Source organism: Streptomyces sp. Je 1-332, from assembly GCF_040730185.1.
In the GTDB taxonomy this organism is placed as follows: domain Bacteria; phylum Actinomycetota; class Actinomycetes; order Streptomycetales; family Streptomycetaceae; genus Streptomyces.
Window position 1 is genome coordinate 2,823,576 of sequence record NZ_CP160402.1, and the last position, 57,671, is coordinate 2,881,246.

At 70.9% G+C, this 57,671-nt stretch carries 45 protein-coding genes and 1 pseudogene (2 of these 46 cut by a window edge); 21 read left to right on the forward strand and 25 right to left on the reverse strand.

The annotated features are described in order from the left end of the window. Nucleotides 1-255, reverse strand: partial view of a transaldolase family protein gene (locus tag ABXJ52_RS12970; protein WP_367042020.1) — the 5' end (the start) only. Its footprint begins 693 nt before the window's first position; only the first 255 of its 948 coding nucleotides appear in the window; it begins with the start codon at nucleotides 253-255; the stop codon falls past the left edge of the window. 433 nt (nucleotides 256-688) lie between these two features. Here ABXJ52_RS12970 and sbnA point away from each other — a divergent pair, with 433 nt between their 5' ends. The 5 genes and pseudogenes from sbnA to ABXJ52_RS12995 form a co-directional block, all read left to right on the forward strand. Continuing rightward, nucleotides 689-1,729 carry a 2,3-diaminopropionate biosynthesis protein SbnA gene (gene sbnA / locus ABXJ52_RS12975; RefSeq protein WP_367042021.1) on the forward strand — a complete coding sequence of 347 codons (1,041 nt, stop codon included), beginning with the start codon at nucleotides 689-691 and terminating at the stop codon, nucleotides 1,727-1,729. Between the two features lie 3 nt (nucleotides 1,730-1,732). Beyond that, on the forward strand, nucleotides 1,733-2,740 hold the full coding sequence (gene sbnB / locus ABXJ52_RS12980; protein ID WP_367042023.1) for a 2,3-diaminopropionate biosynthesis protein SbnB: 1,008 nt from the start codon (nucleotides 1,733-1,735) through the stop codon (nucleotides 2,738-2,740). A gap of 2 nt (nucleotides 2,741-2,742) precedes the next feature. Beyond that, complete coding sequence (locus ABXJ52_RS12985; protein ID WP_367042024.1) at nucleotides 2,743-4,641, forward strand: FAD/NAD(P)-binding protein; 1,899 nt, start codon at nucleotides 2,743-2,745, stop codon at nucleotides 4,639-4,641. Beyond that, nucleotides 4,638-6,161, forward strand: a complete 1,524-nt coding sequence (locus ABXJ52_RS12990; RefSeq protein ID WP_367042026.1) for an L-lactate permease — start codon at nucleotides 4,638-4,640, stop codon at nucleotides 6,159-6,161. The genes ABXJ52_RS12985 and ABXJ52_RS12990 overlap by 4 nt, the downstream gene beginning before the upstream one ends. Nucleotides 6,162-6,198: 37 nt before the next feature. Then, nucleotides 6,199-7,128, forward strand: a pseudogene (locus tag ABXJ52_RS12995) (hydroxyacid dehydrogenase); the annotation flags it as partial. Nucleotides 7,129-7,229: 101 nt separating this feature from the next. Here ABXJ52_RS12995 and ABXJ52_RS13000 read toward each other — a convergent pair. From ABXJ52_RS13000 to iolC, 7 genes are all read right to left on the reverse strand, one after another. Further along, nucleotides 7,230-8,111, reverse strand: a complete 882-nt coding sequence (locus tag ABXJ52_RS13000) for an ABC transporter permease (protein WP_367042027.1) — start codon at nucleotides 8,109-8,111, stop codon at nucleotides 7,230-7,232. Further along, on the reverse strand, nucleotides 8,108-10,753 hold the full coding sequence (locus ABXJ52_RS13005) for an alpha/beta fold hydrolase (RefSeq protein WP_367042029.1): 2,646 nt from the start codon (nucleotides 10,751-10,753) through the stop codon (nucleotides 8,108-8,110). Before ABXJ52_RS13005 ends, ABXJ52_RS13000 begins: the two co-directional genes overlap by 4 nt. A gap of 125 nt (nucleotides 10,754-10,878) precedes the next feature. After that, complete coding sequence (gene mmsA / locus ABXJ52_RS13010) at nucleotides 10,879-12,381, reverse strand: CoA-acylating methylmalonate-semialdehyde dehydrogenase (protein WP_367042031.1); 1,503 nt, start codon at nucleotides 12,379-12,381, stop codon at nucleotides 10,879-10,881. Between the two features lie 24 nt (nucleotides 12,382-12,405). Continuing rightward, nucleotides 12,406-14,280 (reverse strand): 3D-(3,5/4)-trihydroxycyclohexane-1,2-dione acylhydrolase (decyclizing), encoded by a 1,875-nt coding sequence (iolD, locus tag ABXJ52_RS13015; RefSeq protein WP_367042033.1) that lies wholly within the window; start codon nucleotides 14,278-14,280, stop codon nucleotides 12,406-12,408. Nucleotides 14,281-14,296: 16 nt separating this feature from the next. Continuing rightward, nucleotides 14,297-15,112, reverse strand: a complete 816-nt coding sequence (gene iolB, locus ABXJ52_RS13020; RefSeq protein WP_367042035.1) for a 5-deoxy-glucuronate isomerase — start codon at nucleotides 15,110-15,112, stop codon at nucleotides 14,297-14,299. Between the two features lie 9 nt (nucleotides 15,113-15,121). Further along, on the reverse strand, nucleotides 15,122-16,003 hold the full coding sequence (locus ABXJ52_RS13025; RefSeq protein WP_367042037.1) for a deoxyribose-phosphate aldolase: 882 nt from the start codon (nucleotides 16,001-16,003) through the stop codon (nucleotides 15,122-15,124). Next, entirely contained in the window at nucleotides 15,996-16,931 is a 936-nt protein-coding gene (iolC, locus tag ABXJ52_RS13030; RefSeq protein ID WP_367049020.1) for a 5-dehydro-2-deoxygluconokinase, read from the reverse strand. The genes ABXJ52_RS13025 and iolC overlap by 8 nt, the downstream gene beginning before the upstream one ends. Before the next feature lie 165 nt (nucleotides 16,932-17,096). Between iolC and ABXJ52_RS13035 the strand changes: the two genes are divergently transcribed. The 4 genes from ABXJ52_RS13035 (at nucleotide 17,097) to ABXJ52_RS13050 (ending at nucleotide 21,176) form a co-directional block, all read left to right on the forward strand. After that, nucleotides 17,097-17,996: a sugar phosphate isomerase/epimerase gene (locus ABXJ52_RS13035; RefSeq protein ID WP_367042039.1), complete on the forward strand. Its 900-nt coding sequence runs from the start codon at nucleotides 17,097-17,099 to the stop codon at nucleotides 17,994-17,996. Between the two features lie 251 nt (nucleotides 17,997-18,247). Continuing rightward, entirely contained in the window at nucleotides 18,248-18,448 is a 201-nt protein-coding gene (locus ABXJ52_RS13040) for a MarR family transcriptional regulator (RefSeq protein WP_367042041.1), read from the forward strand. A 162-nt stretch (nucleotides 18,449-18,610) separates the two neighbouring features. After that, entirely contained in the window at nucleotides 18,611-18,856 is a 246-nt protein-coding gene (locus ABXJ52_RS13045; protein WP_367042042.1) for a heavy-metal-associated domain-containing protein, read from the forward strand. Between the two features lie 82 nt (nucleotides 18,857-18,938). Continuing rightward, entirely contained in the window at nucleotides 18,939-21,176 is a 2,238-nt protein-coding gene (locus tag ABXJ52_RS13050; protein ID WP_367042044.1) for a heavy metal translocating P-type ATPase, read from the forward strand. Nucleotides 21,177-21,625: 449 nt separating this feature from the next. Here ABXJ52_RS13050 and ABXJ52_RS13055 read toward each other — a convergent pair whose 3' ends face one another. After that, the gene (locus ABXJ52_RS13055) at nucleotides 21,626-22,915 is read right to left on the reverse strand and encodes a citrate synthase (RefSeq protein ID WP_367042047.1); all 1,290 of its coding nucleotides are present in this window, start codon (nucleotides 22,913-22,915) and stop codon (nucleotides 21,626-21,628) included. Nucleotides 22,916-23,097: 182 nt separating this feature from the next. After that, the gene (locus tag ABXJ52_RS13060; RefSeq protein ID WP_367042049.1) at nucleotides 23,098-25,383 is read right to left on the reverse strand and encodes an ATP-dependent RecD-like DNA helicase; all 2,286 of its coding nucleotides are present in this window, start codon (nucleotides 25,381-25,383) and stop codon (nucleotides 23,098-23,100) included. A gap of 296 nt (nucleotides 25,384-25,679) precedes the next feature. Between ABXJ52_RS13060 and ABXJ52_RS13065 the strand changes: the two genes are divergently transcribed. Next, a complete protein-coding gene (locus ABXJ52_RS13065) occupies nucleotides 25,680-26,219 on the forward strand; it encodes a DUF937 domain-containing protein (protein ID WP_367042051.1) in 540 nt (179 codons plus the stop codon). A gap of 26 nt (nucleotides 26,220-26,245) precedes the next feature. Here ABXJ52_RS13065 and ABXJ52_RS13070 read toward each other — a convergent pair whose 3' ends face one another. From ABXJ52_RS13070 to ABXJ52_RS13080, 3 genes are read right to left on the reverse strand one after another with little or no spacing between them, the layout of a single operon-like run. Continuing rightward, on the reverse strand, nucleotides 26,246-27,100 hold the full coding sequence (locus tag ABXJ52_RS13070; protein WP_367042052.1) for a sugar phosphate isomerase/epimerase family protein: 855 nt from the start codon (nucleotides 27,098-27,100) through the stop codon (nucleotides 26,246-26,248). Beyond that, complete coding sequence (locus ABXJ52_RS13075) at nucleotides 27,097-28,257, reverse strand: dihydrodipicolinate synthase family protein (RefSeq protein WP_367042054.1); 1,161 nt, start codon at nucleotides 28,255-28,257, stop codon at nucleotides 27,097-27,099. The genes ABXJ52_RS13070 and ABXJ52_RS13075 overlap by 4 nt, the downstream gene beginning before the upstream one ends. Continuing rightward, entirely contained in the window at nucleotides 28,254-29,420 is a 1,167-nt protein-coding gene (locus ABXJ52_RS13080; protein ID WP_367042057.1) for a Gfo/Idh/MocA family oxidoreductase, read from the reverse strand. The genes ABXJ52_RS13075 and ABXJ52_RS13080 overlap by 4 nt, the downstream gene beginning before the upstream one ends. A gap of 122 nt (nucleotides 29,421-29,542) precedes the next feature. On the opposite strand from ABXJ52_RS13080, the gene ABXJ52_RS13085 reads away from it, so the two are divergent. From ABXJ52_RS13085 to ABXJ52_RS13115, 7 genes are all read left to right on the forward strand, one after another. Beyond that, nucleotides 29,543-30,616 (forward strand): LacI family DNA-binding transcriptional regulator, encoded by a 1,074-nt coding sequence (locus ABXJ52_RS13085; RefSeq protein WP_367042059.1) that lies wholly within the window; start codon nucleotides 29,543-29,545, stop codon nucleotides 30,614-30,616. Between the two features lie 44 nt (nucleotides 30,617-30,660). Beyond that, nucleotides 30,661-31,227, forward strand: a complete 567-nt coding sequence (locus tag ABXJ52_RS13090) for a Uma2 family endonuclease (protein ID WP_367042061.1) — start codon at nucleotides 30,661-30,663, stop codon at nucleotides 31,225-31,227. Nucleotides 31,228-31,326: 99 nt separating this feature from the next. Continuing rightward, on the forward strand, nucleotides 31,327-32,286 hold the full coding sequence (locus ABXJ52_RS13095; RefSeq protein WP_367042062.1) for a bifunctional helix-turn-helix transcriptional regulator/GNAT family N-acetyltransferase: 960 nt from the start codon (nucleotides 31,327-31,329) through the stop codon (nucleotides 32,284-32,286). Further along, the gene (locus ABXJ52_RS13100; RefSeq protein ID WP_367042064.1) at nucleotides 32,283-33,086 is read left to right on the forward strand and encodes a sugar phosphate isomerase/epimerase family protein; all 804 of its coding nucleotides are present in this window, start codon (nucleotides 32,283-32,285) and stop codon (nucleotides 33,084-33,086) included. Before ABXJ52_RS13095 ends, ABXJ52_RS13100 begins: the two co-directional genes overlap by 4 nt. 180 nt (nucleotides 33,087-33,266) lie before the next feature. Continuing rightward, nucleotides 33,267-34,187 (forward strand): LysR family transcriptional regulator, encoded by a 921-nt coding sequence (locus ABXJ52_RS13105; RefSeq protein ID WP_367042066.1) that lies wholly within the window; start codon nucleotides 33,267-33,269, stop codon nucleotides 34,185-34,187. A gap of 500 nt (nucleotides 34,188-34,687) precedes the next feature. Next, nucleotides 34,688-36,526, forward strand: coding sequence for a glycoside hydrolase family 3 protein (locus tag ABXJ52_RS13110; RefSeq protein WP_367049022.1), 1,839 nt, complete (start codon nucleotides 34,688-34,690; stop codon nucleotides 36,524-36,526). Between the two features lie 113 nt (nucleotides 36,527-36,639). Continuing rightward, a complete protein-coding gene (locus ABXJ52_RS13115; RefSeq protein WP_367042067.1) occupies nucleotides 36,640-37,260 on the forward strand; it encodes a hypothetical protein in 621 nt (206 codons plus the stop codon). A 243-nt stretch (nucleotides 37,261-37,503) separates the two neighbouring features. On the opposite strand, the gene ABXJ52_RS13120 is transcribed toward ABXJ52_RS13115, so the two are convergent. From ABXJ52_RS13120 to ABXJ52_RS13155, 8 genes are all read right to left on the reverse strand, one after another. After that, nucleotides 37,504-38,922: a S28 family serine protease gene (locus tag ABXJ52_RS13120; RefSeq protein WP_367042069.1), complete on the reverse strand. Its 1,419-nt coding sequence runs from the start codon at nucleotides 38,920-38,922 to the stop codon at nucleotides 37,504-37,506. 140 nt (nucleotides 38,923-39,062) lie between these two features. Next, complete coding sequence (locus ABXJ52_RS13125) at nucleotides 39,063-39,464, reverse strand: hypothetical protein (protein ID WP_367042071.1); 402 nt, start codon at nucleotides 39,462-39,464, stop codon at nucleotides 39,063-39,065. Between the two features lie 96 nt (nucleotides 39,465-39,560). After that, the gene (locus tag ABXJ52_RS13130; protein WP_367049024.1) at nucleotides 39,561-43,244 is read right to left on the reverse strand and encodes an ABC transporter ATP-binding protein; all 3,684 of its coding nucleotides are present in this window, start codon (nucleotides 43,242-43,244) and stop codon (nucleotides 39,561-39,563) included. A 209-nt stretch (nucleotides 43,245-43,453) separates the two neighbouring features. Beyond that, nucleotides 43,454-43,876, reverse strand: coding sequence for a PIN domain nuclease (locus ABXJ52_RS13135; RefSeq protein ID WP_367042073.1), 423 nt, complete (start codon nucleotides 43,874-43,876; stop codon nucleotides 43,454-43,456). Continuing rightward, entirely contained in the window at nucleotides 43,873-44,082 is a 210-nt protein-coding gene (locus ABXJ52_RS13140) for a type II toxin-antitoxin system VapB family antitoxin (RefSeq protein ID WP_367042075.1), read from the reverse strand. Before ABXJ52_RS13140 ends, ABXJ52_RS13135 begins: the two co-directional genes overlap by 4 nt. 40 nt (nucleotides 44,083-44,122) lie before the next feature. Then, the gene (locus ABXJ52_RS13145; protein ID WP_367042077.1) at nucleotides 44,123-45,808 is read right to left on the reverse strand and encodes a thiamine pyrophosphate-binding protein; all 1,686 of its coding nucleotides are present in this window, start codon (nucleotides 45,806-45,808) and stop codon (nucleotides 44,123-44,125) included. Further along, a complete protein-coding gene (gene speB / locus ABXJ52_RS13150; RefSeq protein ID WP_367042079.1) occupies nucleotides 45,805-46,803 on the reverse strand; it encodes an agmatinase in 999 nt (332 codons plus the stop codon). Before speB ends, ABXJ52_RS13145 begins: the two co-directional genes overlap by 4 nt. Before the next feature lie 86 nt (nucleotides 46,804-46,889). Beyond that, nucleotides 46,890-48,359 (reverse strand): sodium:solute symporter, encoded by a 1,470-nt coding sequence (locus ABXJ52_RS13155; RefSeq protein WP_367042081.1) that lies wholly within the window; start codon nucleotides 48,357-48,359, stop codon nucleotides 46,890-46,892. A gap of 167 nt (nucleotides 48,360-48,526) precedes the next feature. On the opposite strand from ABXJ52_RS13155, the gene ABXJ52_RS13160 reads away from it, so the two are divergent. Together ABXJ52_RS13160 and ABXJ52_RS13165 are read left to right on the forward strand one after the other, a co-directional pair. After that, entirely contained in the window at nucleotides 48,527-50,047 is a 1,521-nt protein-coding gene (locus ABXJ52_RS13160; RefSeq protein WP_367042082.1) for a PucR family transcriptional regulator, read from the forward strand. Nucleotides 50,048-50,226: 179 nt separating this feature from the next. After that, nucleotides 50,227-51,024 (forward strand): phosphatase, encoded by a 798-nt coding sequence (locus tag ABXJ52_RS13165; protein WP_367042084.1) that lies wholly within the window; start codon nucleotides 50,227-50,229, stop codon nucleotides 51,022-51,024. 1 nt (nucleotide 51,025) lies between these two features. Here the strand turns inward: ABXJ52_RS13165 and ABXJ52_RS13170 are convergent, their stop codons facing one another. The 4 genes from ABXJ52_RS13170 to ABXJ52_RS13185 all read right to left on the reverse strand — a co-directional run bounded on the left by ABXJ52_RS13170 (nucleotide 51,026) and on the right by ABXJ52_RS13185 (nucleotide 54,907). After that, nucleotides 51,026-52,015 (reverse strand): cation diffusion facilitator family transporter, encoded by a 990-nt coding sequence (locus ABXJ52_RS13170; RefSeq protein WP_367042085.1) that lies wholly within the window; start codon nucleotides 52,013-52,015, stop codon nucleotides 51,026-51,028. Nucleotides 52,016-52,076: 61 nt separating this feature from the next. Next, on the reverse strand, nucleotides 52,077-52,985 hold the full coding sequence (locus ABXJ52_RS13175; RefSeq protein ID WP_367042087.1) for an acyl-CoA thioesterase II: 909 nt from the start codon (nucleotides 52,983-52,985) through the stop codon (nucleotides 52,077-52,079). Between the two features lie 55 nt (nucleotides 52,986-53,040). Continuing rightward, nucleotides 53,041-54,198, reverse strand: coding sequence for an acyl-CoA dehydrogenase family protein (locus tag ABXJ52_RS13180; RefSeq protein WP_367042089.1), 1,158 nt, complete (start codon nucleotides 54,196-54,198; stop codon nucleotides 53,041-53,043). A gap of 118 nt (nucleotides 54,199-54,316) precedes the next feature. Next, nucleotides 54,317-54,907: a TetR/AcrR family transcriptional regulator gene (locus ABXJ52_RS13185; RefSeq protein WP_367042091.1), complete on the reverse strand. Its 591-nt coding sequence runs from the start codon at nucleotides 54,905-54,907 to the stop codon at nucleotides 54,317-54,319. A gap of 87 nt (nucleotides 54,908-54,994) precedes the next feature. Here ABXJ52_RS13185 and ABXJ52_RS13190 point away from each other — a divergent pair, with 87 nt between their 5' ends. Both ABXJ52_RS13190 and ABXJ52_RS13195 read left to right on the forward strand, forming a co-directional pair. After that, complete coding sequence (locus ABXJ52_RS13190; protein ID WP_367042092.1) at nucleotides 54,995-56,611, forward strand: carboxyl transferase domain-containing protein; 1,617 nt, start codon at nucleotides 54,995-54,997, stop codon at nucleotides 56,609-56,611. A gap of 85 nt (nucleotides 56,612-56,696) precedes the next feature. Then, nucleotides 56,697-57,671: the 5' portion of an acetyl/propionyl/methylcrotonyl-CoA carboxylase subunit alpha gene (locus tag ABXJ52_RS13195; RefSeq protein ID WP_367049026.1), read on the forward strand. Its footprint extends 972 nt past the window's final position; 975 of the gene's 1,947 nt are visible here — the first part of the coding sequence; the start codon lies at nucleotides 56,697-56,699; the stop codon falls past the right edge of the window.

Below are 57,671 nucleotides of genomic sequence, written 5' to 3' on the forward strand. Positions count from 1 at the left end.
CGACACGTGACCGTCCGGGCCGCCGTGCGGTGCCGTCCGCCCACCGAGGCTCCCGCACAGCCCGGCGACGGCGCGCAGGTCGGGCGGCGCGTCGCCGGGCAGGGCGACGCCGGTCACCGAGCCGCTGGTGAGCACAGGGGCGTAGGGCAGCAGCTGAGACGCACCGGCCTGGGCCGTGGGGTCCGGCGTCAGCCATGACTGGACGCCCTCGGCCGCGAGCCGCTGGGTGAATCCGATGGCCGTTTGGCTGATCATGCGCCCGAGCCTAGGCACGTGATCTGCAGTGCGACCAGTGCGGTTTCCGTCCTTCGTCACCTCTCCTCGGCTGTTGCCCGTTTCTCCCCGGACTTCGTCAGGTCACGACGGTGCCGAGCCTCGTGCCGCCGCCATGTGCCGTCAGTGGCCGTGTACTTGACGAAGTGGCCGGGCAGGGCGGGCAGCCGGGCCGCCCGGCGTCCTAGCTTCGTCCTGCCGCCGACAAGAGCGGGCTCCGTGGAGCGAGCCGTCGGCGGGGCAACCACACACACCGACCCGCCCCTGGAGCTGACCACCACCACTCACGGCGCCTCTGCCTTTTCGGAGCGCTGCGGGGCGCGAACCGCGGCCTGGACTACGACGCCGACCGTGCCACGGGCCCGCCACCCCCTCGACCGGGGCGCGGCGGCCCCTTACCGAAGGACAAGATCCGGTGCTCTATCGGAACGCCCATGAACTGGTCCTGGACAGCGTGTTCCTGGACCTGGACGACTTCATCCCGCAGGTCGATCTCAAGCTGAAGATCGAAGGCCTCAACCCCGCGGGCTCCATCAAGATCAAGGCGGCGGTCGGTCTCATCGAGGACGCCGAACGCCGAGGCGTCCTCAAGCCCGGCGGCCGGGTCATCGAATCCTCATCCGGCAACCTCGGTATCGCCCTCAGCTCCGTGTGCGCCGCGCGCGGCTACACCTTCATCTGCGTCGTCGACCCGAACACCTCCAAGCAGAGCCTGGGCTTGATGGAGGCATTCGGCGCCGACGTCGTCCTGGTCACCGAACGGGACGCCAACGGAGGCTATCTGCAGACCCGGATCGACTACATCACCAAGCGCCTCGGCGCGGACCCCGACCTCGTGTGGCCCAACCAGTACGCCAATCCGGCCAATCCGCGGGCCCACTACGAGCGCACAGCGGCCTCCATCGTCCGGCAGGCCGCGGCCGAGGCATGGCGGATCGACCACCTCTTCATAGGTGCCGGAACCACCGGCACCCTGATGGGCTGCACCGACTACTTCCGCGAGCACTCGCCGCACACCCGCATCACCGCCGTGGACTCCCTCGGCTCGGTGACCTTCGGCGGGGAGCCCGGCAAGCGCCACATCCCGGGTCTGGGCACCAGCAGGCGGCCCGAGATCTTCCGGGCCGGGCGGGTCGACGAGGCCGTCCTGGTCCCCGAGTTCGAGGCCGTACGCATGTGCCGGCGGCTGGCGGCCGAGCGCGGCATCGCTCTCGGCGGCTCCACGGGATCGGTCCTCGCCGCCATCGAACGCAACCGCGACCGTATCGAACCCGGCTCCCTGGTCGTGGCCATCGCCCCCGACATCGGCGACCGCTACCTCGACACGATCTACGACGACGTCTGGATCTACGAGCGCTTCGGCCGTCTGGACCCGGGCCCACGCGGCTCCCAGAACACCTACCAGCACACCGACATGCCGCTGGGGCGCGACGCCGCCCTGGCGATGAAGGGATAACCCATGTTCGAGTTCAGCGTCATCGGCGGCAAGGCCGCCCGCGACATCATCGGACGCAGCCGGGGACAGATCGTCGAAGAGGTCCGGGCCACCTACCTGGCCCACGAGGACGGCGACTCCATCAACCCCAACAGCTACTTCCTGCGCTTCCCCGACAAGCCCGACAGCCGCATCATCGCCCTGCCCGCCTACCTCGGCGGCGACTACGACGTGGCCGGCATCAAGTGGATCAGCAGCTTCCCCGGCAACATCAAGAACAAGGTGCCACGCGCCTCCGCCGCCCTGCTGCTCAACGACTACGCGACCGGCTACCCCTTCGCCTGCCTGGAAGCCTCCCAGATCAGCGCGGCCCGCACCGCCGCGTCCGCCGTCCTGGCAGCGGCCGAGTTGACCGGGGAGCGCAGCGTCAAGCGGCTGACCATCGTCGGCGCCGGCATCATCGCCCGGAACATCCTGGAATTCTTCAAGGACCAGGACTGGCACACCGACGAACTCGTCATACACGACCAACTCCCCGACTACGCTGCCGCGTTCGCCGACTACGCCGGCACTGAGCTCGGCTACCCCGCCCGCACCGAGGCCGACCTGGCCGCCGCGGTGAACGGCGCCGACCTGGTGGTGTTCGCGACCACCGCGGGTGCGCCCTACGTCCTCGACCCCGACGCGTTCGCCCCCGGACAGGTCGTCCTGAACGTCTCGCTGCGCGACATCGGCCCCGAGATCATCCTCGGCGCGCAGAACATCCTCGACGACATCGGCCACTGCATGACGGCCCAGACATCCCCGCACCTGGCGGAACAGAAGTACGGCCACCGCGACTTCATCGACGGCACCCTCGCCCAGGTCATCCGCGGCGAGGTCAAGGCGGCCACCGACAAGCCGGTGATCTTCTCCCCGTTCGGCCTCGGTGTGCTCGACCTGGCGGTCGGCACCTTCGTGTACCGCACGGCCAAGGAGTCCGGCGAAGCCGTCGAGATCTCCGACTTCTTCGGCGAAACCCAGCGGTGGTGACCATGCGATTCTCCCGCACGCCGGCGCAGTTGCCGGTCAGCATCACCATCGTCGGGCTCGGCTCGCGCGGCATCGGCGTACTCGAACGCATCATCACCCTGACCTCGCGGCCCGAGTGGGGCGCGCGCCCCCTCTCCATCGACCTCGTCGACCCGGACTGCGACGGGGCCGGCCTGCACGACACCACACAGCCCGACTACCTGCTCCTCAACACCGTGTGCAGCCAGGTGTCCTTGTTCCCCGAGGAAACCACCGTCGGCGCCGATGTCGGCGACCAGGGCCCCACCCTCTACGCATGGGTACGCCAGCTCGGACTGCGTCTCGCCGACGACGGATACACCCTCGGCGACCAGGGCAGGGAGATACGCCCCGACGACTACCTGCCCCGCCGGATCCTCGGCGCCTACCTCACCTGGTTCCTCCAGCGCACCCTCGACCGCGCCCCCGCGCACCTCAACATCCGGCTGCACCCGGCCACGGCGACCGCGGTCAACGACACGGACGCCGGCACGCGCACCATCACCCTGGACAACGGCACCGTGCTCCGCAGCAGCTACGTCTTCCTCACCTGCGGCCACACCCCACCCGCGGCCGCCACGGCACCCGGCGAACGCCACCGCATCCGTACGCCCTATCCGCCCGCCCAGCAGTTCGCCGGGATCCGTCCTGAACACACCGTCGCCCTCGCCGGAACCGGCCTGTCCGGCATGGACGCCCTCGCCGCCCTCACCCTGGGCCGCGGCGGGCGCTACACCGACCGCGGCGACTACGTGCGCAGCGGCCGCGAGCCGCACATCCTGCTTTTCTCCCGCACCGGCCTCCCGTTCCGCGCCCGGCCCACCGACGGCCGTACAGGCGCCTTCGCCCCGCTGATACTCACCCGGCAGACCATCGACCGGCTGCGCGCCGAGACCACCGGCGGCGCGCTGTGCCTGCACGCCGATCTGCTGCCACTGCTGTGCGCCGAAATGCGCATCGCCTTCCACCGCCGCTGCGGCGCACTCACCGGCGCCGCCGCGCAGCTCGCCACCGAGGAGGCACTGCGGGCCGCGGTCCGCACCGACACCCTGGACGCGGAACTCGAACGCCTCGACGCCCAACACCGCGTCGAATACGGCACGTTCTCTCCCGAGGACATCCTGTTCCCCACACTCGGCGACCTGCCGGACAGCGCCACCTACCAGGAGCGCTACACGGCAGCGCTGGAGGCCGACCTCCAGGAGGCGATCAAGGGCCTGGCAGCGAGCCCCCTCAAGTCCGCCCTCGAAGTGCTGCGCGACCAGCGGGACATGATCCGCCACGCGGTCGACTTCGGCGGACTCGACGACATTTCGCACGACGTGTTCTACGGCTCGTTCACCGCCACCCTCAACCGCGCGGTCACCGGACCCCAGCTCGACCGGCACGGCGATCTCCTCGCCCTCATCCGGGCCGGCGTCGTACGCGTTCCCCTCGGACCCGAACCACGCTGCGACTGGGACGCGCGGGCAGGCTCCTGGAGGCTGTCATCGACCCGCCTCACCGAGCCGCACACCGAACACGCCCACTGGCTGGTGCACGCCACATCGGGACAACCCGACGTGGAGGCCACCGGCAGCACACTCCTCAACCAGCTGCGCGACACCGGCCGCATCCGCCGCCACCGCGCCGGCACAGCCAGCAGCCGAGGCGTCGACATCACCGTGGGCCAGCACCCCGTGGCCCAGGACGGCCATGCGGACGAACAGATGTGGATCCTCGGCCCGCTCTGCGAAGGCGCCACCTTCTACAACCACTACGTCCCCTCGCCCGGCGGAGTGAACCGCGCGCTCCTGGACGCGGACCGCACCGTCCGCGCCATGCTCGACGCCGCCCGTCACATCGGTGAGGACCGACTCGTCCCCGCGGAGGCAGCCCGATGAACGCCGCCCTGGCCACCCTGCCCATCCTCGTCACTCTCGGCCTGCTCGCCGCCAAGGTCCGAGCGCTGTACGCGGCCCTGGCCGCCCTCGGCACCGCGGGCGGCCTCACCGCCGTCGTGTTCCACACCCCGCTCGCCGAACTCGGCGAAGCCCAGCTGCACATGCTGCCCACCCTCGTCGAACTCGCCGGAATCCTCTTCGGCGGCATCCTGCTCAGCGAGCTGATGTCCCGCACCGGCGCCCAGGCCCGCCTCGGCGACCGGCTCGGCGGAGCCAGCGGCCCACAGAGCCGCGCCGTCCTGCTCGTGGTGTTCGGCGTGACGCCGTTCGCCGAATCGCTCACCGGATTCGGCATCGGCGTCGTCGTGGCGATCCCCCTCCTGCGCCGCCTGGGTCTCGCACCCGCCAAGGCCGCCGTGGTGGGCCTGCTCGGCCTGGTCACCGTGCCGTGGGGCTCACTGGCCCCCGGCAGCCTGGTCTCCGCCGAACTGGGCGGTGTCGACTTCCAGGAACTCGGCGTCGTCTCCGCCCTGCTCTCCGCGCCCGTCTTCCTCGTCTGCGGCGCCGCGGCGCTCGCCGTCGCCTTCGGGATCCGACGCGCCGCGAGCGCCGCCGGCGAACTGCTGCTCGCCACCGGCACGTTGTGGCTCACCGTGTGGGCGGTCAACCGTTTCATCGGAGTACCACTGGCCGGCGTTCTCGGCGGCCTGGCCGTCATCGCGGTCCTGCTCCTGGTCTCGCGCCTCCAGGAGCGAACGAACAGCCCGGCGGCCGCGCCCGGCGAGCCCGTGCGCCGCGCCCTGGCGCCGTACGCCTTCCTCGTGCTCGGCCTGCTCGCCGGGCGCGCCGCGCTGACCGCGGCGAGCATCGAGGAAGGCTGGTGGACCGTCATCGCCGGACCCGCGGGCTGGCTGCTGCTCACCACCGCACTCACACCCCGGCTGCTCGGAGTCGCCGACGAGATACTGCCCGACGCGGCCCGCTCGGCCCTGTCCCGATGGTGGCAGGTCACCCTGACCACCGCGATCTTCCTGATCCTGGGCACGCTCCTCACCGTGACCGGCATGAGCCGCGAGATGGCCGAGGCCTGCGCGGCACTGGGCCCCGCCTACCTCCTGCTGGCCCCCTGGATCGGCGCGGCGGGCGGCTTCCTGGCCGGCTCCAACACCGGCGCCAACGCGATGTTCGCCGCCAGCCAGGGCGCAGCCGCACACGCCCTCGGCTACCCCGCCCTCCAACTCGTCGGCATCCAGAACGTCAGCGCCGCGCTCGCCTCCGCCGGATCAGTGGCCCGCGTGGTCCTCGCCGCCGAACTCGCCACCAGCACACCCGGCCCGGACGGCTCCGCTGCCCAGGCCGCCAGGCAGCCGAAGCGGGAACCCGCCCCTGGGGACACCGCGACCGCGGTGCTCGAAGAGCCGCGGACGGCCCCGGACACCGGCCACATCCTGCGCACCGTACTCGCCACGCACGCCGTGGTGTTCCTCCTGCTCGGCGCCATCGCACTGCTCTGGCGCTGAAGCCCACCCCCGCACGCATCCCACCGGAGGCATCGCCATGTCCCGCCCCGTCGTCCTGATCGCCGACCACCTGTCACCCGCCACCGTCGACGCACTCGGCCCGGCCATCGAGGTCCGCCACTGCGACGGCACCGACCGCGCACAACTCCTGGCCGCCGTCGCCGACGCCGACGCGCTCCTGGTCCGCAGCAGCACCATCGCCGATGCCGAAGTGATCAGCACGGCCCACCGTCTGAAGGTGATCGGCCGCGCCGGGGTCGGCCTCGACAACGTCGACGTCCCCGCCGCCACCGCCGCCGGTGTCCTCGTCGTCAACGCACCGGCCGCCAACGTCGTCAGCGCCGCCGAGATGACCTGTGCCCTGATCCTCGCGGCGGCCCGCCATGTCCCGCAGGCCGCGGCCGCGCTGAGCCGCGGGTCCTGGCAGCGCGCCCGCTTCACCGGCACCGAGCTCGCAGGCCAGACCCTCGGAGTGATCGGCTTCGGCCGCATCGGCCGCCTCGTCGCACGCCGCATGGCCGCCTTCGACATGAACGTCATCGCGTACGACCCCTACGTCACCTCCACGGACGACGGCACACCCCTGGTCCCTCTCGAAGAACTCATCCGCCGAGCCGACGTCGTGACCGTCCACCTGCCACGCACACCCGAGACGATCGGCCTGATCGGCGCCGCCGAACTGCGCCAGGCCAAGCCGACCGCCTACATGGTGAACGTCGCCCGCGGCGGCATCATCGACGAGACCGCGCTCCACGCCGCCCTGAGCGAGGGCCAGATCGCGGGCGCCGCCCTCGACGTCTTCGCCGAAGAACCCTGCACCAACGCACCGCTGCTCGCCCTGCACAACGTCATCGCCACCCCACACCTGGGAGCGAGCACCACGCAGGCCCAGGAGAAGGCAGGCGTCACGGTCGCCAGGTCGGTCACACGCGCCCTGGCCGGCAAACCGGTCCCGGAAGCGGCGAACACCCCAGCCCGCTTCACAGAAGAACTCACCCCTCTGCCCGCCCTCGTCCACTGACCACCTGGCTGATGCGGTTCAGCAGGGAGGGCGGAGGCCAGGGGCCTCTACGACACCACGTCCTTCCGCGCGAACCCCCTGAACGCCAACGCGAACAGCACCAGCGCATACGCCACCGACACCGCCGAGCCCTGGATCATTCCGCCCCACTCGGGGCGGGGCTGGATCGCGTCCGCCCAGGCGAACTGCCAGTGCGCCGGGAGGAAGTCGCGCCAGCTGCCCAGTGCCGTTACCGCGTCCAGGACGTTGCCGACGATGGTCAGGCCCACCGCGCCGCCCACCGCGCCCAGGGGGGCGTCCGTCTTCGTCGAGAGCCAGAAGGCCAGGGCCGCGGTGACCAGTTGGGAGACGAAGATGTACGCCACGACGATCACCAGGCGCTGCGCCGCCGTGCCCGCGGGCAGGGCGCCGCCCGTCGGGATCTGTAGCGGGCCCCAGCCGTAGACCGCCGTCCCGACCGCGAGGGCGATCAGTGGGAGAAGGATCATCGCCGCCGCGCTGAGGCCGAGCGCGACCGCCAGCTTCGACCACAGGAGGCGGGCCCGTGGGACGGGAGCCGCCAGTAGGTAGCGCAGTGACGACCAGCTGGCCTCCGACGCGACCGTGTCCCCGCAGAACAGCGCGACCGGGATGACCAGCAAGAAGCCCGCCGACACGAACAGACACGTGGCCGCGAAGTTCGCGCCCGATGCCGTGGCCGTGTCCATCAGCGTCACCCGGCCGCTTCGGGACTCCGGGGATCCGGCGATGGTGAACGCGAGGACCAGCACGAAGGGCAGCAGGGCCATCACGCCGCCCATGACCAGCGTCCGGCGCCGCTTCAGCTGGCGGACCGCTTCGACGCGCAGCGGCAGCGTACGGCCGGGGCGGTAGCCGGGGGCCGTGGCGCGTTCCGTGCCCGGCTCCGTGAGTGGGGCTGGGGCGCTCATGCCGTGCCTCCGTCGATCAGGGTCAGGAACGCGTCCTCGAGGCGGCGGTGGGGGCCCATGGACTCCACCGGCAGCTCCAGGCGTACCAGTTCGGGCAGCAGCCGGCTCGCGCTGCCTGCCTCCGTGCCGTCGAGACGTACGAGGAGGCCGCCGTCCGCGCGGGCCGCGGATGCCACGCCGGGCAGCGCGGCCACCTTGTCGACCATGGGGTCGGAGACGGCGTCCGCGAGGCCGACGAGCAGGGTGTCGCCGGAGCCGATGATCTCCGCGACCGGGCCCGCCTGGACCAGGCGTCCGCGGTCCATGACGACCAGGTGGGTGCAGGACTGCTCGACCTCCGCGAGGAGGTGGCTGGAGACGATGACCGTGCGGCCGCCCGACGCGTACCGGATCATCACCTCGCGCATCTCGCGGATCTGGGGCGGGTCGAGGCCGTTGGTCGGTTCGTCGAGGATCAGCAGGTCCGGCATGCCGAGCATGGCCTGGGCGATCGCGAGCCGCTGCCGCATGCCCTGCGAGTACGTCCGCACCGCGCGGGCCAGCGCGTCGCCGAGCCCGGCGATCTCCAACGCCTCGTCCATGCGGGCGTCCTCGGCGGGGCGCCCGGTGGCCTTCCAGTACAGCTCCAGGTTCTCGCGCCCGGAGAGGTGCGGCAGGAAGCCCGCGCCCTCGACGAACGCGCCGACCCGGGAGAGGACCGGGGCGCCCGGCCTGATCGCCTGCCCGAAGACGCGGATCTCGCCCGCGTCGGGGCGGATCAGGCCCATGAGCATGCGCAGGGTCGTCGTCTTGCCGGCGCCGTTCGGACCCAGGAGGCCGAGCACCTGGCCCTTCTCGACGCTGAAGGAGACATCACGGACCGCGTAACGGTCCGTCGACTTGGCGTACTTCTTGCTCAGGTCCGTGATCCGCAGCGGCACTTCCGCCAGCTCCGGGTCAGGGGCGGGCGCCGCCGTCCGGCGCCGCGCGGTGAGCAGGAGCAGCACGGCGATGACCGCTCCGGCCGCCGGGAGCCACCACACCCAGGCGGGCAGCGGGGCCGCCGCCGTCTTCACGCCGGGCGCGGTGGGGACCTTCAGGTCGCTCTTCAGGGACACCGTGTACGTGGCGGGCTGCTCGGGAGAGGCATAGCCCAGGTCGGTCGATGCGAGGACGAGGCGCAGGCGGTGGCCCTTCTGCAGGTCGTGGTCGACGGCGGGCAGGGTGAGGGTGACGTCCTTGCCCGCCTTCGCGCCCTCCACGCGGATCGGCGAGACCAGCTGCGAGGGCAGTACCTTCTGCCCGCCGCCCGGCCCGACGTCGTACACCTTCCCGAAGAACACGGCGTCCTCGCTGTCGGACTTGACGTGCACCCGCACCTGCGGTGATCCGGTGACCCGCAGGTCGTCCTTGATCGGCGCCGACTGGAACGCGGCGTGCTGGCCGGGGAAGTCCAGGGAGACGCCGACGCCGAGCGAGGAGAGCTGGTTGAGCCCGCCGCCGCCCGCGCCGGGGAGCGCGGAGATGGCGGGCGGCGCAGCCCCCGCGGGGTTCTCCACGCGCTGCGGCTCACGCCCGCTGAGCGGGATGTCCCGCTGCGCGTTCTCCAGACCGGGATACGTGTCGCCGCTCGCGCCCCGCAGCTGCGCGCCTCCGTCGGTGGAGTCGACGCCTCCGGTGCGCGTGACCCGGAACGCGGGACCCGTGTCCACGCTCTTGTCGTCCTTCAGATAGCGGTCGAACCACGATCCGACGCGTGCCTCGACCCGCCCCGTCTCGCGGTCGCCGCCGTCGTGACCGCCCGAGATCCAGTCGACGGACACGGGCGCGTGGTTGCCGCGGATCGCCTTGGAGATGGCGTCGGCGTGGCCGAGCGGGAAGAGGGAGTCGGTCTGGCCCTGGAAGAGCAGGGCGGGCACCTTGATGCGGTCGCCGACGGCGGCGGGGCTGCGGCCGGCGAGGAGCTTCTTCGCCTCGGCGTCCGGCTTCCCGGCGACCGCGACGCGGTTGTACATCTCACACAGCTGCTTCTCGAACCGCTCGCAGCCGCCGCCGGTGTTGATGAAGAGACCGGCCCACAGCTTCTTGAACACGCCGTTCGGGAAGAGGGCGTCGCTGAGGTTCCAGTACGTGATCTGGGGGGCGACGGCGTCCACCCGGTCGTCGTACCCGGCGGCCAGGAGGGAGACCGCGCCGCCGTACGAGGCGCCGGTCATGCCCACCCGGGGGTCGCCCTTCTTGTCCAGCTGCACCTCGGGGCGGGTCGCCAGCCAGTCGATGAGCCCCCGGGCGTCGGCGACCTCGCCCTTCGGGTCGTTGAGCCCGATCTTGCCGGTGGACTTGCCGAAGCCGCGGGCGGTCCAGGTGAGGACCGCGTACCCCTTCTCGGCGAGGTCCTCGGCCTGGGTGCGCAGGTCGTCCTTGCTGCCGCCGAAGCCGTGGCCGATGAGGACGGCGGGGCGCTTCGTGTCGGGGTCACCCGCGGTGAAGTACGACGTGTCGATCTTCGCGCCGCCCGCCCCCGGCATCCGCATCATGCGGTCCTCACGGTGCACGGCGGGCCCGTCGTCCGATGCCGCCGCCGTCCACGTGCCCGCCCCCGCCAGAATGGCGAGGGCGGCCGCGGCGGCGAGCAGTCTGCGCCTGGGCAGTCGTAGATCCATGCGTCAACCGTACGGGCGAGGTCCGACAACCGAGGCAGCCGGTGGTCTGAACCCGGTTGCCTACCTGGGGAGTAGGCAGCGGGGCCCGCGTACCACGATCGCGGTACGCGGGCCCCTGACCACGCTCAGTGGTTGCGCGGGAAGCCCAGGTCCACGCCGGCCGGCGTGTCCGACGGGTCGGGCCAGCGGGTGGTGACCACCTTGCCCCGGGTGTAGAAGTGCGTGCCGTCGTTGCCGTAGATGTGGTGGTCGCCGAAGAGCGAGTCCTTCCAGCCACCGAAGGAGTGGTAGCCGACCGGCACCGGAATCGGGACGTTCACGCCCACCATGCCGGCCTCGATCTCCAGCTGGAAGCGGCGCGCGGCGCCGCCGTCGCGCGTGAAGATCGCGGTGCCGTTGCCGAAGGGGGAGGCGTTCATCAGCGCCACGCCCTCCTCGTACGTGTCGACGCGCAGGACACACAGCACGGGGCCGAAGATCTCGTCCTTGTACGCCTCGGCCGTGACCGGCACGCGGTCCAGGAGCGAGAGGCCGATCCAGTGGCCGTCCTCGAAGCCGTCGACCGTGTGTCCCGTGCCGTCGAGGACGACCTCGCAGCCATCGGCAGCGGCCCCGGTGACGTACGAGGCGACCTTGTCACGGTGGGCCGCGGTGATCAGCGGACCCATCTCCGACGTCGGGTCGTTGCCGGGGCCGATCTTGATCTTCTCGGCCCGCTCCTTGATCTTGGCGACGAGCTCGTCGCCGACCGAGCCGACCGCGACGACGGCCGAGATGGCCATGCAGCGCTCGCCCGCCGAGCCGTACGCCGCCGACACGGCCGCGTCGGCCGCCGCGTCGAGGTCGGCGTCCGGCAGGACCAGCATGTGGTTCTTGGCGCCGCCGAGCGCCTGGACGCGCTTGCCGTTGGCGGTCGCGGTGGTGTGGATGTAGCGGGCGATCGGGGTGGAGCCGACGAAGGAGACGGCCGCCACGTCCGGGTGCTCCAGGAGCGCGTCGACGGCCACCTTGTCGCCGTGCACGACGTTGAAGACACCGTCCGGGAGTCCGGCCTCGCTCAGCAGCTCCGCGATCTTCATCGCGGCCGAGGGGTCCTTCTCCGACGGCTTCAGTACGAAGGTGTTGCCGCACGCGATGGCCAGCGGGAACATCCACATCGGCACCATGGCCGGAAAGTTGAACGGCGTGATGCCCGCGACGACACCGAGCGGCTGGCGGATGGACGAGACGTCCACGCGCGAGGCGACCTCCGTCGACAGCTCGCCCTTGAGCTGGACCGTGATGCCGCACGCGAGGTCCACGATCTCCAGGCCGCGCGCGACCTCGCCGAGCGCGTCCGAGTGCACCTTGCCGTGCTCGGCGGTGATCAGCTCGGCGATCGCGTCACGGTTGGCGTCGAGCAGCGCGCGGAAGGCGAAGAGGACCGAGGTGCGCTTGGCGAGCGACGACTTGCCCCATGTGACGTACGCCTCACGCGCGGAGGCGACGGCGGCGTCCACCTCGTCCACGGAGGCGAAGGCGACCTGCGTGGTGACGGCGCCGGTCGCGGGGTCGGTCACCGGGCCGTACGTACCCGACGCGCCCTCGACAGTCTTGCCACCGATCCAGTGGTTGACGGTCTTCGTCATGACAAGCATCCCTACTCTCACATCTCACAGGTGGCGGCGTCGGGCTGAGACGTGCCGGTCGTACTCTTTCCTGGCCTCGACCGCCGACGGTCGGTCCGCGGTCTCGGCCACGGGCACATCCCACCACGCCTGCGCCGGGGGCGGGGGCGACACTGTGTCTGCCGTTTCCGTCTCCACGTAGACACATGTGGGACCGTCGGCCGCCCGCGCCCGTGCGAGGGCATCGCGCAGGTCAGCCACTGTTCTGGCGCGGATCACCCGCATCCCGAGCGAGGCCGCGTTGGCCGCGAGGTCGACGGGCAGCGGGGCGCCGGTGTACGTCCCGTCCGCCTCCCGGTAGCGGTAGGCCGTGCCGAAGCGCTCGCCGCCCACGGACTCGGAGAGCCCGCCGATGGACGCGTACCCGTGGTTCTGCAGGATCACGACCTTGACCGGGATGTTCTCCTGGACGGCCGTGACGATCTCGGTGGGCATCATCAGATACGTCCCGTCGCCCACCAGCGCCCAGACCGGCCGCTCCGGCGCCGCGAGGGCGACGCCGATCGAGGCGGGGATCTCGTATCCCATGCAGGAGTAGCCGTACTCGACGTGGTACTGGCGGGGCGAGCGCGCCCTCCACAGCTTGTGGAGATCGCCGGGCAGGGACCCCGCCGCGTTGATGATCACGTCCTCGTCCCCGACCAACTCGTCCAGCAGCCCCAGGACTTGGATCTGCGTGGGCCGTACGTCGGGTTCACCGGCCGCGTAGGCCGCGTCGACCCGCTGCTCCCACCGCGCCTTGTCCTCGGTGTACTCGGCGACGTACGCGGGCGGCACCCGCCACTCCTTCAGGGCTGCGGTCAGCGCCTCCAGACCGGCGCGTGCGTCCGCGATGAGCGGTGTGCCCGCCATCTTGTGGCCGTCGAACGCGGCGATGTTGAGGTTCAGGAAGCGGACGTCCGGCGTCTCGAAGAGCGTGCCGGAAGCGGTCGTGAAGTCGCTGTAGCGGGTGCCGACGCCGATCACCAGGTCGGCGGTGCGGGCGAGTTCGTCGGCGGTGGCCGTGCCCGTGTGCCCGATGCCGCCGACGTCCGCGGGGTGGTCGAACCGCAGGGATCCCTTGCCCGCCTGGGTGGAGGCGACGGGGATGCCGGTCGCGTCCACGAGCTCCCGCAGCGCCTCCTCGGCCGCGCTGTGGTGGACCCCGCCGCCCGCGACGATCAACGGGCGCCGCGCCTCGCGCACGGCCCTTGCTGCGGCGGCCAGTTCAAGCGGATCGGGCTCCTGACGGCGTACGCCCCACACCCTCTCGGCGAAGAACTCCTCCGGCCAGTCGTACGCCTCCGCCTGTACGTCCTGCGGAAGCGCGAGGGTGACGGCGCCGGTGTCCGCCGGGTCGGTGAGCACGCGCATCGCGGCGAGCGCGGCCGGGATCAGGGCCTCGGGCCGTGTGACCCGGTCGAAGTACCGCGACACCGGGCGCAGGCAGTCGTTGACCGACACGTCACCCGCGTACGGGACTTCGAGCTGCTGGAGCACCGGGTCGGCGGGGCGGGCCGCGAAGATGTCGCCGGGCAGGAGGAGGACGGGCAGGTGGTTGACGGTCGCGAGCGCGGCGCCGGTGACGAGGTTGGTCGCGCCGGGGCCGATGGAGGTGGTGACGGCGTGCGTGGACAGGCGGCCGGACTGGCGTGCGTACCCGACGGCGGCGTGCACCATGGCCTGTTCGTTGCGGCCCTGGTGGAAGGGCATCTCGTCGCCGTACTCGACGAGCGCCTGGCCGATGCCAGCCACGTTGCCGTGCCCGAAGATGCCCCAGGTGGCGCCGATGAGCCGCTGCCGCTCGCCGTCGCGTTCGGTGAACTGCCGGGACAGGAAGCGGACGAGGGCCTGCGCGGTGGTCAGCCTGATCGAGGTCATCGCTTTCCCTCCACTGTCATCGGTATCCCTCCGTGTGATCGGGGTGGAAGCAGATCTTCCACTCCCGCTCCTCGCCGGGCCCTGCCATCACGTTCAGGTAGTACATGCTGTGCCCCGGCTGGGCGATCGAGGGGCCGTGCCAGCCGTCGGGGACGAGCACGGCGTCGCCCGTACGGACCTCGGCGAGGACGTCGGTGCCGCCGGGGCGCGACGGGAAGACCCGCTGGTAGCCGAAGCCTTCCTGCCCTTCCCTGTCGGCCTCGATCTCGAAGTAGTAGATCTCTTCGAGCTCGGTCTCGACGCCTGGGCGGTGCTCGTCGTGCTTGTGGGGCGGGTACGAGGACCAGTTGCCGCCGGGAGTGATCACCTCGACGGCGATGAGGCGGTCGCAGTCGAAGGCGTCGGCCGACGCGAAGTTGCGGACCTCGCGGGCGCAGGTGCCGCTGCCGCGGTGCTCGACGGAAACCTCCGGCGCGGAGCCGTAGCGGGCGGGGAGTCGACGCTCGCACTTCGCTCCTGCCAGGGCGAAGCGGCCTCCCGCGCCGGAGGCGATCTGGATTTGGGCGTCACGCGGCACGTAGGCGAAGTCGCTCACTCCGCTGAACACGCACCGACGGCCCAGCAGTTCGATGATCTCGCCTTCCGCGTGCACCGTACAGCCGCCGGTCAGCGGCAGCACGATCCATTCACTCTCCCCGGTGGCGAAGGAGTGCGTGGTGCCGGGTTCGATGTCGACCACGCGCAGCGCGGAATAGTCCAGACCGGACCGCTTGGGGTCGAGTTCGAGGGCGTAGGGCCCTTCGGCCGCGCTCCCCTTCGGTACGTATGTCATGTGGCCCTCCTACAGCAGTCCGACGGCGGTGTCGACGGCGCCCGCCACGTCGCCGTCCGGCGGGTACAGCAGCGTGCGCCCGGCGACGAGCCCGTGCACGGTGGGCAGTTGAAGCGCCCCGCGCCACTTCTCGTAGGCGGTGTCGCTGTCGTCACCGATGTCACCTCCCAGGAGGACCGCGGGCAGGGTCGAGGCCGCCATGACGCGCGCCATGTCGTCCGGATTCTCGGTCACCGGGACCTTCAGCCAGGTGTACGCCGACGTCCCGGCGAGCCCCGAGGCGATGGCGATCGACGTGGTGACGGCCTCCGCGCTCAGGTCGTTGCGCGGCGGTCCGCCCTCGGGGGCGCGGCGGCAGAGGAACGGCTCGACGAAGACGGGCAGTTGCCGGGCGGCCATGGCGTCGACGGCACGGGCGCTGGAGTGCAGGGTGGTGAGGGAGCCGGGGTCTTCGTAGTCGACCCGCAGCAGGAGCTTGCCCGCGTCGAACCCGAGCCGGTCGATGTCCTCGGCCCGATACCCCGTGAACCGGTCGTCCAGCTCGAACGAGGCCCCCGCCAGCCCGCCGCGGTTCATCGACCCCATGACGACCTTGCCGTCGAGGGCGCCGAGCAGCAGCAGGTCCTCGAGGATGTCGGCGGTGGCGAGCACGCCGTCCACGCGGGGCCGCGAGAGGGCGAGGCAGAGCCGTTCGAGGAGGTCCGCGCGGTTGGCCATGGCCAGCTTGTCCCCGCCGACGGAGAGGGCGCCACGGGCGGGGTGGTCGGCGGCGATGATCATCAGCCGCCCGCTGTCGCCGAGGAGGGGCCGCCGGGGGCGCCGGGCGGCGGCTTCGGCGATGGCCTCGGGGTGTTCGGCCCGGGTCCGGACGAGTGCGGTGACGTCAACCATGAATCACGGCTCCCGCGGCGAGCGCCGCCTCGACCTCGTCGGGGAACGGCATCGCGGAGGAGCACTCGAGCCGCGAGGCGACGATCGCCCCCGCCGCGTTGGCGTACCGCATGATCCGCTCCAACTCCCAGCCTTCGAGCAGCCCGTGGCACAGCGCACCACCGAAGGCGTCCCCCGCCCCGAGGCCGTTGAGCACCGTCACGGGCAGCGGCGGCACCTCGGCGGCCTCGCCCGAGCTGTTCATGGCGAGCACCCCCTTGGGGCCCTGCTTGACGACGGCGAGTTCGACGCCGGCCTCCAGCAACGCGCGGGCGGCGCCCGCGGGTTCACGCACGCCCGTGGCGATCTCGACCTCGTCGAGGTTGCCGACCGCGACGGTGGCCTGGGCGAGGGCCTGCGCGTAGAACCCGCGCGCCTCGTCGGCCCGCTGCCAGAACATCGGCCGCCAGTCGAGGTCGAAGACAGTGAGCCCCGCCTTCGCCCGCCGGCGCAGCGCCGCCAGCGTGGTCGACCTGCTGGGCTCCGCGCAGAGCCCCGTACCCGTCATCCAGAACACCCGTGCGGAGGCGATCGCGTCGAGGTCGAGTTCCTTCTCGTACATCTCCAGGTCGGGGGCGCTCGGCTGCCGGTAGAAGTAGAGCGGGAAGTCGTCCGGCGGGAAGATCTCGCAGAAGGTCACCGGGGTGGGCAGGCCCGGTACGCCGCTCACCCACCGGTCGTCGACGCCGAACTCCCGCAGCTCCCGGTGCAGATAGTCCCCGAAGGGGTCCTCGCCGGTACGCGTGACGACCGCGGTCCGGCGGCCGAGCCGGGACGCGGCGACGGCGACGTTCGACGCGGAGCCGCCGAGGAACTTGCCGAACGTGCTGACGTCGGCGAGAGCCACCCCGGCCTGCAGGGGATACAGATCCACGCCGATCCGGCCCATCGTGATCACGTCGTACGGATCGGTCACCCTGTACTCCCTCTCAGCATCGCCCTCCCCCGTATCCACCCCTAGGTCTAATCGCGCCCTACAGCCCTGTCAACACATTGTCCTTACATTCGGACCACTCCTTGACACCGTTCCGCGGCGCCCTGAAAGCTGGCGGACATGACGACGCTGTCACGCATCCGGATCGGTTCGGCTCCCGACTCGTGGGGCGTGTGGTTCCCCGAGGATCCGGGCCAGGTCCCCTGGAGCCGCTTCCTCGACGAGGTGGCGGACTCCGGATACGAGTGGATCGAGCTCGGCCCGTACGGCTATCTGCCCAGCGATCCGGCCGTGCTGACCGCCGAGACAGAGAAGCGCGGCCTGAAGGTGTCGGCGGGAACGGTCTTCACGGGCCTGCATCACGGACCCTCCGTATGGGACAGGACGTGGGCCCATGTGGCCGACAACGCCGCGCTCGCGCAGGCGATGGGCGCCGGGCACCTCGTCGTGATCCCCGCCTTCTGGCGCGACGACAAGACCGGCACGGTCCTGGAGGACCGCACGCTCACCCCGGAGCAGTGGCGTCAGCTCACGCTCCAGACCGAGCGGCTGGCGTACGAGGTGCGCGAGCGCTACGGCCTGCGTGTGGTCGTCCATCCCCACGCCGACACACACATCGACGACGAGAAGAACGTCACCCGCTTCCTCGACGCGACCGACCCCGACCTCGTCTCGCTCTGCCTGGACACGGGCCATTACGCCTACTGCGGCGGCGACAGCGTCAAGCTGATCGAGACGTACGGCGAACGCATCGGCTATCTGCACCTCAAGCAGGTCGACCCGGCCGTCCTGGCCGAAGTGCGCGCGCAGGAACTGCCGTTCGGGCCCGCCGTGGCCCGTGACGTGATGTGCGAGCCGCCGACCGGGGTGCCCGCCATCGAGCCGGTCCTCGCGGCGGCCCAGAAGCTGGGCGTCGAGCTGTTCGCCATCGTCGAGCAGGACATGTACCCGTGCCCACCGGACAAGCCGCTGCCCATCGCCCGCCGCACCCGCTCGTATCTGCGCTCCTGCGGGGCCTAGTCCGGCGCAGCGGGCCCGGTCCGCCTCGCTCGCCCCCCCGGATGCATCACAACCGTCACAAACAACCTCTTCCTGTCACACATGTCCCGCCTACGCGGGTCTTCCGTCACAGGCAGTCGACAGCTGCCCTCCCACGCTCACTCCGCGTCGTTCACCGGGCACAGGCTGAGTGATCGCCAGCGTCGGCGCCGCAGCTCCCCCGACGGCTCCCCCCGAGCCGCCCCTGCGGCGCCCGCAGGGAGGTGCCACTGATGACCGACCGAAGGCTCTGGTCGTACAAGGACATCGCCGCACACATCCGGGTGCAGCCCGACACCGTGCGCTCCTACCGCAAGCACGGCTTGCTGCCCGCGCCCGACCATGTGGAGTCCGGCAAGCCCTACTGGTACGCGGACACCATCCGCGCCTGGGTCGCCGCGAGGCCGGGCAACAACCGCGGGCGCAGAGACTGACCGGCCCGATGGATCTCTTCGCGGCCCCTCGTTGATGCGTACCCCCTAGGGGTATACAGTGGTGAGAGTCAGGGGGCCTCCGGGAACACCGGGACCACTCCTGCACATTACGACGCACGAACAGGCACGCACACACGCCGCAACCTCACCGAGGAGAACGACATGAGCGCTCAGACCGAGCTCCCGCAGGCCGAGACCACCGTGTACGAGGTCACGGGCATGACCTGTGGCCACTGCGAGGGCGCCGTCAGCAGTGAGATCTCGGAGATCGCCGGCGTCACCTCTGTCAAGGCGGTGGCCGCCACCGGCCTGGTGACCGTGGTCTCCGAGGCCCCGCTCGACGAGGCCGCGGTCCGCGCCGCGGTCGACGAGGCGGGGTACGAACTCGCCGGTGTCAGCAAGGCCTGACGCGCGCCCCGCCGGGTACCCCGGGCTCTGTGACACCGTCACAGGGCCCGCAGCCGCTGCACCCCAGACGTACGAAAGAGCCATGAACGAAGTCGAACTCGCCGTCGGCGGAATGACCTGCGCCTCCTGCTCCGCCCGCATCGAGAAGAAGCTGAACCGCGTGGAGGGCGTGGACGCGTCGGTCAACCTCGCCACGGAGAAGGCGAAGGTCTCGTACGCGGAAGGGGTCGAGGTCGCGCAGCTGATCGCCACGGTCGAGAAGCTCGGCTACAGCGCGCGGGAGATCGTCCCGGCTCCGCCCGAGCGGGAGACACCGGCCACCACCGCCGACATCACCGAGCCCGACACCCTGCGCCGGCGGCTCATCTGCTCGGCGCTGCTCTCGCTGCCCGTCGTCCTGCTCGCGATGATCCCCTCGCTCCAGTTCGACAACTGGCAGTGGCTCTCGCTGACCCTGGCGGCGCCCGTCGTCGTCTGGGGCGGTTACCCCTTCCACAAGGCCGCGTTCACGAATCTGCGGCACGGCGCCGCGACCATGGACACCCTGGTGTCGGTGGGCACGCTCGCCGCGTTCGGCTGGTCCCTGTGGGCGCTCTTCCTCGGGGACGCGGGGATGCCGGGGATGCGGCACGGCTTCGAGTTCACGGTGTCGCGCGCCGACGCCGCGTCGACGCTCTACCTCGAAGTGGCCGCGGGCGTCGTCACGTTCATCCTGCTCGGCCGCTGGCTGGAGGCGCGCGCCAAGCGGAAGGCGGGCTCGGCCCTGCACGCGCTGCTCGAACTGGGCGCCAAGGAAGCGGCCGTGCTGCGGGACGGCACGGAGGTCCGCATACCGGTCGCGCGTCTCGTGGTCGGCGACCATTTCGTCATACGTCCGGGCGAGACCGTCGCGACCGACGGAACCGTCGTGGAAGGCGCGTCCGCGGTCGACGTCTCGATGCTGACCGGCGAGTCCGTTCCGGTGGACGTGGCCGAGGGCGACGCGGTGACCGGGGCGACCACGAACCTTTCGGGGCGACTCCTCGTCGAGGCCACCCGCGTCGGCTCCGACACCCAACTGGCCAGGATGGCCAAGCTCGTCGAGGACGCCCAGACCGGCAAGGCGCAGGTGCAGCGCCTGGCCGACCGGATCGCGGGGATCTTCGTGCCGGTGGTCCTGATGATCGCCACCGCCACGCTCGGCGGCTGGCTCGGCGCCACCGGTGACGTGACCGCCGCCTTCACCGCGGCCGTCGCCGTCCTGATCATCGCCTGCCCGTGCGCACTCGGCCTCGCGACCCCGACCGCCCTGATGGTCGGCACCGGGCGCGGCGCGCAGCTCGGCATCCTCATCAAAGGCCCCGAAGTCCTGGAGTCCACGCGGCGGGTGGACACGGTCGTCCTGGACAAGACCGGGACGGTGACGACGGGGCGCATGACCCTGCGGGACGTGTACGTCACCGGGGAGACCGAGGAGAAGGAGCTGCTGCGGCTCGCGGGGGGCCTGGAGCACGCCTCCGAGCACCCCGTGGCGCGGGCCATCGCCGTGGGCGCCGCCGCGGAGTCGGGGCTCTCGGTGGGCGCGCTGCCCGCCGTGCGGGGCTTCGAGAACGTCGCGGGGTCGGGCGTGCGCGGCACGGTGGACGGGCACTTGGTGCTCGTGGGCCGTGAGCGGCTGCTCGCGGACGCGGGAGTCGAGGGGCTCGCCTCGGTGGCCGCGCTCAAGGCGGAGGCCGAGGCGGCGGGACGTACGGCCGTGCTGGTCGCCTGGGACGGTGTGGCGCGCGGTGTGCTCACCGTCGCCGACACCGTCAAGGACACCAGCGCCGAAGCGGTGCGCGAGCTGCGGGCCCTGGGGCTGACGCCGGTGCTGCTCACCGGGGACAACGACGCGGTCGCGCAGGCCGTGGCGAGGGCCGTCGGCATCGAGGCCGAGGCCGTGTACGCCGATGTGCTTCCCGAGGACAAGGTCGATGTCGTACGGCGGCTGCGCGACGAGGGCAAGGTCGTCGCGATGGTCGGGGACGGGGTCAACGACGCCGCGGCGCTCGCCACGGCCGATCTGGGCCTCGCGATGGGGACGGGCACGGACGCGGCCATCGAGGCGAGCGATCTGACGCTGGTGCGCGGGGACTTGCGCGGGGCGGCCGACGCGATCAGGCTCTCCCGTAGGACCCTCGCCACGATCAAGGGCAATCTCTTCTGGGCCTTCGGCTACAACGTCGCCGCGCTGCCGCTCGCCGCCGCCGGGCTCCTGAACCCGATGATCGCGGGGGCCGCGATGGCATTTTCCTCGGTCTTTGTGGTCACCAACAGCCTCCGACTCAGGAACTTCACATAAGCTCTTCACATCTCGGTCGCAGCATTCTCACGCCTGAGTCCTGATCGGCATATCGGGCCTCTTGCGCATGTACAGGACATATGATGGAGACGCAGATCACAGCGATCCCAACGTAACCATTCGGGGGGCTCGCGAGTCTAAGAGGACGATGCCAGGGACGTCTTGGGGGACGTCTCTAGACATCGGGGACATCTTGGGGGATGTTCCTAGGAATGCGTTGGCCGGGACACGTGCACCGGGGAGCTTGAGCGGCCCTCCTGGTTCGTACGCGTCCCGGCAGATCGCAGGACGAGCACGACGCACGACAAGTACGACGTGCAGCACAACTGGCGCGCTGCCACCACAGACGCCCGGCCGGATCCCGTGGGGGGAATCCGCACCGGGGAACAGGAAAGCGCCCCGACCGTCGACCCGTGGGGGGATCGACGGCGGGGCGCTTTTCGCTTGGTTCAGCGACCCTCGACGGGGACGAAGTCCCGCAGGACCTCACCGGTGTAGATCTGGCGCGGGCGCCCGATGCGGGATCCCGGCTCCTTGATCATCTCGTGCCACTGCGCGATCCAGCCCGGAAGACGGCCGAGCGCGAACAGCACGGTGAACATCTCGGTCGGGAAGCCCATCGCGCGGTAGATGAGACCCGTGTAGAAGTCCACGTTCGGGTACAGCTTGCGCTCGACGAAGTAGTCGTCGGCCAGCGCGTGCTCCTCGAGCTTGAGCGCGATGTCCAGGAGCTCGTCGGACTTGCCGAGCGCCGAGAGGACGTCGTGCGCCGCAGCCTTGATGATCTTCGCCCGGGGGTCGAAGTTCTTGTAGACGCGGTGCCCGAAGCCCATGAGCTTCACGCCGTCTTCCTTGTTCTTCACCTTGCGGATGAAGGTGTCGACGTCGCCGCCGTCCGCCTTGATGCCCTCGAGCATCTCCAGGACGGACTGGTTGGCACCGCCGTGCAGCGGGCCCCAGAGGGCCGAGATGCCGGCGGAGATCGAGGCGAACATGTTCGCCTGCGACGAGCCCACCAGACGCACGGTGGAGGTCGAACAGTTCTGCTCGTGGTCCGCGTGCAGGATCAGGAGCTTGTCCAGCGCGGAGACGACGACCGGGTCGAGGTCGTACTCGGCGGCCGGCACCGAGAAGGTCATGCGCAGGAAGTTCTCGACGTAGCCGAGGTCGTTGCGCGGGTAGACGACCGGGTGGCCCTGCGACTTCTTGTACGCGTAGGCCGCGATCGTCGGAAGCTTGGCGAGAAGACGGATCGTCGAAAGGTGACGCTGCTTCTCGTCGAACGGGTTGTGACTGTCCTGGTAGAACGTCGACAGCGCGCTGACCACCGACGACAGCATCGCCATCGGGTGTGCGTCACGCGGGAAGCCGTCGTAGAACCGCTTGACGTCCTCGTGCAGCAGGGTGTGCTGCGTGATCTCGTTCTTGAAGCTGGCGAGCTCGTCGACCTTCGGCAGTTCGCCGTTGATCAGCAGGTACGCCACCTCGGTGAAGGTGGAGCGCTCGGCCAGCTGCTCGATCGGGTAGCCGCGATACCGGAGGATCCCCTGCTCACCGTCGAGATAGGTGATGGCGGATTTATAGGCGGCGGTATTGCCATAGCCGCTGTCCAGGGTCACCAGACCGGTCTGGGCGCGGAGCTTCCCGATGTCGAAGCCCTTGTCGCCGACGGTCGAATCGATCACCGGGTAGGTGTACTCGCCATCGCCGTACCGCAGTACTACAGAGTTGTCGCTCACGTCATCCCTCACCGACGTTGTGCCTCTTCTTCGAGGTGCCCTGACTGTCTCTACCATCCCCCATTTGGCCCTGGAGAGTGCACTCGGGGTCGACCATTGGGCCTATTGGCGGCACTGAGTGCCGCCAACCTACTCATCCTGCCCCTCTTCGCCCCGGTTGCGGAAGTGGTGTGTGACCTTTCCTACTCGTTTGATCGATCAAAATTTCCAGGGGTGGATCCGGGCGTGGAACCACGGCCTCCGGCGAGCCGGAAGTCCAGGGCCGTACAGCGTCTGCCCGCGGAGACCGTGCGCACCGCTTGCCCCAGAGCCTTGCGCGAACCGACAAGGACGACCAGCTTCTTGGCGCGCGTGACCGCCGTGTAGAGCAGATTCCGCTGGAGCATCATCCACGCACCCGTGGTCACGGGGATCACCACCGCCGGATACTCGCTGCCCTGGGAGCGGTGGATGGTGACCGCGTACGCGTGCGCCAGTTCGTCCAGTTCGTCGAAGTCGTACGGAATCTCCTCGTCCTCGTCCGTCATGACCGTGAGCCGCTGCTCGTCGGAGTCGAGCGAGGTGACTACCCCGACGGTGCCATTGAAGACGCCGTTCTGCCCCTTCTCGTAGTTGTTGCGGATCTGGGTGACCTTGTCGCCGACGCGGAACACCCGGCCGCCGAAGCGCTTCTCCGGTACGTCGGGCCTGCTCGGGGTGATGGCCTGCTGGAGCAGGCCGTTCAGGTTCCCCGCGCCCGCCGGGCCGCGGTGCATGGGGGCGAGCACCTGGATGTCGCGGCGGGGGTCGAGGCCGAACTTGGCCGGAATGCGACGGGCCGCCACGTCGACGGTGACCCGCCCCGCGTCCTCGGTCTCGTCCTCGACGAAGAGGAAGAAGTCCGAGAGCCCCTGAGTGATGGGCGGCACCCCGGAGTTGATGCGGTGGGCGTTCGTGACGACGCCGGACTGCTTGGCCTGCCGGAAGATGTGGGTGAGCCGGACCGCGGGGACGGGGCTCCGCTCGCTGAGCATGTCCCGAAGCACCTCGCCCGCGCCGACGCTCGGCAGCTGGTCCACGTCTCCGACGAACAGGAGGTGGGCGCCCGGGGCGACGGCCTTCGCCAGCTTGTTGGCCAGGAGCAGGTCCAGCATGGATGCCTCGTCGACCACGACGAGGTCGGCGTCGAGCGGACGGTCCTTGTCGTACGCGGCGTCCCCTCCCGGCTTCAGCTCCAGGAGGCGGTGGACGGTGGAGGCCTCGGCCCCGGTGAGCTCGGCGAGGCGTTTGGCGGCCCGGCCCGTGGGGGCGGCGAGGACGACCTTGGCCTTCTTGGCGCGGGCGAGCTCCACGATGGAACGGACCGTGAAGGACTTGCCGCAGCCGGGGCCGCCGGTGAGGACGGCCGCCTTCTGCGTCAGCGCGAGCCTGACCGCCTGCTCCTGCTCGGGCGCGAGGTCTGCGCCCGTACGGGTGGCGAGCCAGGCGAGGGCCTTGTCCCAGTCGACGTCCCGGAAGGCGGACAGACGGTCGTCCGGAGCTCTGAGCAGGCGCAGGAGCTGGGCGGAGAGGGAGAGTTCGGCGCGGTGGAAGGGGACGAGGTAGACGGCGGTGACTGGCTCTTCCCCTTCGGGGCCGCTGCCGGGGCCCGGGACCCTCTCGCGTACGACGCCCTCGTCCTCCGTCGCGAGCTCGGCCAGGCAGTCGATGACCAGGCCCGTGTCCACCTGGAGCAGCTTCACCGCGTCCGCGATGAGGCGGTCCTCGGGGAGATAGCAGTTGCCCTGGTCGGTGGATTGCGAGAGTGCGTACTGCAGGCCTGCCTTGACCCGTTCGGGGCTGTCGTGCGGGATGCCGACGGACTGGGCGATGCGGTCCGCGGTGAGGAAGCCGATGCCCCAGACGTCCGCGGCGAGGCGGTAGGGCTCGTTCTTCACGATGGAGATGGAGGCGTCCGCGTACTTCTTGTAGATGCGGACGGCGATGGAGGTGGAGACGCCCACGCCTTGCAGGAAGACCATCACCTCCTTGATGGCCTTCTGTTCCTCCCAGGCGGCGGCGATCATCTTGGTGCGCTTGGGGCCGAGGCCCGGGACTTCGACGAGGCGTTTGGGTTCCTTCTCGATGATGTCGAGGGTGTCCACGCCGAAGTGGGTGGTGATGCGGTCGGCCATGACGGGGCCGATGCCCTTGATGAGGCCCGAGCCCAGATAGCGGCGGATGCCCTGGATGGTGGCCGGGAGGATGGTGGTGTAGTTCTCCACCGTGAACTGCTTGCCGTACTGGGCGTGTGAGCCCCAGCGGCCCTCCATGCGCAGGGACTCTCCCACCTGGGCGCCCAGCAGTGCGCCGACGACGGTGAGGAGGTCGCCGCCGCCGCGGCCGGTGTCCACACGGGCGACCGTGTAGCCGTTCTCCTCGTTGGCGTACGTGATCCGCTCCAGGACGCCTTCGACCACGGCGGTCGTCACTTTTGCTGGGCTCGACATGAGCCGACGCTATCGCTCGGGGCTGACAGTGTGGGGGGCCTGTGGATAACTCGGGCGGGGGTGGCTGGGGTGGGGTGCAGCCGGCTGGGGCGGGGCGCAGCTTCGAGGGGGCCCGGTCTTTCGACCGGGCCCCCTCGGGTCTCCCCTCCCCTGTCGGTGCTCCGCTGATCCCCCCAGATCTCCCCCACGGAAGTCCCGACGCAAAGTACGACCCGCGTCGGGCGGGAAGGGTTGCACGGGCGGGGCGATTAGTTTTCGGGGTGCCGAGGAAGTGGGGCAGAAGTAACTTTTAACGCATGAACGAACAATCGCCAGAAACTCCTGACGGCACGGAAACTTCCGATGGCACCTCGCTGGAGAAGGACGTACTCGACGAACTGGGCGACGACAAGCTCCAAGAGATCGCGGGGCTGCTCGGTACGGATGCCGCGGGGGCGCAGGACGTGGTGGGAACCACGGTGACCGCGCTTTCGGGGAACCTCCAGGAGAAGGCGGAGGATCCCGCGGAGGCGGCAGAGGTCGAACAGGCACTCGCCGAGGCGTCGCCTCCGCAGGGGGTCGTCGGCTTCGGTGGGTTCGGGGGGCTCGCGGCGGGCGGGATGCTTTCCGGGGTGCTGGCGAAGATGAGCCGGCCGGTGGCTAACGCGGTGGCGAAGAAGACGGGGTTGCCGGCGGCTTCTGTGACGCGGGTGATCGAGTTGGTGATTCCGGTGCTGTTTGCGGTGCTGACGAAGCGGGCGCGGAAGTCGGGGGCTGCGGGGGCTCCGGGGGCGGGTTCCACCGGGGGTGGATTCGGCGACCTCCTGGGGCAGATCCTGGGCGGCAAGAAGCGGTAGCCCTGCCGGGGGGCGGGTGGTGCGGGTTAGGGCGTCCCGCCAGGCAACGCGTGGCGCAAGTAGCCCCGCACCGTTTCCGACAGGACCTCGTGGCCGTCCCTCGACCACAGCCCCTCGTTGAAGAGCTCCACCTCGATCGGGCCCCCGTAACCCGCCCCCTCCACCAACCCTCGCCACGACCGCAGGTCGACCGAACCCTCCCCCAGCTGCCCGCGCCCGTTCAGGACCCCCTCCGGCAACGGCGTCACCCAGTCCGCCAGCTGGAACGCGTGGAGGCGGCCACCGCGCCCCGCGCGGTCGATCTGCGCGGGCGCCCTGTCGTCCCACCACACGTGGTACGTGTCGACGCAGACCCCCACCTGCGAAGCCGGAAAGCGTTCCGCCAGGTCCAGCGCCTGGGCCAGCGTGGAGACCACGCAGCGGTCCGACGCGAACATGGGGTGGAGGGGCTCGATGGCGAGGCGGACCCCGCGGGACGCCGCGTACGGGCCGAGTTCCGCCAGCGCTTCGGCGATGCGCGAGCGTGCCCCGTGCAGGTCCTTGCTTCCGGCGGGCAGGCCGCCCGAGACCAGGACCAGCGTGTCCGTACCCAGCGTCGCCGCCTCGTCGATCGCCGCCCTGTTGTCGTCGATGGCCCGCACGCGCGCGTGCGGCTCGACCGCCGTGAGGAAGCCGCCCCGGCAGAGCGTGGTGACCGTAAGACCCGCGTCGCGCACCAGCTTGGCGGTCCGTTCCAGGCCGTACGACTGGACCGGCTCACGCCAGAGGCCGACCCCGGGGACCCCCAAGTCCGTGCACGCCGATACCAGTTCCGGCAGCGACAGTTGCTTGACCGTCATCTGGTTGATGGAGAAGCGCGCCAGGGACTCGGACTCGCTCATTGGTCTACTCCGTACGTGGCCAGTAGGGACTTCATGCGGCACTCCGCCAGGAGCGGGTCCGGGAACAGGCCGAGGCCGTCCGCCAGTTCGTAGGCGTGGCACAGGTGCGGCAGCGACCGTGCCGACTGCAGGCCGCCCACCATGGTGAAGTGGGTCTGGTGGCCTGCCAGCCATGCCAGGAACACCACGCCCGTCTTGTAGAAGCGGGTGGGGGGTTGGAAGAGGTGGCGGGACAGTTCCACTGTGGGGTCGAGGCGGGCTCGGAACGCCTTGGTGTCGCCCATGTCCAGCGCGCGCACCGCATCCGCCGCCAGCGGAGCCAGCGGGTCGAAGATGCCGAGCAGGGCGTGGCTGAAGCCCTGCTCGTCGCCCGCGATCAGCTCGGGGTAGTTGAAGTCGTCGCCCGTGTAGCAGCGCACGCCGTTCGGAAGGCGGCGGCGCAGGGCGATCTCGCGGCCGGGGTCGAGGAGGCTGATCTTGATCCCGTCGACCTTGTCGGGGTGCGCGGAGATGACATCGAGGAACGTCTCCGTCGCCTCGTCCAGGTCCTCGCTGCCCCAGTAGCCGGTGAGCGCCGGGTCGAACATCGGGCCGAGCCAGTGCAGGATCACCGGCTCGCTCGCCTGGCGCAGGAGGTGGCCGTACGTCTCCGCATAGTCGTCCGGCGAGGTGGCGGTGGCGGCGAGCGCCCTCGATGCCATCAGGATCACCTGGGCGCCGGTCGATTCGACCAGGGCCAGCTGTTCCTCGTAGGCCGCGCGGACCGTCGGCAGGTCGGCCGGCGTGGTGAGTTGGTCCGTCCCCGCGCCGCAGGCGATCGCGCCGCCCGCCGACTTCGCCTCCGCCGCGGAACGCCTGATCAGCTCCGCGGCGCCCGTCCAGTCCAGGCCCATGCCGCGTTGTGCCGTGTCCATCGCCTCGGCCACCCCCAGGCCCTGCGCCCACAGATGGCGGCGGAAGGCGAGGGTCGCGTCCCAGTCGACGGCCGCCGGGGAGTCCGGGGACACGTCGGCGTAGGGGTCCGCGACCACGTGGGCCGCGGAGAAGACCTTGCGGGAGGCCAGGGGGGCGCCGCTGCCGGGCGGCGCCTGCGAGGGCGCCCTGCGGGGCTCGTACGGGCGCGTGGTGCCGTCCACGCGCGGGAGCAGGAGCGTCACTGGGCGATCTCCGGTACCTCGATGCGGCGGCCCTCCGCCGAGGACTTCAGGCCCAGTTCGGCGAGCTGCACGCCGCGTGCGCCCGCGTGCAGGTCCCAGTGGTAGGGCGCGTCCGCGTACACGTGCTTCAGGAAGAGCTCCCACTGCGCCTTGAAGCCGTTGTCGAACTCCTGGTTGTCGGGGACCTCCTGCCACTGGTCACGGAAGGAGTGCGTGACGGGCAGGTCGGGGTTCCAGACCGGCTTGGGGGTGCTGCTGCGGTGCTGTACGCGGCAGTTGCGCAGGCCCGCGACCGCCGAGCCCTCCGTGCCGTCCACCTGGAACTCGACCAGCTCGTCGCGGTTCACGCGGACCGTCCAGGAGGAGTTGATCTGCGCGACCGCGCCGCCTTCGAGCTCGAAGATGCCGTACGCCGCGTCGTCCGCCGTCGCGTCGTAGGGCTTGTCCCGCTCGTCCCAGCGCTGCGGTACGTGCGTGGCCGCCAGCGCCTGGACGCTGCGTACGCGGCCGAACAGCTCGTGCAGGACGTACTCCCAGTGCGGGAACATGTCGACGACGATGCCGCCGCCGTCCTGCGCGCGGTAGTTCCAGGAGGGGCGTTGGGCGCTCTGCCAGTCGCCCTCGAAGACCCAGTAGCCGAACTCGCCGCGGACGGACAGGATCTGGCCGAAGAAGCCGCCGTCGATCAGGCGCTTCAGTTTGAGCAGTCCCGGTAGAAAGAGCTTGTCCTGGACCACGCCGTGCTTGATGCCGGCGGACGCGGCGAGGCGGGCCAGTTCGAGGGCGCCCGCGAGGCCGGTCGCGGACGGCTTCTCGGTGTAGACGTGCTTGCCGGCGGCGATGGCCCGCTTGATGGCTTCCTCGCGCGCGGACGTGACCTGCGCGTCGAAGTAGATGTCGATGGTGGGGTCCGCGAGGACCGCGTCCAGGTCGGTCGAGACGGCCTTCTCGGCGTCGAGTCCGTGGCGCTCCGCGATCTCCCGCAGGGCGTTCTCCCTGCGGCCCACCAGGACCGGCTCGGGCCACAGCACCGTGTTGTCGGCGTCACCGAGGGGGAGTCCGCCCTGCTCGCGCAGGGCGAGCAGGGAGCGGACGAGGTGCTGGCGGTAGCCCATCCGTCCCGTCACACCGTTCATGGCGATGCGCACCGTCTTGCGAGTCACAGGGAGTCCCTCCGTACGCAGGTAAGCGTATAGCAAGCGCTTTCTACATGAGAAGAAGCTAGCCTGCCGCACAAGGTTCGGACAAGGGCTTCGGACCAGAGCCGTGACCGGAGGACGCCGAGATGACCGTGACCCTGGCCGACGTGGCGGCCCGCGCCCAGGTCTCCCCCGCTACCGTCTCCCGCGTACTGAACGGCAACTACCCCGTCGCCGCGGCCACCCGGGAGCGTGTCCTGCGGGCCGTGGACGACCTCGACTACGTCCTCAACGGGCCCGCGAGCTCGCTCGCCGCGGCCACGTCCGACCTGGTCGGCATCCTGGTGAACGACATCGCCGACCCCTTCTTCGGGATCATGGCGGGCGCCGTCCAGTCGGAGATCGGCGGTCCCGGCGGACGCGCCGGGGGTGAGCGGATGGCCGTGGTCTGCAACACCGGGGGCTCCCCGGAGCGCGAGCTGACCTATCTGACCCTGCTCCAGCGCCAGCGCGCCGCCGCGGTCGTCCTGACCGGCGGCGCCCTTGAGGACCCCGCGCACGCCGCCGCGATGTCCGCCAAACTGGCACGCCTGGCGGACGCGGGCACCCGCATCGTGCTCTGCGGACGCCCGCCACTGGAGGACTCGGACGCGGCGGTGGCCACGCTCACCTTCGACAACCGCAGCGGCGGACGGCGGCTCACGGAGCATCTGCTGACGCTGGGGCACCGCAGGATCGGGTACGTGGCGGGGCCGATGGAGCGGACGACGACCCGGCACCGGCTCGAAGGCCACCGGGAGGCCATCGAAGCCTTCGGCACCGGCAACCCCGGCAACACCGACGACGACCAGGAAGAGCTGACCGTCCACGGCCCCTACACCCGCCGCTCCGGCTACGAGGCCACGCTCGAACTCCTGCGCCGCGCCCCGGACTTGACCGCCATCGTGGCCGCCAACGACACGGTCGCCCTGGGCGCGTCCGCCGCCCTGCGCGAGCGCGGTCTGCGTATCCCCGACGACATCTCGGTGGCGGGCTTCGACGACCTGCCCTTCTCGATCGACGCCGTCCCCGCCCTGACGACCGTACGCCTGCCGCTGCACGAGGCAGGCGCCCGCGCGGGCCGCCTGGCCACGGGCTCGGAGGAGGCACCGCCCGGCGGCGTGGCGACGATCGGGGCGGAGCTGATGGTGCGGGGGTCCACGGCGCCGCCGTGTCGGTGAGGCCTTGATGTCGTTGACATCGACGGAAGCAGGTGGAGGCGCATATGACAGCCATGGAGGCGCCAAGCGCGTGGGCCGTACTGGACGGTGTGAACCTTCCGCGCGGCTACCGCGTCGAGATCACCGCTGGCAAGATCATCATGATGCCGCGCAGTGAGTATCAGTGGAAGGTTGTCCTCTCGGCTGCCCCACAGATCGCCCAGCAGCTCGCCTCCCACGGCACGGCTCTCTCGGACGTCATGGTCGATTTCCCGTCCAGCCAGTACGGCTACGCGCCCGACCTGGCGATCGTCGCCCCCGGATCCGAGCGCAACAGCCGTGGCCGCTTCGAGTGGCACAGCCTGGAGGCGGTCATCGAGGTCGTCTCGCGGAGCAGCCGGGACAACGACTTCGCCAAGAAGTTCCATCTCTACGCGGAATGCGGCATCCCGGTCTACGTGGTCATCGACCTTGAGGACGGCGTCTGCACCGTCCACCGCGGCCCGACCAGGACCGGGAGCTACGAGGAGGAGACCAAGGTCCCCTTCGGCCAGGACCTCACCCTGCCCCTCCAGGGACGCGACATCACCATCACCACCGGCGGCTTTCCGAAGGCCGGGGAGCTGGGGTGAGCGGAGTTCGGTCCCGGCTGGGCATGGTGGTCATGAGCGGGGCGGCGTACCGTTGACTCAGTCAAAGGTGAGTGCTTTCGATGGCCTCGGAGTGAGCCCATGTCGCATGCCGCGCCCGACACCCCCGTCCGTGACTTCCGCGCCTTCAACCGCTTCTACACGAACCTCATCGGCGCCCTCGACTACAGCCGGCACACCTACGTCCCGTACACCCTCACCGAGTCCCGCGTCCTCTACGAGCTCGCTCACTCGCCGCGCACGGACGCGGCCGACCTGCGGGCCGAACTGACCCTTGATGCCGGGTACTTGAGTCGGCTGCTCGGCAAGTTCGAGAAGGCCGGGCTCGTCGAGCGGGCCCCCTCCGCGCGTGATCCCCGGCGTCAGAGCATCACGCTCACCGCCCGGGGGCGGGAGGCCGCCGCGCTCCTGGACGAGCGGTCGGACGAATCGGTCGGATCCCTGCTCTCGACCGTGGCGCCCGGCGAGCGCACCCGGCTCGCGGCGGCCATGCGCACCGTGCGGCAGATCCTGGAGGACAGCAGGGCGGGCAAGGGCGCCCGGGCCCCGGAGGTGGTTCTGCGGGAGCCCGGACCCGGGGACCTCGGGTGGATCGTGCAGCGCAACGCCGCCCTGTACGCGGCGGAGTACGGGTTCAACATCGACTACGAGGGCCTGGTCGCCCGGATCGTCGCCGACTTCGCGGAGGATCACGATCCTTACCTGGAGCGGGTGTGGATCGCCGAGCTCGACGGGCGGCCCGTGGGGTCCGTGATGTGCGTGCGCGACGAGGCGCCCGGGACCGCCCGGCTGCGGCTCCTGCTCGTCGAGCCGGACGCGCGGGGGTACGGGATCGGGGATCAACTCGTCGGAGCCTGCGTCGAGTTCGCGCGCGGCGTCGGTTACCGCGAGATGGCCCTGTGGACCAACGACATCCTCGGCGCCGCCCGCACCATCTACCAGCGGCACGGCTTCGTCCTCGTCGACGAGAAACCGCACCGCTCGTTCGGCGTGGACCTGCTGGGGCAGGACTGGCAACTGCACCTAGGGTCTGCGTCATGAAACTCGCCTTCTCCACCCTCGGCGTGCCCGGTCTCCCCCTCGCCGACGTGCTGAACCTGGCCACCACGCACGGCTATCAGGGCGTCGAGCTGCGCGCGCACCCCGAGGAGCCGGTCCACCCGGGGATCGGCCTCACCGAACGGGCCGACGTGGCCGCGCAGTTCAAGACCGCGGGCATCGAGGTTCTCGGTATCGCCGGGTACGCGCGCGTGGCGGAGCCCGGCGACGACGAGCCAGTCCTCGACGACATACGCTCCCTGCTCACCCTCGCCCGTGACCTGGGCGCCCCCTTCATCCGCGTCTTCCCCGGCGGCAGCAGCGAACAGAGCGCGGACGAGGCCGACGCGACGGCCGCCCGACGGCTCGGCACGGCAGCCGAGTTCGCCGCGGACTTCGGCATCCGCATCCTCCTGGAGACCCACGACTCGCACCGCACGGGCGCCGCGGCGACCCGCGTGCTCGGCGCGGTGGGCCACCGGCACGCCGGCGCCCTGTGGGACGTGATGCACACCTGGCTCGGCGGTGAGTCCCCCGCGGAGAGCCACGCGGCGCTCTCCCCGTACCTCGGCTACGTACAGGTGAAGGACATCGCGTCGGCCGACGACACGACACCGCTCGGCCTCGGCGAGGGCGTCCTGCCGCTCGCCGAGTGCGTGGACGTGCTGCTCGGCGGGGAGCACCGGGACGGCTGGCTGTGCTGGGAGTACGAGAAGCGGTGGTACGAGGACGCGGCGCCGCTCCCCGAACTCCTGGGCCCGGGGCGGGACTTCCTGTCCCGGCTCCTGAACCGCCCCGCCTGACGCCGTCAGCGGCGGCCACGAGGGCGGCCAGGAGGACAGGCGCGGGCCGCATGCGTCGAGGGTCACCCGCCCCGCCCCTACCATGCAGGACCAGCGCGGATCTCCGCATGATGGGATGAAGCAACGCTTACGGATCGGGCGGCGCGGCCAGGCGTCGCCGACCACTGGGGAGGGCTTCTCGTGCTCGATCTCGCTCGGCTCCGCGCCCTGCACGCCGTCTCCGTGCACGGCACCGTCGGAGCCGCCGCCACCGCGCTCGGCTACACCCCGTCCGCCGTCTCCCAGCAGATAGCCAAGCTGGAGCGCGAGACCCGCACCACCCTCCTCGAGCGGCAGGGCCGAGGTGTGGCGCTCACCGAGGAGGCACGTCATCTCGCGTCCACCGCGCAGGAGTTGATGGCGATCGTGGAGCGCGCGGAGACCGAGCTCGAGGAGCGGCGCGGGCTGCCCGCGGGCCGTCTGACCATCGCCGCGTTCGCCTCGGCCGCGCGTGGCCTGATGCCGGTCACCCTCGCGGATCTCGCCCGGCGGCACCCGGCGCTCGACGCCCGGATGTCGGAGGTCGACCCGCATCTCTCCGTGGATCTCGTGACCAGGGGTGCGGTGGACATGGCGGTCGTGCACGACTGGGACATCGCACCGCTGCCCACGCCTCCGGGCGTCGAACAGGCCGTCATCGGCGACGACTTCTGCGACCTCGTCGTGCCCGCGGGACACCGGCTCGCGGGCCGTGAAGCCGTGCGCCGCGAGGAGCTGAAGGGCGAGCGGTGGATCACGCAGCCGCCGGGGCTCGTCTGCCACGAGTGGCTGGTGCGCACCCTGCGCGAGGCGGGCTGCGAGCCGGACATCGCGCACACCGCGGAGGAGAACCCCACCCTGGTCGCGCTGGTCGCCGCGGGGCTCGGCATCGCGCTCATCCCCCGCCTCGGCCGCGGGGCGATCCCGGACGGCGCGGTCACCGTGCGGCTCGATCCGCTGCCGGTGCGGCGGCTCTACGCGCTGTGGCGGGCCGGGGCGTCGCGGCGCCCCGCGATCGCCGAGACGGTACGGACGCTGCAGGGGCACTGGACCGGCGCGGCGCGCGTGAAGCAGGGCTCCTGACACCGAAGCGGCCACTCCCGCCCCGAGGTGGCCTCCCGAAGCCCGCGGAGCCGCCTCCCGAGCCCCACGGAGCGGCCCCCGAACCCCACGGAGCCGCCTCCCGAACCCCAGGACTCCCCCGCGCACCACTTTCCGGAAAACGCCCCCTATGGGGAACCCGCGCGGAGCAACCACCGTCCAACTGGCGTGCTGCCGGGTGAGTCTCCGCGCGGCGGTGTCGGCATCGCTGCTGGCTGCGAACGCTGACCACCCTCTCTGCCGCCCGCGGCCGGCAGCATGCCGTCACCGGTGCGCCCCCCTTCAACAGCGCCGGTGACGGCCCCCTCTCCTTCGCGTCCTTCGCGGCGACCGGCGACTCCCGCCGCCCGCTCTCTTGACCGGCAGAAATCTTCGGGATATCCGTGACTCTCGGAAAGTTTCCTTCAGCCGGTTTCCCCAGCCCGGCTCCGGCCCGGTTTCCGTCCTCGTAGGGCGTCCCCGAAGGAGCTCACATGTCCCACATGTCCCACCGCAACGCCTCCAGACGTACCCTGCTCACCGCCACGGCCGTCGCGGCGACGGCCCTGGCGGCGCCCTCCGCCGCCCACGCGGCCGGGGACGGTGACCGCGGTCGCGACCGGAAGCTGCGGGAGCTCATCTCCCGCATGAGCCTGGAAGAGAAGGTCGGCCAGCTCTTCGTGATGCATGTGTACGGCCACTCCGCCACCGAGCCCGACCAGGCGGACGTCGACGCCAACCTCAAGGAGCTCGGCGTGCGCACCGCCGCGGAGGCGGTCGCCAAGTACCACCTCGGCGGCATCATCTACTTCGGCTGGGCCCACAACACCCGTGACCCGCACCAGATCGCCGCCCTCTCGAACGGCATCCAGCGCGCCGCCCTCACCCCGCAGGCCCCGCAGGACTCCCCCACCGCCCGCATCCCGCTGCTCATCTCCACCGACCAGGAGCACGGAGCCGTCGCCCGCGTCGGCGTCCCCGCCACGCTCCTGCCTGGCGCGATGGCCCTGGGCGCCGCGGGCTCACGCTCCACCGCACGCAAGGCGGCCCGCATCGCGGGCACCGAACTGCGCGCGCTCGGCATCCGGCAGAACTACGCCCCGGTCGCCGACGTGAACGTCAACCCCGCCAACCCCGTCATCGCCGTACGCTCCTTCGGCTCCGACCCCGAAGCGGTCGCCGAACTGGTCGCCGCGCAGGTCACGGGCTACCAGAGCACGGACATCGCCTCGACGTCCAAGCACTTCCCCGGGCACGGCGACACCAAGGACGACAGCCACTCCAAGCTGCCGTACATCCACCACACCCGTGAGCAGTGGGAAACCCTGGACGCCCCGCCGTTCCGGGCGGCGGTGGCCGCGGGCATCGACTCGATCATGACCGCACACATCGTGGTCCCGGCCCTCGACCCGGCGGAGGACCCGGCCACGCTCTCCCACCCCATCCTCACCGGCATCCTGCGCGAGGAACTCGGCTACGACGGAGTCGTGGTGACGGACTCGCTCGGCATGCAGGGGGTACGCACGAAGTACGGCGACGACCGCGTGCCGGTGCTCGCGCTGAAGGCGGGCGTCGACCAGCTCCTGAACCCGCCGAAGCCGGAGATCGCCTGGAACGCGGTACTCCAGGCCGTGCGGGACGGCGAGTTGACGGAGGCGCGGCTCGACGAATCGATCCTTCGCGTCCTGTGCCTCAAGGCGAAACTCGACCTCTTCTCCGACCCGTACGTCACCTCGCGCGGCGTCGACCGGGCGGTCGGCACGCGCGCGCATCTCGCCGCCGCCGACCGGATCGCGGAGGAGACGACGACACTGCTGCTCAACAAGGACGGGCTGCTTCCGCTGTCCCGGAAGTCGCGTCGCAAGGTGCTCGTCGTGGGCGCGGACCCGGCGTCACCCTCGGGGACGACGGGTCCGCCGACGACCGTCATCGGGCGCGAGCTGACGGACCTCGGCTTCTCGCCGACGGTCCTGCCGACGGGCACGGCACCCTCCGCCGCGAAGATCGCCGAAGCGGTGGCGGCGGCAGCGGGCCAGGACGCGGTGCTCGTGGGCACGTACAACGTGGGGGCGGGGAGCGCGCAGATCGCCCTGGTGGAAGCGTTGGTGGCGACGGGGGTTCCGGTCGTCGCGGTGGCCATCCGCAATCCGTACGACGTGGCGCGGCTCCAGGGCGTGGGCGCTTCGCTCGCCGCGTACTGCTGGACGGACGTCGAACTGCGCGCCGCGGTACGGGTGATCGCGGGGCGCGCCGACCCGCGGGGGCGGCTGCCCGTGCCGGTGCAGCGTGCGGATGATCCGGGGCAGGTGCTGTACCGGGTCGGGCACGGCCTTACGTACTGATCCGTACGCCGCGCCACCCGCGCGCCACCGCCACCTGACGCAAAGCACCCCACGCGCCTGGCGTGCGCCCGCCCCCGCGGGTCACGCTGGGTGCACAAATCGGGGGGTTCGCCATGCTTGTCATGCTTGGCCTGAGGTATGCGGGGTTGCTGCTGGTGGTGTTCGTCGGCGTGAGCGGCTGCCAGCAGTCGCCGGACCCGGGCTCGGAGTCGCCGGACCGGCAGCCTTCCCCGTCGGCGTCGTCCGGATACGGAGCTGTCTTCCTCGCCGTGGAGGAGTGCAGTTCGCGGGGGCGCGAGACGTTCACGGAGGTGCCGTGCACCAGTGAGCGGGCGGCGGCGCGGGTCATCGCCCGCTACGACGGCACGGTCGCGGAGGGTCCGTCATGCCCCGCCCGCACGGACTTCGTCCTGCACATCACCGAGAACCGGCCCGCGGTGGACGAGGACGGCAACGGGGAGGTGCCGCGGGGCTACGCCTGCATGCGGAACCTGGAGCTGCCGCATCCCGGGGATCCCGGGGGTGGGGGTGGGCCTCGGACTGTGGTCGGGGACTGCGTGTACAGCGCGGGGCGGGGGGAGGTGCGGGAGACCGCCTGCGACGGGTCGGGGGCGAAGCCCCCTGAGTACAGGGTGGCTTCGGCGGCGCCGTCACGTGACGCGTGCCCCGCCGCGACGCAGCTGTACGTGTCGCTGGGGGGTGGGGGGCGGGTGGGGTGTGCGGTGCGGGTGTGAGCGGTTCCTTTTCCCCAACCCCGCCCCTTCCCGGCTGTGACATTAGCGGCTCCGCCGCGGAGGGGCTCCGCCCCAGACCCCGGTCCTCAAACGCCGGACGGCTGAAAGATTTCCCCGAGCCGGGGAATTCTCAGCCCGTCCGGCGTTTGAGGACGAACTCGGCGAAGCCGGTGATGACGGCAACCAAGGCCCCCGCGCCAGCGGGTTTTCGGGAAGGGGCGGGGTTGGGGAAAGACTCTGTCCCTACGGCCGCAGGGTCAGATCCTTCTGCTCATCCTTGCGGTCAAGCTTCGCGTCGTAAGGCGCCAGTGGCTTCGCGGAAGCCGAAGTCGAGACCCCGGCCCACGCCTGGATGCGTTCCGTTGCCTTGGCCTTCTCCGCGGGGACGAGGCCCGCCACGTTCGCGCCGTGGTTGGCGCCCGGTGCGGTGAAGACGTGGGAGTCGTGCTTCGCGCCCCTGGCGGGACGGAACGGCTCCGCGCCCCACGGGTCGTTTTCGCCGTAGACGTACATCATCCGCGTCGCGTTGTGCCGCACCCAGCGGTCCACGTCCTTCATGGCACCCGACTGGAACTTCATCGGGATCTCACGCGGCACGAAGTTCCGCGGCGGCTGGTAGCCGTAGCGGCTCAGGTCGCCGAGCCAGGGCTGCTTGATGTCGGGCGAGCCCAGCTGCGTACCGGCCTGGTAGTAGTACGGCGTGTACGGGGTCAGGCCCTGGTCCGTGTAGGAGGTCCAGCCGCCCACCGAGTCCACGTAGTCGAAGATCGCCTGGTCCGAGGCGGACGACGCGTCGGGGACGTCCGCGCACGCCGACTCCGGCTGGTACTGCCAGAAGCCCCACACCAGGTCGAGGACGACGGCCTCGTACGCCTTGTCGAGGTTGCCGACGGTCTTGAAGGTGTAGTCGCCGGCCTCGGCGAACTCCGCGTACTTCTTCTCCAGCGGCTCACGGCGCACGAGCGCCTCGCGCTGCACGGCCTCCAGCGCGGCGCGGCACTCCTTGGTGCCGACCGTCTCGAAGAACTCGTCGTAGCGCGAGTCCTCCTTGTTCACCACGTCGTTCGGGGCGACGTACGCGACGACGCCGTCCATGTCACGCGGGTAGAAGCGCTCGTAGTACGTGGCGGTCATGCCGCCCTTCGAGCCGCCGGTCGCCACCCACTTCTTGTCGTAGACGGGCTTGAGCGCCTTGAAGATGCGGTGCTGGTCGCTCGCGGCCTGCCAGATGTCGAGCTTGGACCAGTCGGCCGGCTCGGGGCGGGACGGCGTGAAGAAGCGGTACTCCATGGAGACCTGGTTGCCGTCGATGATCCGCGTCGGCTCGCTGCGGCTGGGGTTCGTCGAGACCCCGTAGCCGCTGGTGAAGAAGGCCGTGGGGCGGGCGGTGTCCTTGTGCAGGACCGTCAGGCGCTGCTTGAAGGTGCCCTTGGAGGGGTGCCGGTGGTCGATCGGCTGGGTGTAGTTGAGGACGAAGTAGCGGTAGCCGGTGTACGGCTTCTCCTCGATCAGGCTCATGCCCGGTATCGCGAGGAGCCTGTCCTTGATGTCGGTGGCCTGCGGCTTCGCGGCGGTGGCCGCCCCTGCCGCACTCACTGTGCCCGCGGTGCCGATGCCTATCAGCACGACGAGCGACAGCAGCCATCTGAGCGCCTTGCGCATGCACTCTCCCCTAAGTTCGCGATTGCGTCCGCCGGAACTTATCGGAGCAACTCGCTCACCACTAGGGGCTCTTGCGTCATGCCAGGACTCAGTACGTCACAAAGGGGCACACAATGCTCAACGTGTGATCAGCACGGACCTCAGCACAGGATCCAGCCCGAGCTGGTGTTCCCGCCGCCCACGGACCCCTTCACCCACACGCACCGGTGCCCCGCGTGCACCGTCACCGGGCCCGCGTGATGCGTGAAGCGGCCCTTGTCCCTGGCCGGGCGGTTGCCGCGGGCCTGGACGCTGACGGACATCGTCTTGCGGGCGCCGGGCCGCTTGGCGACGGTGACGGCGCAGACATAGCCGCGGCTCTTGTAGATGACGACCTTGCCGGTGCTGAAGGAGAGGGTGCGCACCTTGTGCCCGGCGCAGCGCCCGGCCGACGCCGGTGCCTGCGCCTGCGCCGCACCGGCGCCCGCGACACCGAGCAGGACGGCAGCCGCAAGGGCGACGGCGCCGAGCGCGAGGCTCCGCCGTATTCGACCACTGCTCACCGGTTTCCCTCCCGACACATCCGCATCAGCGTACTGATGTACGGACGCGGACCGTGGGGCGCCTGGTTGCGCCCCACCCCCCATTTGTTCTCCGGGTCAGGCGGCCGTCGGCTCCGTCTCCCCCACGAACGTGCGCCACAGCGTCGCGTACCGCCCGTCGAGCGCGAGCAGCTCCTCGTGCGTGCCGTCCTCCGCGACCCGGCCGTGGTCCATCAGGATCACGCGGTCCGCGCGGGCCGCCGTGGTGAGGCGGTGGGCGACGACCAGGGTGGTGCGCTTGCCCGCGATGCGGTCGGTGGCCTGGTTGACCTGCGCTTCCGTGGCGAGGTCGAGGGCCGCGGTCGCCTCGTCCAGGAGCAGGATGTCGGGGTCGACGAGCTCCGCGCGGGCCAGGGCGATCAGCTGGCGCTGGCCCGCGGAGAGGTTGCGGCCGCGTTCGGAGACCTCGTGGAGGTAGCCGCCGTCCAGCGTGGCGATCATGTCGTGCGCGCCGACCGCGCGGGCCGCGGCCTCCACCTGGGCGTCGGTGGCGTCGGGCCGCCCGTAGGCGATCGCGTCGCGCACCGTGCCCGCGAAGAGGTAGGCCTCCTGCGGGACGACGCCGAGGCGGTGGCGGTAGGAGGTCAGGTCGAGGGACCTCAGGTCCGTGCCGTCCACCGTGACCCGGCCGCCGGTCGGGTCGTAGAACCGGGCGACGAGCTTGACCAGGGTCGACTTGCCTGCGCCGGTCTCGCCGACGAAGGCGACGGTCTGGCCCGCGGGGATGCGCAGGCGTACGTCGCTGAGCGCCTCCTCCGGTTCGTCATCGGTCCCGTACGCGAAGTTCACGTCCTCGAAGGCGATCTCGCCGCGCAGGGACAGGACGTCGAGGGGCTCGTCCGCGGCCTTGGTGGAGGTCGGCTCCCTGAGCAGTTCCTGGATGCGGCCGAGCGAGACGGTGGCCTGCTGGTAGCCGTCGAAGACCTGCGAGAGCTGCTGGACGGGGGCGAAGAACAGGTCGATGTAGAGGAGGTAGGCGACCAGGGCGCCGGTCGTCAGCGTCCCCGCCTCCACCCGGCCCGCGCCGACCATCAGGACCGCCGCCGCGGCGACCGCCGAGAGCAGCTGCACGAACGGGAAGTAGATGGAGATCAGCCACTGCCCACGAATACGGGCACTGCGGTAGTCGTCGCTGGCCTGCGCGAACTTCTTGCCGCCGGAGCGCTCCCGCCGGAAGGCCTGCACGATACGCAGGCCCGCGACGGACTCCTGGAGGTCGGCGTTGACCACCGAGACGCGCTCACGCGCCAGCTCGTACGCCTTGACGCTGGAGCGGCGGAAGAAGACCGTGCCGATGATCAGCGGCGGCAGGGTCGCGAAGACGACGAGCGCGAGCTGCACGTCGATGAAGACGAGCGCGACCATGATGCCGAAGAAGGTGACGACGGAGACGAAGGCGGTGACCAGGCCCGTCTGGAGGAAGGTGGAGAGCGCGTCCACGTCCGTCGTCATCCGGGTCATGATGCGCCCGGTCAACTCGCGCTCGTAGTAGTCGAGTCCGAGCCGCTGGAGCTGCGCGAAGATCTTCAGGCGCAGGGAGTAGAGCACGCGCTCGCCGGTCCGTCCGGTCATCCGCGTCTCGCCGATCTGCGCCACCCACTGGGCGAGCACGGCGAGCAGCGCGAGGCCGGCGGCCACCCACACGGCGCCGAGCGCGAGCTGCGTGACGCCGTCGTCGATGCCGTGCCGGATCAGCACGGGAAGCAGCAGGCCCATGCCCGCGTCGACCGCGACAAGCAGCAGGGCGAGGAGCAGCGGCTTCCCGAATCCGGCGAGGAGACGCCGCAGGCCGTACGAATCCTCCGGGGTGACCGCGCGTGCCTCGTCGACGTGGGGTGTGTCGGTGGCCGGGGGCAACGCGTCGACCTGCGCGAGGAGTTCGGGCGTCGCGGGCATCCCGGACATCGCGGTGTCCTTCGGCTCACGGTCGCCGACCCACAGCTGCGGGGTGATGCCGCGCTCGGCGTCGAACTCCGCGTCGAGCTCGTCGCGTACGGAGGTGTCCTCGGGGATCTCGACCGGGACCGTGCGGCCGGGCGAGACGCCGCCGAGCTCGTCCGGGTCGGTCAACAGGCGCCGGTAGAGCGGGGAGTCGGCCGTCAGTTCCTCGTGTGTGCCGATGGCGGCGAGGCTTCCGCCGTCGAGCACGGCGATGCGGTCGGCGAGGTTCAGGGTGGAGCGGCGGTGGGCGATGAGGAGGGTGGTGCGGCCCGCCATGACGCCGCGCAGGGCTTCGTGGATCTCGTGCTCGACCCGGGCGTCCACCGCTGACGTCGCGTCGTCGAGGACGAGGAGGCGGGGGTCGGTGAGGATGGCGCGGGCGAGGGCGACGCGCTGGCGCTGGCCGCCGGAGAGGGTGAGGCCGTGCTCGCCGACGGTGGTGTCGTAGCCGTCGGGCAGCTCCGCTATGAAGCGGTCGGCCTGGGCGGCGCGGGCCGCGGTCTCGATCTCCTCCTGGGTGGCGTCCGGCTTTCCGTACGCGATGTTGGCGCGGATGGTGTCGGAGAAGAGGAAGGAGTCCTCGGGCACGAGGCCGATCGCGGCCCGCAGCGAGTCGGTGGTCAGCTCGCGCACGTCGTGGCCGCCGACGAGGACGGCGCCGTGCGTCACGTCGTAGAAGCGGGGCAGTAGCAGCGAGACGGTGGACTTGCCGCTGCCGGAGGTGCCGACGACGGCGAGGGTCTCGCCGGGCCGGATCTCGAAGGAGAGGCCGTCGAGGACGGGGCGGCTGTCCTCGTACGCGAAGGAGACGTCGTCGAACTCGACGGTGGCCGGGGCGTCGGCGGGCAGTTCCTTGGTGCCGTCCGTCAGCGTCGGCTCGGTGTCGATGAGCTCAAGGACGCGCTCGGCGCCCGCGCGGGCCTGCTGGCCGACGGTGAGGACCATGGCGAGCATCCGCACGGGTCCGACGAGCTGGGCGAGGTAGCTGGAGAAGGCGACGAACGTGCCGAGCGTGATCTGCCCGCGCACCGCGAGCCAGCCGCCGAGCGCGAGCATCGCGACCTGCCCGAGCGCGGGCACGGCCTGCAGGGCGGGTGTGTACTTGGAGTTGAGGCGGATGGTGCGAAGACGGCCCGCGAAGAGCTTGCGCCCGACCTCCCTGAGCTTCCCGGTCTCCTGGTCCTCCTGGCCGAAGCCCTTCACGACGCGTACGCCGGAGACGGAACCGTCCACGACGCCGGCGACGGCGGCGGCCTGGGCCTGCGCGTACCAGGTGGAGGGGTGCAGGCGGCCCCGGCTGCGCTTGGCGATGAACCAGAGGGCGGGGGCCACGGCGAGTGCCACGAGGGTGAGCGGGATGGAGAGCCACGCCATGATCACGAGGGAGATCACGAAGAGGAGGATGTTGCCGATGGTCATCGGCAGCATGAAGAGCAGGCCCTGGATGAGCTGGAGGTCGCTGGTGGCGCGTCCGACGACCTGACCGGTGGACAGCTCGTCCTGCCGCCGTCCGTCGAGCCTGGTGATCGTCCCGTACATCTCGGTCCGCAGGTCGTGCTGGACGTCGAGGGCGAGACGGCCGCCGTAGTAGCGGCGGATGTAGGTGAAGACGTAGACGAGGACGGCGGCGCCGATGAGGGCGCCGACCCAGGGGCCCATGTCGCGCGTCTTGTCGCCGATGACGTCGTCGATGATCACCTTGGTGATGAGCGGGACGAGCGCCATGACGGCCATGCCGGCCAGCGAGGAGCCGAGCGCGAGCACGACGTCCTTCGGATACCGCCACGCGTACCCGGTCAGCCGTTTCGCCCAGCCGGATTGCTCCGGCCCGGCCTCACCGGCCTTCTCCTGCTCGACCCCACCCCGCTGCTGCGCCACCACGTGCCTCCCGTCGACCTGACCTGCCGAGAGACACAACCCGGGGGGATGCGGATTTCATCCCGCCGCAACAAAGACAGGTCGTTGGACCTAGAACCCCGCCCGCAGGGCCTAGGACCAGCGATCCGGGATCACAGGGCTCCCGGAAGCGCCACCCACTTCGTGGGCTGCCCGGTCGCCCTGGCGATGGTGTCGAAGTCCGCGTCGTAGTGCAGCACGGTCAGGCCCGTGAGCTCGGCCGTGGCGGCGAGCAGCAGGTCCACGGCACCGGCGCTGCGGTGCTCACCCGACTCCGTCAGCAGCCGCTGGACGGTACGGGCGCGCTGGTAGACCCGGTCCGGTACGGGCGTCCAGTTGAACAGCTCGGCGAGCAGCTCCTCCTTCGTCAGCCGGTCGGCGAGGGAACGAGCGGAGAACAGCATCTCCAACTCGGTGATCTCACACAGTCCGACGACGCCCTCGGCCAAGTGCTCGCTCCATTGTTCGCGGAGCGTCTTGTCGGTCAGGACGCGGGCGGCTGCCGATGTGTCGATGAGGTAGGTGACGGGACTCATCGACGGTAGGCGCTCTTGTCCAGGAGCACGTCGAAATCGCCCCGGTCGCCCATCTCGGCGAGTTCCTCCAACGCCTGCAGCCGCCTGCGCCGCCTTGCCACCTCCAGCAGGGCGGCGTTGACGGTGTCCTTCTTCGTCGTGGTGCCCAGTATGGAGGCAGCTTCGCTGAGGGCTTCGTCGTCCACTTCTACGTAGAGATTCGACATCGCATATCCTCCCTAGGGATCCTGCATATAGAGCATATGCTCAGAGATGCGTCGGCGCGAACATCCGCAGTACCGCCGGAAGCACCACCACCGAGGGGCCGGGGCTCGCGAGTGCCTTCGCCAGGTCGTCCTTCAGGTTCTCCGGAGTCGTCCGGACGCCCGGCACTCCGAAGGACTCCGCGAGAGCGACGAAGTCGGGACGGGAGAGCTCCGTGGCAGTCGGTTCGCCGAAGGCGTCGGACATGTACTCCCGGAGGATGCCGTAGCCCCCGTCGTCCACGATCAGCCAGGTGACCGGCAGGTCGTGCTGCTTGGCCGAGGCCAGTTCCGCGATGGAGTACATCGCGCCGCCGTCACCCGAGACGGCGAGCACCGGTTTCGTCGGGTCGGCCGCCGCCGCGCCCAGCGCGGCCGGGAAGCCGTAGCCGAGTCCGCCCGCGCCCTGCGCCGAGTGCATCGTGTTCGGGTGCCGTGCGTCGAAGGCCGACCAGGCCCAGTACGCCAGGATCGTCATGTCCCAGAAGGACGGCGACGTGTCCGGCAGGGCGTCGCGGACCGAGGCGAGGACCTGCTGCTCCAGGGTGAGCTCCTGGGCGGCGATCCGCTCCTTGACCTTGGAGAGGACCGTCCGCACCCGCTCGGGGGCCGTGGAGTCCTCCCTGGGGGTGTCGATCGTCTCCAGGAGCGCCGACAGCGCGAGCCGCGCGTCCGCGTGGATGCCGAGCGCCGGGTGGTTGGACTCCAGCTTCCCCGCGTCGGCCTCGATCTGGATGACCCGGCCGCGCGGCTTGAACGTGTGGTAGTTCGAGGAGAGTTCACCGAGGCCCGAGCCGACCACCAGGAGGACGTCCGCGTCCTCCAGGAGGTCCGTGGTGTACCGGTCCTCCAGCCACGACTGGAGCGACAGCGGGTGCTCCCAGGGGAACGCGCCCTTGCCGCCGAAGGTCGTGACGACGGGCGCGTTCACCAGCTCGGCGAGCGCCAGCAGCTTGCCGGAGGCGTCGGACCGTACGACTCCGCCGCCCGCGATGATCGCCGGGCGCTCGGCCCGGGACAGCAGGTCGGCCGCCACCGCGGTGAGCTCGGGGCGCGGGACGACCTCGTCCGGGGTCGCGTCCATGGCCGTGACGACGGGCAGGGACGTCTGTGCGAGCAGGACGTCCTGCGGGATCTCCACCCACACCGGGCCGTGCGGGGCGGTGAGCGCCGACTCCCAGGCCGCCGCGATCGCGGAGGGGATCTGCGAGGCCGTCCGCACCGTGTGCACGGACTTGACCACGTCCCTGAACGACGCCTGCTGGTCGCGCAGTTCGTGGAGGTAGCCGTGCCTGCCGCCGCCGAGTCCCGCCACCGGGATCTGGCTGCCGATGGCGAGCACGGGCGAGGACCCGGCCGCCGCCTCCTGGAGCGCGGCGAGCGAGGTCAGCGCCCCGGGCCCGGTGGAGAGCAGGAGCGGGGCCACCTCACCGGTGATCCGGCCGTACGCGTCCGCCGCGAAGCCCGTGTTGTTCTCCACGCGCAGGCCGACGTACGACAGGGAGGAGCGCCGCAGGGCGTCGAACATGCCGAGCGCGTGCTGGCCGGGGAGGCCGAAGACCGTCGTCGCGCCGAGGCCCTGGAGGGTCTCCACGACGAGGTCGCCGCCGTTGCGCCCCGCAGGCGGGTTCAGGGCAGCCTCCGTCTGAGCGTCGGTGGGCCGCAGTACTACGTCGTGGTCGTGCGTCACTTGGCCGCGCTCCCTTCGGTGGTCCGGCGGGCCTCCGCTATCTGGCGGGACATGATCGTCGTCAGCTCGTACGCGGTGTGCGAGGCGGCGACGGCCGTGATCTCCGCGTGGTCGTAGGCGGGAGCGACCTCGACGACGTCCGCCGACACGAGGTTGCAGGAGGAGAGCCCCCGCAGGATCTCCAGAAGCTCGCGCGACGTCATGCCACCCGCCTCCGGGGTGCCCGTGCCGGGCGCGTGGGCCGGGTCCAGGCAGTCGATGTCGATGGAGATGTACAGCGGGCGGTCGCCGATGCGCTGGCGCAGCTGGTCGGCGACCTCGTCGGCGCCGCGGCGGTAGATGTCCGCCGAGGTGACGATGCCGAAGCCCATCTTCTCGTCGTCGTTGAGGTCCTGCTTGCCGTACAGCGGGCCGCGCGTGCCGACGTGGGAGAGCGCCTCGGTGTCGAGGATGCCCTCCTCGACGGCCCGGCGGAACGGCGTGCCGTGGGTGTACTCCGCGCCGAAGTACGTGTCCCAGGTGTCCAGGTGCGCGTCGAAGTGCAGCAGGGCGACCGGGCCGTGCTTCTTGGCGACCGACCGAAGGAGCGGCAGGGCGATGGTGTGGTCGCCGCCGAGCGTCATCATGCGGGCGCCCGAGCCGAGGAGGTCGTCGGCGGCGGCCTCGATGGTCTCCACGGCCTCGTTGATGTTGAACGGGTTGGCGGCTATGTCGCCCGCGTCCGCGACCTGGGCGAGCGCGAAGGGCGACGCGTCCTGCGCGGGGTTGTACGGACGCAGGAGGCGCGAGGCCTCGCGGATCGCGTTGCCGCCGAAGCGGGCGCCGGGCCTGTACGAGACGCCGGTGTCGAAGGGCACGCCGACCACGGCTATGTCCGTCTTGCCGCCCACCTCGTCGAGGCGGGGCAGGCGGGCGTAGGTCGCCGGGCCCGCGTACCGGGGGATGCGGGAGGAGTCGACCGGGCCGCGGGGGGTCGGGGTCTCGGCGCTGCTCATGGTCGGTTTCCTCCTGCTGGTACGAGTGATGCTGTGCTGCTGGGACAAGTGTCGCGCGGCCCACTGACAGCGGGCCGCGCGGAGAACTAGACGGTGGCCGGAGCCTGCGGCTCCGCCTCTTCGGACCCCCGGCCCGCGAGCCGCTCGCGCCAGGCCGCGAGGACCGCGGCGTCGGTCGGCTTCGTGGCGAGGGAGACGACGACGTACACGGCCAGGGAGATCAACAGGCCGTAGTAGACCGGCTCGTTGGCGAGGATTCCGTACCCCCACATGAGCCCGATGACCGAGATCCCACCGGCGGCGACGGCCGCGAGGGCGCCGGGAGCCGTGCCGCGCTTCCACAGGAGCCCGCCGAGGATCGGCACGAGAAGGCCGGCGACGAGCAGGTTGTAGGCGACGGTGAGTGCCTGGACGACGTCGTTGAGCGCGATGGCGATGCAGACGACGGCGATGCCCATGATCAGGATGAAGAGGCGGTTGCCCTTCACCTCGTCGTGCGGCTCGTCGTCCGCTCCGCCGGACTTCACGACGCCCCGCAGCCGCGACCAGATGTCGTTGTTGGCGACGGTCGCGCAGGCGATGAGCGCTCCGGAGGACGTGGACATCACGGCGGCGAGCGCCGCGGCGAGCACGAGGCCCCGTACGCCCATGGGCAGTTCGTCCTTGACGATGGTCGCGAAGGCCGCGTCCGCGCTCGGCAGCTTCGGGTACATGACCTTGGCGGCCGTGCCGATGACGGCGCCCGCGATCGCGTAGACGAGGCAGTACGTACCGGCGACGGTGCCGCCGTAGCGGGCGACCTTGTCGCTGCGCGCGGTGAAGACGCGCTGCCAGATGTCCTGCCCGATGAGCATGCCGAACGTGTAGATCAGGACGTAGGTGAAGATCGTCTCGCCGCCGACGCCCAGCGGGTCGAAGTACTCGGTGGGCAGCTTGGCCTTCATCTCGCTGAAGCCGCCGGCCTTGACGACCGCGATGGGCAGCAGCAGGAGCAGCACGCCGATGGTCTTCACCACGAACTGCACCATGTCGGTGAGCGTGATGGACCACATGCCGCCGAGCGTCGAGTACGCGACGACGATCGAGCCGCCGAGGATGATCGCGATCGTGCGGTTCATGTCGAACAGGACGTCGAAGATCGTGGCGTACGCGATGGTCGAGGTGACCGCGAGCATGAGGGTGTACGCCCACATGACGACTCCGGAGATGACGCCCGCGCGTCCGCCGTAACGGAGGTCGAGCATCTCGGAGACCGTGTAGACCTTCAGACGGGCGATGCGCGCCGAGAAGAAGACGCTCAGCGCGAGCAGGCCGAGGCCGATGGTGAAGACCATCCAGGCGCCGGAGAGCCCGTACTGGTAGCCGAGGCCGACGCCACCGATGGTGGACGCGCCACCGAGGACGATGGCGGCCATGGTCCCGGAGTACATCCACGGCCCGAGGCGGCGTCCGGCGACCAGGAACTCACTCTTGGACTTGGCGCGGCGCATGCCCCACCAGCCCATGGCGAGCATGCCGGCGAGATAGACGACGATCACTGTGTAGTCGACGGCCATAGGGCCCTCCTTCGCGCACCTCGGTGGCGTGTCGTGCAGATGGGGGTGGGGGGGTGGCAACCGGCCGCGGGGACATCCGCCCGTACCCGCGGCGTGGGGTCGGCACGACCTTAGGTGGCCGGAAAGCAACGCTGAAGTGTACGTTTCATCCACTCCCCGTGATCGATATGGATGGAACATCCACCGTGCCGGACCCCGCCGCCTCTCCCATCACTCCCCCGACTCCGCCGGTCGCGCTGACCGCGCTCCTCGCCCGGGACGACCTGGGCCTGCGCCAGATCGCGGGCCCCGACGCCGGGGAGAGCGGGGCGGCCGTCCAGTGGGTGCACACCTCGGAGATGGCGGACCCGTACCCGTATCTCCTGGGCGGCGAGCTGCTGTTGACGGCGGGCGTGCACCTCACCGACCCGGTGGGCGCGGGCGGGTACCTCGACGACTACGTGGCGCGGATCGTCGAGGCGGGCGGCGCGGCTCTCGGTTTCGGCGTCGCGCCCGTGCACGACACGGTGCCGCGCGCCCTGGTGGCGGCCTGCGACCACTATGGCCTGCCGCTCCTGGAGGTCCCGCCGCGCACGACGTTCAGCGGGGTCGCCCGCGCGGTGTGGCAGCTGGTGGCGGAGACCAGGCACGCGGAGCTGCGGCGCGTGACGGAGGCGCAGCAGGGCCTCGCCACAGCCGCCGCGCGCCCCGACCCGGTACCCGCGGTGCTGCGCCAGCTCGCGGCGCGCCTGGGCGGCTGGGCGGCGCTCTACGCTCCAGACGGCGCGGTGCTCCACACGGCGGGGACGGCTCCGGCGGCCGGGGCCAGGCAGGCGGTGCGTGACCTCTCCGAAGTCGTGCGTCCCTCGGGGCGCCCCGGTCCTGCCCCCGCCTCCGCCACCGACTCCGTGGGCGGCGCCCACCTCGCCGCGTACGCGCTCGGCGGCGGGCAGGGGTTCGCGCTCGGGGTCGCCGCCGAGCAGCGCGAGCCGGGGGATCACACCATCACCGGGGTGGCCGTCGTGCTGCTCTCCCTCCTCACCGGGAAACACCAGGGCGCCGCCGACTCCGTACGGTCCGCAGCGCTCGTGCGGCTGCTGCTCGGCTCGGCGGTGGGCGATGTCGCGCCTCTTCTGGGGGCCGAGGAGTGGACCGTGGTGCACGCGCGCGGGGAGGCCGGCAACGACCCGGTGGCGCACTCCGTCGCCGCCTCCGCGCTGGCCGCCGCGCTGGGCAGCGGCCTGGTCGACGCGGACGCCGGGCAGGACCTCGTACGGCTCCTTCTCCCCGCCGACCGCGAGCTCACCGGCCAGCCGGGCTGGGCCCTCGGCGCCTCCGCCCCCGCCGCCACCGGTGACCTGCCGGCCGCCGACGCCCAGGCCGGCCGCGCCCTGCGCCGCGCCGAGGCCACCCGGGCGCCGCTCGTCCGGCACCGTGAGACGGGCATCGCGGCTCTGGTGGCGCCCGCGGAGGCCGCGGCCCACGCGCGGGTGCTGCTCGCCCCGCTCGGCGGCAGCGAGGCGCTCACGGAGACCTTGCGCACCTGGCTCTCCCTGCACGGCAGTTGGGACCGCACGGCCACGGCGCTGGGGGTGCACCGCAACACGGTCCGGCAGCGGATCACGCGGTGCGGGGCGCTCCTGGAGGCGGACCTGGACGACCCGGACGTGCGGATGGAGCTGTGGTTCGCGCTCGGCAGGAGCCGGTAAGGGGAAGCGCCCCGAAGGGGCGCGGGGCTGTGACATGTGCGGCTCCGCCGCGTGGGCGCGCCCAGCCCCCAGCGGCCCGCAAGCGAAGAAACAACCTGTCCCCGCTCAGGCCAAACGCAGTGCAGGTCACAGTCCCAGGGTTCGGGACTGCCCGCCACCGCGCGGTCACCGACGGCACAATGGGACCCATGCCGATACCCAGCCGTGCCGCGCTCATCGATCACCTCGTACGCACCCGCATCGCGGGCGATGTCGCCACGCCGCGCGAGAACAACCTCAGCCACTACAGGAAGCTCGCGAACGGCGACCGCCACTACTGGCTCGGTCTGGAGCTCGGCGACCGCTGGACCGACGAGCAGGACGTCCTCGCGGTGATGGCCGAGCGGTGCGGTGTGATCGACGACGCCGAGTTCCGGCACGGGCAGGACACCATCGACCCGGAGCTGACGGTCGACGCCCTGGAGCGGATGGCGGCGCGCCTCCGTAAGGCCGCGGCCGGCAAGGAGAGGGTCCTTTTCGCCACCGGCCACCCCGGGGGCCTGCTCGACGTGCACCGCGCGACGGCGGCCGCCCTGCGCGCGGCGGGCTGCGAGATCGTCGTGATCCCCGAGGGCCTCACCGCCGACGAGGGCATGGTCTTCCAGTTCGCGGACGTGGCGATGCTGGAGCGCGGCGCGACCCTGTGGCACACGCACTCCCCCGAGCCGATGAACGCGATCCTGGACGGCCTGGAGCGCGAGGGGCGCCCGCTGCCCGACCTGGTCGTCGCCGACCACGGCTGGGCGGGACGGGCGGGCCAGCGCGGCGTCGACTCCGTCGGGTACGCGGACTGCAACGACCCGGCGCTGTTCATCGGCGAGGCCGAGGGCACCGTCCAGGTGACGGTCCCGCTGGACGACCACGTCACGAGCCCGCGGCACTACGACCCCATGACGGCCTACCTGCTGGACGCGGCCGGTCTCACGTCGGAGGCCTGAGTCACGGCCACGGGTTGAGCCCTTCCTCGCGCCGCTGGGAGAACCCCGGCGTCGGGTCCAGATAGACCCGTCGTACGCCGGGAAAGCGCTCGCGCAGCCGCCGTTCGGCCTGTTCGCAGGCCCACTCGATCTGTGCCGCCGTGGAGGCGTCATGGAAGTCGACCTTGGCGGCGACCAGCGCCTCGCGCGGCCCCTGGAGCAGCGTCGTCAGTTCGAGCACGGCCTCGATGTGCTCGGAGGCGAGGAGCACCTCGCGGATCTCCCCCCGCATCGGCTTCGGCAGCGGCCGTCCGATGAGGAGCTGTGCGTTGCTGCGGCCGAGCACCCAGGCGACGTACAGGAGGAGCGCGCCGATGCACAGCGAGGCCACTCCGTCCCACACTCCGGAGCCGGTGAGCTGCCCGCCGAGCAGGCCGCCCGCGGCGAGCACGAGGCCGGCCAGGGCGGCGGAGTCCTCCAGGACGACGGCCTTCACCGCGGTGTCGGGCGTGTAGCGCAGATAGCGCCCGAAGGACGCCCCGAAGCGCGCCGCCTCACCGCGGGCCTGCTTGACGCCGGTGCGCAGTGAGTAGCCCTCCAGGAGGAAAGCGACGGCGAGCACGATGTACGAGATGAGCGGGTCGCCGAGTTCCTCGCCCGCCACCAGGGTGTGGACGCCGTCGTAGACCGAGAAGACGGCGCCGCCGACGAAGGTGGCGACGGCCGCGAGCATCGCCCAGATGTACCGCTCGGGGCCGTACCCCAGGGGGTGGTCCTCGTCGGCGGGCTTCTCGCTGCGTTTCAGGGCGGTGAGGAGCAGCACCTCGGTGACGGTGTCGGCCAGCGAGTGCGCCGCCTCGGAGAGCATCGCGCTCGACCCGCTGATGACACCGGCGACGGCCTTGGCGACGGCGATACCGAGGTTGGCGACGGCGGCGACGATGACGGTGAAGGTGCTCTCGCCGTTCTCGCCGCCGTTCTCGCCCCCGTCCTCTGACGGTTGCTCACTCATGTATCGGACGGTATGTCCGATCAGCGGGGAACGCGAAAGCACGTCCCCCGAAGAGGCCGGTTCACCGGGGGACGCGAACGACGCCCTCCTGGATGACCGTGACCGCGAGCTGCCCGTCCTGGGTCCAGATCCGCGCCTGGCCGAGTCCGCGCCCGCCGGACGCCGAGGGCGACTCCTGGTCGTACAGGAGCCACTCGTCGGCTCTGAAGGGGCGGTGGAACCACATCGCGTGGTCGAGCGAGGCGCCGACGACGTCACCGACCGCCCAGCCGCCCCTGCCGTGCGCGAGCAGCACGGAGTCGAGCAGCGTCATGTCGGAGACGTACGTGGCGAGGCAGACGTGCAGCAAAGACGCGTCGACACCGCTGTCGAGCTTGCCGTTCGTGCGGAACCACACCTGGGAGCGCGGTTCGCGCGGCTGCCCGACCGTGGCCCAGGGCGGCGCGTCCACGTAGCGCAGGTCGACGGCCGCGCGGGCCTCGATCAGGCGCTCGGCGACGTGCGCCGGCAGATGACGGGGCAGCATCTCGGCGGCGGTCGGGAGCGTCTCCGGGTCGGCGGCCGACGGCATCCCCGTCTGGTGCTCCAGGCCCTCCTCGTACGTCTGGAAGGACGCGGAGAGGTGGAATATGGGCTGCCCGTGCTGGACGGCGACGACCCGGCGCGTGGTGAAGGAGCGGCCGTCACGGATCCGGTCGACGGTGTAGACGATGGGGGCGCCGGGGTCCCCGGCGCGCAGGAAGTACGCGTGCAGGGAGTGGGCATTGGGGCCTCCCCTGCTCGAGCGAAGCCGAGAGCTTGGGGAACTGTCGGCGGGGACCGTGCGTCCTGCCGCCACCAGCGCCTGGGCGGCCACCTGGCCGCCGAAGACGCGCGGGACGAGCGCCGAGCGGCTCACGCCCCGGAATATGTCCTCCTCGATCTGCTCCAGGTCGAGCAGATCGAGGAGTGACTCAAGTGCCTTGTTCATGAATCCAGTTCTACAGGGCGGTCTTTACAGGCCCGTGTCCGTACGGCCCATGTCTCTACAGGCCCATGTTCTTGGCGATGATCATCTTCATGACCTCGCTGGTGCCGCCGTAGATGCGGTTGACGCGGTTGTCCGCGTACAGGCGGGCGATGGGGTACTCGTTCATGAAGCCATACCCACCGTGCAGCTGGAGGCACTTGTCGATGACGCGGTGCGCGACCTCGGTGTTGAACAGCTTCGCGGACGCGGCCTCGGCGGCGGTCAGCTCGCCCGCGTCCAGGGCCTCAAGGGCGCGGTCGGCGACGGCCTCGGCGGCGTCCACCTCGGCCTGGCAGGCGGCCAGCTCGAACTTGGTGTTCTGGAAGGAGGCGACCGTCTTGCCGAAGACGGTGCGGTCCTGGACGTACTCCTTGGCGAACCGTACGGCGGCCTTGGCCTGTGCGTACGCGCCGTAGGCGATGCCCCAGCGCTCGGAGGGGAGGTTGCTTCCGAGGTAGTAGAAGCCCTTGTTCTCCTCACCGAGGAGGTCCTCCACGGGCACCTTGACGTCGACGAACGCGAGTTCGGCGGTGTCGGAGGTCTTCAGGCCAAGCTTGTCGAGCTTGCGGCCGATGGAGTAGCCCTCGGACTTGGTGTCCACGGCGAAGAGGGAGATGCCGAAGCGGCGGTCGTCGGCGGTGGGCGCGGACGTACGCGCGCAGACGATCACGCGGTCGGCGTGCACGCCGCCGGTGATGAAGGTCTTGGAGCCGTTGAGGACGTAGTGCGTGCCGTCCTCGGAGAGCTTGGCGGTGGTCTTCATGCCCGCGAGGTCGGAGCCGGTGCCCGGCTCGGTCATCGCGAGGGCCCACATCTCCTCGGCGGAGACGAACTTCTCCAGGTAGCGCTTCTTCTGCTCGTCGGTGCCGAGCGCCTTGATGTAGGGCAGGGCGAGCAGTACGTGCACACCGGAGCCGCCGAAGCTGACACCCGCGCGGGCCGTCTCCTCGTACTGGATGGCCTCGAACTTGTGCGACTCGATGCCCGCGCCGCCGAACTCCTCGGGGACGCTGATACCGAAGAGACCGAGCTCGGCGAGCTTGTAGTAGAACTCGCGCGGCACCTGACCCGCGGCGAACCACTCGTCGTGGACCGGGACGACCTCGGCCTCGATGAAGGCGCGCAGGGTCTCCCGGAACGCCTCGTGGTCCTCATTGAAAACGGTACGGCGCACGGGGAGCTCCTTCGATACGGCACCTGGCTCGACTGGACGCAAGGCGACTAAGCGCTTGCTCAGATAAACGTTACCCGCCGGTCACTGGGCCGTCCAGAGAGAAGCCCTGTCGCTCCCGTCACGCCACCGCCGCCGCGAAGGCCCCGCGCGCCAGGCCGTGCAGCAGCTCCGCCATGGCCGCGCGGCTGGGCAGCGCGTCACGCCGGCTCAGGTGCGGAGTGGAGTTGAGCAGGCCGAAGACCGCGTGCACACAGACGCGGGCCGCGTTCTCGGCGAGGTCCGGATAGACCTTGCGCACGACGTCGACCCAGATCTCCACGTACTGGCGCTGGAGCTGGCGGACCAGCTTGCGGTCGGTGTCCCGCAGGCGGTCGAGCTCGCGGTCGTGCAGGGTGATCAGGGAACGGTCGTCCAGGGCGAAGTCGATGTGCCCCTCGATGAGCGCGTCGAGCACCCGCTCCGGCGGTCCGTCCGTGTCGGCCACACGCCGCTTGCCGCCGGTCAGGAGCTGCCCGCTGATGCCGACGAGCAGTTCGGCGAGCATCGCGTCCTTGCCCGCGAAGTGGCGGTAGAGACCGGGCCCGCTGATGCCGACGGCAGCCCCTATCTCGTCCACTCCGACTCCGTGGAAGCCGCGCTCGGCGAAGAGCCGTGCGGCCTCCCTGAGGATCTGCTCGCGTCGGGTGGGGGCGTCGGTTCTGGTGGCCATGGAATCAATTCTAGACAGGGCGGTTAGCGCTCGTTAACCTGATGGAAACGCGTTAACGCTCATTAACCGAGCAAGGGGGCTCGACTGATGCTGCAGGCACCGGTGCTGACGAGCGCGGCTGATCCCGCGTCCGAGGCATGGCGGACGAACGAGGCGGCGCACACCGCCCTCGTCGACGACCTGCGGGCCAAGCTCGCGGCGGCCAGGCTCGGCGGCGGCGAGCGGGCCCGGGCCCGCCATGTCGCGCGCGGCAAGCTGCTGCCCCGCGACCGCGTGGACGCCCTGCTCGACCCGGGCTCGCCCTTCCTGGAGCTGGCACCGCTCGCGGCCGACGGTCTGTACGGCGGGGACGCCCCGGCGGCCGGTGTCATCGCCGGTATCGGCCGGGTCTCCGGGCGCACCTGCGTGATCGTCGCCAATGACGCCACCGTCAAGGGCGGCACGTATTACCCCATGACGGTGAAGAAGCATCTGCGCGCCCAGGAGGTCGCGCTGGAGAACCGCCTTCCCTGTCTGTATCTGGTGGACTCGGGCGGCGCCTTCCTGCCCATGCAGGACGACGTCTTCCCGGACCGCGAGCACTTCGGGCGGATCTTCTACAACCAGGCGCGGATGTCCGGCGCGGGCGTCCCGCAGATCGCGGCCGTCCTCGGCTCGTGCACGGCGGGCGGGGCGTACGTCCCCGCGATGAGCGACGAGGCGGTGATCGTCCGCAATCAGGGGACGATCTTCCTCGGCGGACCGCCCCTGGTGAAGGCCGCCACCGGCGAGGTCGTGACGGCCGAGGAGCTGGGCGGCGGCGAGGTCCACTCCCGCGTCTCCGGGGTCACCGACCACCTCGCGGAGGACGACGCGCACGCGCTGCGGATCGTGCGCACGATCGTCTCCACACTCCCCGAGCGCGGCGAACTCCCCTGGTCCGTCCGGACGGTCGAGGAGCCCAAGGTCGACCCGCTCGGGCTGTACGGGGCGGTGCCGACGGACTCCCGCACCCCCTATGACGTCCGTGAGGTCATCGCGCGCGTGGTCGACGGCTCGCGCTTCGCCGAGTTCAAGGCGGAGTACGGCCAGACGCTGGTGACCGGCTTCGCCCACATCCACGGCCACCCGGTCGGCATCATCGCCAACAACGGCATCCTGTTCTCCGAGTCCGCCCAGAAGGGCGCCCACTTCATCGAGCTGTGCGACCAGCGCGGCATCCCCCTGGTCTTCCTGCAGAACATCTCCGGCTTCATGGTCGGCCGGGACTACGAGGCGGGTGGCATCGCCAAGCACGGCGCCAAGATGGTGACGGCGGTGGCCTGCACGCGCGTGCCGAAGCTGACGGTCGTGGTCGGCGGGTCGTACGGCGCGGGGAACTACTCGATGTGCGGCCGTGCCTACTCCCCCCGCTTCCTGTGGATGTGGCCGAACGCCAAGATCTCCGTGATGGGCGGCGAGCAGGCCGCCTCGGTCCTCGCGACGGTCAAGCGCGACCAGTTGGAGGCACGCGGCGAGGAGTGGTCAACGCAGGACGAGGAAGCCTTCAAGGACCCGGTCCGCGCCCAGTACGAGGAGCAGGGCAACGCGTACTACGCCACGGCCCGGCTGTGGGACGACGGCGTGATCGACCCGATGGAGACCCGGCAGGTCCTCGGCCTCGCCCTGACCGCCTGCGCCGAGGCCCCGCTGGGCGAGCCCGGCTTCGGCGTCTTCCGGATGTGAGGGGCGGACGATGAGCGACTTCCAGCTGAGCGGCTTCCAGCAGCTGAGCGGCTTCCAGCAAGGGACCACCCCGGGGAGAGGGACGATGTTCGACACGGTTCTGGTCGCGAACAGGGGCGAGATCGCGGTCCGCGTGATCCGTACGCTGCGGGCGCTCGGCGTGCGCTCGGTCGCCGTGTTCAGCGACGCGGACGCGGACGCCCGGCATGTGCGGGAGGCCGACACGGCCGTGCGCCTGGGCCCGGCTCCGGCCGCCGAGAGCTATCTCTCGGCCGAGCGGCTCCTGGAGGCGGCGGCCCGCAGCGGCGCCCAGGCGGTCCACCCGGGGTACGGCTTCCTCGCGGAGAACGCCGAGTTCGCGCAGGCCTGCGCGGACGCCGGCCTGGTCTTCATCGGGCCGCCCGCATCGGCGATCGACCTGATGGGCGACAAGATCCGCGCCAAGGAGACGGTGAAGGCGGCCGGGGTCCCGGTGGTCCCCGGCTCATCGGGCAGCGGCCTGACGGATGCCCAACTGGCCGACGCCGCCCAGGAGATCGGCATGCCGGTGCTGCTCAAGCCGTCGGCGGGCGGCGGCGGCAAGGGCATGCGGCTCGTGCGGGACGCCGCCCTGCTCGCGGACGAGGTCGCCGCCGCGCGGCGCGAGGCGCGGTCCTCCTTCGGTGACGACACGCTGCTCGTGGAGCGGTGGATCGACCGCCCCCGGCACATCGAGATCCAGGTCCTCGCGGACGGCCACGGGAACGTGATCCACCTCGGCGAGCGCGAGTGCTCGCTCCAGCGGCGCCACCAGAAGATCATCGAGGAGGCGCCGAGCGTCCTGCTCGACGAGGCCACGCGCGCGTCGATGGGCGAGGCGGCAGTCCAGGCGGCGCGCTCCTGCGGGTACACGGGCGCGGGCACGGTGGAGTTCATCGTCCCGGGCAAGGACCCGGCGTCGTACTACTTCATGGAGATGAACACCCGCCTCCAGGTGGAGCACCCGGTGACGGAGCTCATCACCGGCCTCGACCTGGTGGAGTGGCAGCTGCGGGTCGCCGCCGGCGAGGAACTCCCGTAC

Excerpts from the sequence above, each read along its gene's own strand:
- sbnB (WP_367042023.1), top strand. The coding sequence starts at position 1,733 with ATGTTCGAGTTCAGCGTCATCGGCGGCAAGGCCGCCCGCGACATCATC.
- ABXJ52_RS12985 (WP_367042024.1), top strand. The coding sequence starts at position 2,743 with ATGCGATTCTCCCGCACGCCGGCGCAGTTGCCGGTCAGCATCACCATC.
- ABXJ52_RS12990 (WP_367042026.1), top strand. The coding sequence starts at position 4,638 with ATGAACGCCGCCCTGGCCACCCTGCCCATCCTCGTCACTCTCGGCCTG.
- ABXJ52_RS13000 (WP_367042027.1), bottom strand. The coding sequence starts at position 8,111 with ATGAGCGCCCCAGCCCCACTCACGGAGCCGGGCACGGAACGCGCCACG.
- ABXJ52_RS13005 (WP_367042029.1), bottom strand. The coding sequence starts at position 10,753 with ATGGATCTACGACTGCCCAGGCGCAGACTGCTCGCCGCCGCGGCCGCC.
- mmsA (WP_367042031.1), bottom strand. The coding sequence starts at position 12,381 with ATGACGAAGACCGTCAACCACTGGATCGGTGGCAAGACTGTCGAGGGC.
- iolD (WP_367042033.1), bottom strand. The coding sequence starts at position 14,280 with ATGACCTCGATCAGGCTGACCACCGCGCAGGCCCTCGTCCGCTTCCTG.
- iolB (WP_367042035.1), bottom strand. The coding sequence starts at position 15,112 with ATGACATACGTACCGAAGGGGAGCGCGGCCGAAGGGCCCTACGCCCTC.
- ABXJ52_RS13025 (WP_367042037.1), bottom strand. The coding sequence starts at position 16,003 with ATGGTTGACGTCACCGCACTCGTCCGGACCCGGGCCGAACACCCCGAG.
- iolC (WP_367049020.1), bottom strand. The coding sequence starts at position 16,931 with ATGGGCCGGATCGGCGTGGATCTGTATCCCCTGCAGGCCGGGGTGGCT.
- ABXJ52_RS13035 (WP_367042039.1), top strand. The coding sequence starts at position 17,097 with ATGACGACGCTGTCACGCATCCGGATCGGTTCGGCTCCCGACTCGTGG.
- ABXJ52_RS13040 (WP_367042041.1), top strand. The coding sequence starts at position 18,248 with ATGACCGACCGAAGGCTCTGGTCGTACAAGGACATCGCCGCACACATC.
- ABXJ52_RS13045 (WP_367042042.1), top strand. The coding sequence starts at position 18,611 with ATGAGCGCTCAGACCGAGCTCCCGCAGGCCGAGACCACCGTGTACGAG.
- ABXJ52_RS13050 (WP_367042044.1), top strand. The coding sequence starts at position 18,939 with ATGAACGAAGTCGAACTCGCCGTCGGCGGAATGACCTGCGCCTCCTGC.
- ABXJ52_RS13060 (WP_367042049.1), bottom strand. The coding sequence starts at position 25,383 with ATGTCGAGCCCAGCAAAAGTGACGACCGCCGTGGTCGAAGGCGTCCTG.
- ABXJ52_RS13065 (WP_367042051.1), top strand. The coding sequence starts at position 25,680 with ATGAACGAACAATCGCCAGAAACTCCTGACGGCACGGAAACTTCCGAT.
- ABXJ52_RS13070 (WP_367042052.1), bottom strand. The coding sequence starts at position 27,100 with ATGAGCGAGTCCGAGTCCCTGGCGCGCTTCTCCATCAACCAGATGACG.
- ABXJ52_RS13085 (WP_367042059.1), top strand. The coding sequence starts at position 29,543 with ATGACCGTGACCCTGGCCGACGTGGCGGCCCGCGCCCAGGTCTCCCCC.
- ABXJ52_RS13090 (WP_367042061.1), top strand. The coding sequence starts at position 30,661 with ATGACAGCCATGGAGGCGCCAAGCGCGTGGGCCGTACTGGACGGTGTG.
- ABXJ52_RS13095 (WP_367042062.1), top strand. The coding sequence starts at position 31,327 with ATGTCGCATGCCGCGCCCGACACCCCCGTCCGTGACTTCCGCGCCTTC.
- ABXJ52_RS13100 (WP_367042064.1), top strand. The coding sequence starts at position 32,283 with ATGAAACTCGCCTTCTCCACCCTCGGCGTGCCCGGTCTCCCCCTCGCC.
- ABXJ52_RS13110 (WP_367049022.1), top strand. The coding sequence starts at position 34,688 with ATGTCCCACCGCAACGCCTCCAGACGTACCCTGCTCACCGCCACGGCC.
- ABXJ52_RS13115 (WP_367042067.1), top strand. The coding sequence starts at position 36,640 with ATGCTTGTCATGCTTGGCCTGAGGTATGCGGGGTTGCTGCTGGTGGTG.
- ABXJ52_RS13120 (WP_367042069.1), bottom strand. The coding sequence starts at position 38,922 with ATGCGCAAGGCGCTCAGATGGCTGCTGTCGCTCGTCGTGCTGATAGGC.
- ABXJ52_RS13135 (WP_367042073.1), bottom strand. The coding sequence starts at position 43,876 with ATGAGTCCCGTCACCTACCTCATCGACACATCGGCAGCCGCCCGCGTC.
- ABXJ52_RS13140 (WP_367042075.1), bottom strand. The coding sequence starts at position 44,082 with ATGTCGAATCTCTACGTAGAAGTGGACGACGAAGCCCTCAGCGAAGCT.
- speB (WP_367042079.1), bottom strand. The coding sequence starts at position 46,803 with ATGAGCAGCGCCGAGACCCCGACCCCCCGCGGCCCGGTCGACTCCTCC.
- ABXJ52_RS13155 (WP_367042081.1), bottom strand. The coding sequence starts at position 48,359 with ATGGCCGTCGACTACACAGTGATCGTCGTCTATCTCGCCGGCATGCTC.
- ABXJ52_RS13160 (WP_367042082.1), top strand. The coding sequence starts at position 48,527 with ATGGATGGAACATCCACCGTGCCGGACCCCGCCGCCTCTCCCATCACT.
- ABXJ52_RS13165 (WP_367042084.1), top strand. The coding sequence starts at position 50,227 with ATGGGACCCATGCCGATACCCAGCCGTGCCGCGCTCATCGATCACCTC.
- ABXJ52_RS13170 (WP_367042085.1), bottom strand. The coding sequence starts at position 52,015 with ATGAGTGAGCAACCGTCAGAGGACGGGGGCGAGAACGGCGGCGAGAAC.
- ABXJ52_RS13175 (WP_367042087.1), bottom strand. The coding sequence starts at position 52,985 with ATGAACAAGGCACTTGAGTCACTCCTCGATCTGCTCGACCTGGAGCAG.
- ABXJ52_RS13185 (WP_367042091.1), bottom strand. The coding sequence starts at position 54,907 with ATGGCCACCAGAACCGACGCCCCCACCCGACGCGAGCAGATCCTCAGG.
- ABXJ52_RS13190 (WP_367042092.1), top strand. The coding sequence starts at position 54,995 with ATGCTGCAGGCACCGGTGCTGACGAGCGCGGCTGATCCCGCGTCCGAG.